We start from the raw sequence: 51,173 nt of genomic DNA on the forward strand, positions 1-51,173 counted from the left end.
AGCGGGGCAGCCCGAGGCTCGCGGAGCAGTGCGGCCACGCGCCGTAGCCGCCGGCAGCGTCCCGCAGCCGGGTCGCGACCGCGATCTGCGTCTCCCGGCTGTGCTGGCTCGGCAGGCCGGTGCCACCGTAGGCACGCCACGTGCCCAGGTTGAACTGGAGCCCGCCGTAGTAGCCGTTGCCGGTGTTGATGGCCCAGTTGCCACCCGACTCGCACTTGGCGAGCTGGTCCCACACGGTGTTGCCTGAGGAGTAGTCGGCGGCGGCGACGGTCTTGGTGCCGACCTTGACCACCTTGGCCTCGGGCTTGCGAATGACGCGCTGCTTGAGGACCTTGCGGCCCACCAGCGCGCCGTTCTCGTAGGTGAGCCGGTAGGTGACGTCGCGCAGCCCGGGACGGCCGGCACGCACCACGGTCTGCTCGCCCTGGAGCATCGAGCCGTCCTTGCGCTCCACGGTGCCGAAGCCGATCGCCTGGGCACGGACCCGCTTGTCGACGACCTTCACCCGGGTGACCACGATGCGGTCGCCGGCCTCCACCTGCTTGCGGCGGCGCGGGGTGACCCGGTCGTCGGCGTCGACCTTGACGTCGAGCTCGGCGAGCGCGTCCTGGACGGTCATCGCCGGCACCTCGACGGTGCGCGGCTTGCCTTCGCCGACGGCGAGGGTGAGCTTCTTGGGGGTGACCACCTCGACCTCCAGGCCGGAGCGGCGGATCGGGGCGCTGCGGGTCACCGAGAGGTCGGCGCCGCGGAACCGGCGGCCGATCTGGGCCAGGGCCCCGCCCACGTGGCTGGCAGTCACCCAGTGGGTCGAGCTCTCGCCGTCCACGCTGAGCTTGAGGGGACGGGAGAAGGCGACGGTGATCGCGCTGCCGTCGTCGACCGCGGAGTCCAGGGCCGGGGCCACCTCGTCGCGGGCGCCGACCTCGATGCCTTCGGCCTCCAGGACGTCGGCGACGGTGTCGCCCATGGCGTCGACCTCACGGGTCTCGCCGTCCAGGGTCAGGGTCACCGACTTGGCGAGGGAGGCGTAGCCGAGGGTGGTGCCGACCACGGCGAGGGCCACGAGGGCCACGAGCGAGAGGAGGAGGGACTTGCTGTGGAGCGCTGACTTGGTGAGCTGTGCGATGCGCACGATTCTCCGAACGTCGTACTTCCCGGTCTTCGGACGCCGGTGCCGGAGCGACCCTTGGGCACTGGCGAAATCAACCCGATTCCGGCCAACAATCACAAGACCATAACGAGAATTGGGGACCTACCAAACTCTTTGGCTCAGATCCAGCGTGGAAGTGATGAGCCTCTCCACCCTCCACGGCGGCTACCAGGACCCCCCGAAGGCCGCCTCGGTGTTGGCGTCCACGGCCGCGCACAGCGCCTCCAGGTCGTCGCCCCGCACCTGCGCCATCGCGCGCATCGTGACCGGGATCAGGTAGGAGGCGTTCGGCCGCCCGCGGTACGGCGTGGGGGTCAGGTACGGCGCGTCGGTCTCCACCAGCACCCGGTCCCGAGGGGCCAGCACCAGCGCCTCCCGGAGCGCGTCGGCGTTCTTGAACGTCACGGTGCCGGCGAAGCTCAGGTGGGCGCCGCGGTCCAGGCAGGCGCGGGCGAAGTCGGCGTCACCGGAGAAGCAGTGCATCACCCAGCGCTCGGGCGTCCCCTCGGAGTCCAGCACGTCCAGCACGTCCTGGTGGGCGTCGCGGTCGTGGATCACCAGGGTCTTGTCCAGCCGCTTGGCCAGGTCGATGTGCCGGCGGAAGCTCTCCACCTGCGTGGCCCAGCCGTCCTCGCCGGTACGGAAGTGGTCCAGCCCGGTCTCCCCCACCGCTCGCACCCGCGGGTGGGCACCGGCCAGCCGCTCGATCTCCGCCAGGGCCGCCTCCAGCTCGCCGACCGCCTCCAGCCGGGGGGCCTCGTTGGGGTGCAGCGCCACCCCCGCCACCAGCGCCTGGTGCTCGGCGGCCGCGGCCACCGCCCACCGTGCGCCGGGCAGGTCGCAGCCGATCTGCACGATCCTGGGCACGCCGACCGCGCTCGCCGCGGCGATCGCCTCGACGACGCCCGCCTGGTCGTCGTCGGCGATGTCGAGGTGGCAGTGGTTGTCCACCACCGGGTGGGGCAGCGGCTCCGGGGCGGGTGGACGCTCCCTCATCGGGTGGACGCGACCCGCGCCAGGACCGCCGCGGCCAGCGCCTCGGGCGCCTGCCGGGGGATCCAGTGGGTGACGCCCTCGAGGACCACGAGCTCGTAGTCGCCGCTCACGTGGTCGCCGCAGCGCTCCGCCGCCTCGCGAGTCAGGGCCACGTCGCGGTCGCTCCACACGTACGTCGTGGGCACGGTCACCGGGGTCCGGGTCAGCGACACCGGGGCGAACGGCAGCGCGCGGTACCAGCCCAGGGCGCCCGGCAGCGCGCCGGACTCCACGATCTCGGTGTGGAAGCGAGCCACGTCCTCGGCCCGCATGCCGCCCTTGCGCAGCGGGAGGTCGAACGCGTCGGGCTTGGCCGCGATCATCCCCTCCACCAGCAGCGGCGTCGCGAAGAGGCCGACGTACCAGGAGGCGGCCAGCTGGCCGTGCAGCAGGGCGTCGCGGAAGGCCCCGGGGTGGGGCACCGAGACCGCGGTCAGCGACCGCACCAGGTCGGGGCGCTGGGCTGCCAGCGCCCAGGCCACCACCGCGCCCCAGTCGTGGCCGACCAGGTGCACCGGTCCCCCGATGCGCTCCGCGAGCGCCACCACGTCGCCCACCAGCAGGCTCAACCGGTAGGACCAGCGCCCCCGGGGCCGGGCGCCGGGCGAGTAGCCGCGCTGGTCCGGGGCCAGGGTGTGCAGCCCTTGCTCGTGGAGCAGGGCCGAGACCGCGTCCCAGGACGAGGCCCGCTCGGGGAACCCGTGCAGCAGGATCACCGGCTCGCCCTCGGCCGGCCCACCCTCGACCACGTCGAAGTCCAGCCCGTCGTGACGGTACGAGCTCAGCCTGTTCATCGCACGTGCACCACGTCGTAGACCTCCCTCTTCGGCAGCCCGGCCCGTCTGGCCACGGCCGCGATCGCTTCCTTGCGGCTCGCCCCCACCGCCTCCTCGTCGGCGACCGCCGCGCGCAGGCTGTCGGGGTCCCCGGCCACGTCCGGGCCGGGGGGCCGACCGGCCACCACGATGGTCACCTCGCCACGTACCCCGTTCTCGGCCCAGGCAACCAGGGCGCGCAGCCCGTCGCGGCGCACCTCCTCGTGGGTCTTGGTCAGCTCGCGGCAGACCGCGGCGGGCCGCTCGTCACCCAGCGCGTCCGCCATGGCGGCCAGCGTCGCGCCGGTGCGGTGCGGGGCCTCGAAGAACACCATGGTGCGCGGCTCGGTGGCCAGGTCTGCCAGCCGCCGGGCCCGCTCGCCGGCCTTGCGGGGCAGGAAGCCCTCGAAGCAGAACCGGTCCACCGGGAGCCCCGAGACCGCCAGCGCGGTGAGGACGGCGCTGGGCCCGGGCACCGAGGTCACCCGCACCCCCTCGGCGACCGCGGCGCTGACCAGGCGGTAGCCCGGGTCGGAGACGCTGGGCATCCCGGCGTCGGTGACCAGCACCACCCGGCTGCCGGACAGCAGCGCCTCCAGCAGCGCCGGCGTCCGGGCCTGCTCGTTGCCCTCGAAGTAGGACACCACGCGGCCGCCGAGGGTGATGCCCAGGTCGCTGGTCAGCCGCTTCAGCCGCCGGGTGTCCTCCGCCGCCACGACGTCGGCCCCGGCCAGCTCCGCGGCGAGTCGCGGCGGAGCGTCGCCGACCTGGCCGATCGGGGTCGCGGCCAGCACCAGGGTCCCGGCTCCAGCCACGGGCCGGGCGTCCACGGGCGGGGCGTCCACGGGCTGTTCTGTCATGGTCACATCCTGCCCCGTGCTGGCTATTGTTGCCGACCGTGACCCCCGCCCTCCGCCGCCGCCTGCCCGGTGACCAGGTGATCGGCTGGGTGGGCGCGGTGCTGCTCGGCTGCCTGGCGTTCTTCCTGCGGGTGTGGAAGCTCGGCACCCCGCACGCCTTCTCCTTCGACGAGACCTACTACGCCAAGGACGCCTGGTCCCTGCTGCACCACGGCTACAGCCGCGGCTACGTCGAGGGCGCCGACGCCAGCATCCTGGACGGCAAGACCGACGGACTGTGGACCGACTCCCCCAACATGGTGGTGCACCCCGAGGTCGGCAAGTGGCTGATCGCCCTGGGCGAGAAGGCGCTGGGCATGGACCCCACAGGCTGGCGCATCGCCTCGGCGGTGGTCGGGTCGCTGATGATCGTGCTGATGTGCCGGTTCGCCACCAGGGTGACCGGATCGGTCTTCCTCGGCCTGCTCGCCGGGTTCCTGCTCTCCCTGGACGGGCTGCACCTGGTGCTGTCCCGCTTGGCGCTGCTCGACATCTTCCTCGCCTTCTTCATGCTCGGCGGCGTGCACTGCGTGGTCGCGGACCGCCAGTGGTTCACCGCCCGGCTGGCCCGCGAGCCACGCGTCACCGGCGGTTGGGGCCCGCGCGTCTGGTTCCGGCCGTGGCTGCTGGCCGCCGGGGTCTGGTTCGGGCTGGCGGTCGGCACCAAGTGGACCGCCCTCTTCCCGCTGGCTGCCTTCGGGCTGCTGGTGTGGGCCTGGAGTGCCGGCGCTCGGCGCGGCCGCGGGGTGCGGTGGCCGGTGCTGCGCTCGGCCGTGCTGGACGGGGTGCCGGCGTTCGTGCACCTGGTGCTGGTGGCCTTCGTCGTCTACGTGACCACCTGGACCGGGTGGCTGATCCACGCCGACGACTACGAGGACGCGCTCTCCAACACCCAGTACACGACGTACGGCGGGGGCACCCAGTGGCCCTCGGCCACCGAGCCCGACGCCGAGGGACTCGGCGAGGTGGTCCAGTCGCTGCGCTCCCTGGCCAGCTACCACCGCGACGTCTACGTCTTCCACTCCCACTTCCTCAATGACGCCACCCACGTCTACTCCTCCAAGCCGACCGGGTGGCTGCTGATGAACCGGGCCGTCGGGGTCGACGCCCAGCTCGACATCCAGCCAGGCACCCAGGGCTGCGAGGCCGAGGCCGGGTCCACCTGCCTGCGACAGGTGGTGCTGCTGGGCAACCCCATCCTGTGGTGGGGCGGGTGCGTCGCCCTGCTCGCCGCCGTGGTGCTGTGGGTCGGCGGCCGGGACTGGCGCTTCGGGGTGGCCGTGGTGGGCACGGCGTCGACGTGGCTGCCGTGGCTGCAGTACGACGACCGCACCATCTTCCTGTTCTACGCGATTGCGATCGCCCCCTTCATGGTGCTGGCCGTGGTGCTGGGGCTGGCCAAGATGCTGGGGCCCTCGCCGCTGCCGTCCCGGCGCCGAACCCTGGGCGCGGTGCTGGGCGGGTCGTTCGTGGTCTCGGTGGTGCTGGCCTTCGCCTGGTTCTGGCCGGTGTGGACCGACCAGCTCATCACGCACTCGGAGTGGCTCGACCGCATGTGGTTCAAGCGCTGGATCTGACCGTCTCGCATGGTGACGACCCGCCGTGGGTACCGTGGCGCCATGCTGCTCCCTCCCCCACGCGGCTCGCTCACCGAACGCCTCGTCACCGTGCTGCCCACCGGAGACACCAGCGATCTGGGCGACCTCCTCGTCCCTGACGACGCCGACGACGCCCAGCTCGCCCTGTGGATGCTCTACGAGCTGCACTACCGCGGGTTCCAGGGCGTGGACGAGCGACTGGAGTGGGACCCCGCCCTGCTCGGGCTGCGGCGCCGCCTCGAGGACGACCTCGAGCAGGAGCTGCGCACCCGTTACACCAAGGCCGGGATCACCGGCGACAGCGCCGAAGACATCTTCCGGATCACCGACGAGCACGAGGGCCGCTCGCTGGCTGCCCACGTGCAGCGGCACGCCACCCGCGAGCAGGTGCTCGAGCTGCTGCGGTCGCGCTCGATCTACCACCTCAAGGAGTCCGAGCCCCAGGCCTGGCTGGTGCCGCGGCTGGGCCACGTGGCCAAGGCCGCCCTGGTCGAGCTCCAGTACGACGAGTTCGGGGGCGGCGACCCCAACAAGCTCCACTCCCACCTCTACGCCCTCGGCCTGGAGGCCTGCGGCCTGGACCCGTCGTACGGCGCCTACGTGGCCGAGACGCCCGCCGAGGTGCTGGAGCAGAACAACGCGATGAGCCTCTTCGGGCTGCACCGCCGGCTGCGCGGGGCGAGCCTGGGGCACCTGGCCGCCTTCGAGGCCACCAGCTCGCTGCCGTGCCGCAAGATCGCGCAGGGCATGGAGCGACTCGAGCTGCCGGTCCAGATGCAGCACTACTATCGCGAGCACGTGGAGGCCGACGCGGTCCACGAGCAGCTGGCGGTGCGGGTCATCTGCGCCGCCCTGCTGCGCGAGTCCCCCGAGCTGCTGGACGACGTCCTGTTCGGGGCCTACACCTGCCTCGACACCGAGGACCGGGTCACCGAGCACTACCTGGCCCGCTGGCAGGCGGCATGAGCGTGCCCGCGGGCCCCGAAGGTGTGTCCCACCCTGACGTGATCATCTGTCCCCGCGGCCCGCTGCTGCTGCGCGGGGACCACCTCGTCGACGACGGCGAGGGCAACATCGTGCGCACCGAGCGTCCGGTCAGCGCGGTCTGCCGCTGCGGCAAGTCCGAGACGCAGCCGTGGTGCGACGGCACCCACAAGGTGCTGCCGCCGAAGCTGCAGCCCTGAGCTCGCGGTCGGACCCGGCCCGCCGCGCCCGTCAGTCAGTCAGTCCTCACGGGGCGCAGCGGGCTGGTCGCCGGACCCTCCACCACCGCGCCGGAGAGGTCGAAGCGGGACCCGTGACAGGGGCACTGCCAGGTCTCGGAGGTCTCGTCCAGGTCCACCAGGCAGCCCATGTGCGTGCAGGTCGCCGAGACCTGGTGCAGCGCGCCCGCGCGGTCGCGGTAGGCCGCCACCACGTCCGCGCCCTGCTGGAACCGACCCGACTCGCCGGGCGCCAGCCGTTCGGGTGAGTCGGGCAGGGCAGCGGTGCTCGCCGCGCCCACGCGACCCGCGACCGCGTTGGAGACGAAGGTGCGGCCCTGCTTGGCGATCTGCGTGCCCTCCGCCAGCCAGCGGCCGCGGCGCAGGGTGAACAGGTCCCGCCACCCGCGTCCCTGGCCGGACAGGAGGGCCCCGCCGTCGTCGGAGTCCAGGATCATGTCGCGCAGCAGCACCCCGGACAGCACCCCGTTGGCGATGCCCCAGCCACCGAAGCCGGTGGCGCCCCACACCCCCGACCCCGGGCGGGTGATCGGCCGCATCTCGCCGATGAAGGGCAGGCGGTCGGGCGAGTCGTGGTCCTGGGCGGACCACTGCCGCTGCACGTCGTAGGCCGGCATCCGGTCCTGGGCCCAGTGCACCAGGTCGCTCAGGCGCACCGCCGCGCTGGTGCTCCCGGGGCTGAACGGGGCGCCGGAGACCATCAGCACCGGGCCCTGGGCGCCGGGCACGGGCCGCAACGCCGGGGTGTCGCTCCCCACGCCCACGTACATGTCCCGAAGTTGGGTGCCGGGGGGCATGGGGCCGGTGAGCACGTGCTCGCGGTGGGTCTTGAGCCGGGCGAACATCACGCCCTCCGCGAACGCCGGGAAGTGGGTGGCGACCACCACGTGCGCGGCGCGCACCGAGCCGCCGTCCTGCGTGCTGGCGCGGTGCGGGTCCCCGGTGTCGAGCTCGACGACCCGGGACCGCTCGAAGAGCCGGCCGCCGAGGTTCACGAAGTCGCGCGCCAGGCCGTCGAGGTAGGCCACCGGGTCGATGAGCAGCTGGTTGCTGAGCCGCACCGTGCCGGTCACGTCGAACGGCAGTCCCGGGTCCGCGTCGGTGGTCACGTCGAGCTCGCACTGGGCCAGCACCTCGGCCTCGGCCCGCAGCGCCACCAGCTCCCGCTCGTCCTCGGCGAAGAGCCAGCTCGGGCGGCGCTGCATCGAGCAGTCGATACCGACCCGCTTGACCAACGAGGCCAGGTGCTCCACCGCCATCACCTGGGACTGGGCGTAGGTGCGGGCCGACTCCAGGTCCGCACGCGCGGCGATCGTCGAGTACGTCGTGCCCTGCAGCGCGCTGACCTTCGCCGTGGAGCCACCGGTGGTGCTGCCGGCACCGACCGTGAGGGCCTCGAGGAGCACCACGTCCCGGCCGGCCGCGGCGAGCTCCCAGGCGGCGCTCATCCCCACGATCCCGGCGCCGATCACCAGGACGTCGCAGTCGATGGCGCCCGACAGCTGCTGGGCCGGCGTCCGACTTCGGTCATCGAGCCAGATCGGATCCATCACGGCGCCGGCGTACCCGCTCCGGGAGTGGTCCAAACACTCGGGCAACTGGTAGACAGGAGACTTCCGGGGGTCGAGAAACCTGCCCCAGTGGTGCAGGACCTGTTGAGAGGGTCTGAGCGTGATCGCCAAGGAGCTGCAGGAGCTGCGGCGCGACGAGGCATTCCAGCACTCCCCGCGCCCCATGGCGGTGTGGGACGAGGAGTTCGTCATCCGCGCGGCCAACGCCGCCTACCTCGAGCTCACCGCCCAGACCGAGGACGCACTGCTCTCGCGCGTCCTCTTCGAGGTCTATCCCGAGAATCCCGACGACCCCGAGAACGACGGCCCCGCGGCCATCCGGCGGTCCTCGCTGGCGGCGCTGAGCGAGGGGCGGACGCATCACCTGCTGCTGCAGCGCTACGACATCCCCGACCCCGCGCACCCGGGGACGTTCCTGCCCCGCTGGTGGGCGCCGATGAACGAGCCGCTGCTCATCGACGGCGTCCCTGCCGCGGTCGTCAACCACGTCGTGCGCGTCCAGGACCCGACCCCGCACGCCGTCCGCACGGTGGACCGGCTGAAGGCAGCCCTGGGCGGTGGCTGCTTCCTCGACGACCTGTCGCGCGATCCGCGCTTCGAGGAGCTGCTGACCGTCGTCCAGGGGCTGAGCACCCTGGGACGTGAGGTGGACCAGCTCCAGGAGGCGCTGCTGTCCCGCGCCACCATCGACCAGGCCAAGGGAATCATCATGGCCAGCCGGCACTGCTCTCCCGACGAGGCGTTCCGGGTGCTCACGAAGCTCTCCAACGACACCAACGTCCGCCTCGCGGAGGTGGCGCGGGCAGTGGTCTACCAGGCCGAGCACCCTCGGGGAGCTCCCGGGGGCTGAGGGGCATCGAAGCCCGGCTCCGGGCTTGCTCTTTGGTCCCGGCTCTGATTGTCTAGACCGAAGTGGTCGAGAGGAGTTGCCACGTCACCCTTCACCAGGGAGATGGGTTTCATGCTCCAAACACTTGCCACCCGCGCCGGCACCGACAACATCTGGCCCGACCCGGCCGACCGTCGCGCCGCCACCGCTCAGCTGCTGGAACGCGCCGCGCTCGTCGACGGGCCCGCTCGCGGTGAGATCGAAGAGCTCGTGGTCGAGCTCAACGTCGAGGTCGCCCGTGACGTGGCCCGCCGCTACCGGGGCCGGGGCATCGACCAGGACGACCTCGAGCAGGTCGCCTGCCTGGGCCTGGTCAAGGCCGTGCGCCGCTTCGAGGCCGACAAGGGCCGCGACTTCCTGAGCTTCGCCGTGCCCACCATCCGTGGCGAGCTGCGCCGGCACTTCCGCGACCGCGGTTGGATGGTCCGGCCGCCCCGCTCCATCCAGGAGATGCAGGCCTCCATCAACGGGGCCGAGGAGCAGCTGGTCCAGGACCTGGGCCGGTCCCCGAGGCCCCGCGAGATCGCGGCACACCTGGGGGTCGAGCTGGACCTCGTGGTGGAGGCGCTCGGTGCCAGCGGGTGCTTCGTGCCCTCCTCGCTGGACGCACCGCTGTCGCCCGGCGAGGCCGCAGAGCTCGGCCAGACCCTGGGCGCCCACGAGTTCGGGTTCGAGGCCGCCGAAGCCCGCGCCGCCCTCGGGCCGGTGCTGGCCACGCTGACCGACCGGGAGAGGCTGATCCTGGACCTCAGGTTCGGTCAGGGGCGCACCCAGGCCGAGATCGGCGCCGAGATCGGCGTCACCCAGATGCAGGTCTCACGCCTGCTCACGGCCACCTTGGCCAAGCTCCGGCTGGCCATGGAGTCCGCGGCCTGATGACGGCATGAATGTCCCCCGCAATGGGTACGAGAGGGCCGTTCCACACACATTCTCCAGCGGAAGGAACCTCGATGGGTCTCGACGACAAGATTGAGAACACGACCGAAAAGCTGACCGGCAAGGGCAAGGAAGCCGCCGGTGGCGCCACCGGCGACGAGGACTTGAAGGCCGAGGGCAAGGGCGACCAGGCCAAGGCCGACCTGAAGCAGGCCGGCGAGAAGGTCAAGGACGTCTTCAAGTAGCCCGACCGCCTCACCGACACAGCGAGCACGCCGTTCACGCAACGGGTGCTCGCTGTTCCTCGTTCAGGGGGTGACTTCCCAGCGGTCGCCCGCGCGGCGGGCCAGGCCCGCCTCCGCGAAGGCCGCCAGCCACCCCTCCATGGGGAACCAGCCCCAGCGCCGACGGAACAGGTTGGCGTTGCGCACGATGGCGCCCACGTGCTCGATCGGTGGGTCGGAGACGGGGTGCCACTGGTGGTGCGCCACCGCACCGCCGACCCACCAGCCCGGCACGCCCGCCCGGGCTGCGCGCTGGCCGAAGTCGGTGTCCTCGCCGCCGTACCCGACGTACTCCTCGTCGAAGCCGCCGATGGCGTCCCAGGTCTCCTGGTCCACGGCGAAGGAGAGCGACCAGAACAGCCGCAGGTCCGTCATCGGCAGCAGCTCGCCGGGCGCGGGCGCGGGACGGCCGGGGTGGGGCCGCGCCGCGGCGATCTGGGCCGGGTCGTACGACGTCCGGCCGGCGGGCAGCGCCGGCAGGTAGGCGACGGGGCCGCACAGCAGGCCCTGGCGCTGCCGTGCCGCGCGCTGGTAGCCCTCGAGCAGGCCCGGCGAGGCCAGGCAGTCCACGTCCAGCAGCACCACCAGGTCGGCGCCGGCCTCCAGCGCCGCGGCGACCCCGCGGTTGCGGGCCCGCGCCAGCGGCAGCTCGCCGGGTGCGGGCACGTGGCGCACCGTGCTCACCGTGCGCAACGGCCCTGCCGCCACCACCTCGGCCACGTCCGGGTCACCCATGGCGACCACCACCACCTGGTCCGGGACCCGGGTCCCGGCAGCCAAAGACCGGTGCTGGTTGCGCAGGTGCCGGTGCCGTCCGGTGACCACGGTGACCACGGTGAGGTTCAGGCCCGCACTCACGTCCTGAGCCCCCGGGCCACCCGGGCGATGGCGGCAGCCGCCCGGTCTGCACCGCGCCCGTCGTTCCACGCCGACCAGGCTGAGCCGTCCGCGGCCGCCGCCCGCGCGAGCAGGTCCGGCCACTCGTGCGGCTCGGGCCAGGCCGGGGCCGTCACCGCGAGACCGAGCCGGCTCAGTCGCCTCAGCGTGTGGTGCTGCTCGTCGAAGGGCCTGGGGTCGGCCACCACCACGGCCGGCGCCCGGGCTGCGGCCACCTCGGCGACCGCGTTCTGACCGGCGTGGGTGACCACCACGGCGGCCTCGCGCAGCCCGCCCCACACCTGCTCGGCGTCCAGCCGCCGTCCGGGACGGGCGCTGGACCACTGCCAGCCCGGGGTGGCCCGCTCCGCGGACGCGAAGGCGGACCGCCGGTCCGCGGAGCCACCCGCACCCCAGAGCAGGAAGGCGGTCCCCGCCGAGCGCGCGGCCGTCGGGCCGGTCGCGACCCGAGCGTCGAAGCGGCTGATGGCCCCGGTGAAGACCGTCTTGGACCGCCAGCGCTCCGGCCACCCGCTGGTCAGCTCCTCGGCCAGATCCTCGGGCAGGTCCTCGGGCCACGGCGCCAGCAGCACCTCGGCGATGTCGTGCAGCAGCGAGTGCGCAGGATCGGTGCGTCGTCCCGGCATCACCACCGTGACCACCGGTACGCCGCACAGCCGGGCCAGCAGCCCGACCTCGACCGAGACGTCGACCACCAGGGCGCTGGGACGCGCCTCGGTGATCCACTGGGTCAGCTGTGCCGCCCGGGTGGCCAGTCCCCGGTCGTGCCGCGGCACCCAGTGCAGCCGGCCCCCCGCGTCCACGTCCGCGTGCACGTCCCCGGCTGCGGCCGGGCCCTCGTCGTCACGATCGAGCACCACCCAGGGCCGCGTCGAGCCGGCCGGCGGTGCCAGCGAGCTGAGCACGGTGACCGGCTCCGCCAGGCGGGCCGCCACCGACTCCATCCGGTGCCGGTGGCCGTCGCCGTGGTGGTGGACGTAGTAGCCGATCACGCCGCGTGCCGCAGGCCGAGCTGGTCGTAGAGCCACAGGTAGCGCTCCACCATGGCCCCCACCGAGCACGACGCCTCGGCGCCCCGGCGTACCTCCTCGCGGGAGAGCTCCACGACCTCGACCACGGCCGCGGCGGCCGCGGCGACGTCGCCGGGCGCGACCAGGCGGGCGCAGCCGTTGTCCAGCACCTCGGCCATGCCGCCCCGGTCGAAGCCGACCACCGGGGTGCCGCAGGAGATCGCCTCGGCGCCCACCAGCCCGTAGGGCTCGTCCCACAGCGGGGTCACCAGCACGGCGGCGCTCCGGCCGGCGACCTCCGCCAGGGCCTGCTGGTGCAGGTGGCCCAGGTAGACCGCGTCCGGGCCCAGCCGGGGCTGCACGAGGTCGCGCCAGTAGACCGGGTCCGCGATCGGCCCGGCCAGCAGCAGCCGACGACCGGCGGCGGCGGCGATGTCCAGCGCCAGGTGAGTGCCCTTCTCGGGGACGATCCGGCCCGACCACAGCAGGTCGTCGCCACCGGGACCCAGCGGCCACCGGTCGGTGTCCACCCCGTTGAGCACCACCGCGGGCTGGGTCACGTGGCTCCACTGGGCCGCGGTGTAGCGGCTCACGGCGGCGAAGTGGGTGTGCCGGGCGTCGGCGAGGCGGACGACGGGCTCCAGCCAGGGCGTGGGCGGGGTGTGCAGGGTGGTCACCATCGGGCAGGGCAGCAGGTCCGCCATCGCCACCGGCAGGTGGTGCAGGGTGTTGTTGTGCACGACGTCGACGTCGTCGCGGCGCGCCAGCGACAGCATCAGCTGAAGATAGGCGTGGTGCTGCTCCACCCACTCCTGAGGACCCATGGAGACGTCGCGGCGCGCGGTCTCGCTCAGCTCGACGGGGCGCACGTCGAGCAGGTGCGCGTCCAGCTCGGGGTCCGAACCGGGACCGGCGAAGACCGTCACCCGGGTCCCGCGGGCGCGCAGCCCCCGGACCAGGTGCCAGGTCATGGACTGCATGCCCCCGGCGAAGGGCTCGCCGATCGGGTAGCGGGAGTCCGCCACCACCACGACGTGCGTCACCGTCGGCCTGGCCCGTCGACCAGCGCGGCATAGAGAGAGGCGTGGACCGCCGCGAGCTCCGCGCGCTCCGAGAGCCGCGTCTCGGGGTCGGCCCGCCACTGCGGCCGGACCTGGTGGGCGCGCTCCAGCGCGAGCTCCAGCGACGCGGGATCGAGCCCGTCCTCGTCCAGGTGGTAGGACAGGCACGGCTGCTGCTCGCGGTAGAAGCCGCAGTCCGGCACCACCACCGCCGTGCCCAGGTCGTAGCAGGCCTCGAGCCAGCCGGAGTGGGTACCGAAGCGGTAGGGCAGCACCGAGACGTCCAGGCCCAGGAAGTAGTCCCACAGCTCGTCGTCGGTGAAGAAGTCGTGGACGTGCAGGTCGATCACGCCGTCGGCGTCCAGGGTCCGCACCATCTCCGCCACCCGGGCGTCATGGTTGGACATCCCGGGAGTCATCACGTCGGTGTGGACGTCGACGCGCAGCCGCCCCTCAGGCAGGGCCGGCACCACCTTGGCCAGGGTCTCCAGCACCGGGAGCGGGTCCATGCTGGCGCGCAGGCTCTTGAGGTGCAGCCCGACCACGAAGCCGTCGGTCTCCGGCCGAGGACGCGCCAGCAGCGGCTCGGGCACCACGTGCGGGTGCGGCAGCACCGTGGCGGTGCGATCCCAGCGTCTGGCGACCTCACGCGCTGCGCCGTGGGTCAGGGTGAGCACCGCGTCGGCTGCCGGCACCAGGACGTCGAGCTGGGCGTCGTGGGCCGTGCTGTCACCGTGGTGGGGGTTGCGCAGGTCGTGCACCGTGTAGACCAGCGGCTTGCCGGCCGCCCGCAGCGCCGCCACCCAGTCCCGGAGCTGCTCGGGTGAGCGAGCGTCGAAGCCGAAGTGCACGTGCGCGACGTCGAACTCCTCGTGGTGCTCGGCCACCCAGGACGCCTCCAGGGACGGGGGCGGCCACCACTGCGCCGCGGGCACGTCTCCGGGGACCGGGGGGTCGGGCAGGCGCACCACGTCGTCACCACCGGGGTCAGTCAGGTGCCGCACATACACGTGTCCGGACGGGATCGACAGCACACGCACGCTCACAGCACTCAAGCTCCCTCTAGAACGCCCAGCCCCCTCCAAGGTCGGGCGACGACCAATTCATCCGGCGGTACCCGATCCTCCCGGCCCGGAAACCGTGACCGCCCACACCCCACACGAGGGCGCTGTGGGCGCCGCTTCCTAGGATCAGTCCCATGTCGAAACCCCCCGTCTCGCCCGCCGACAGCCCGCTGCGGGCCCTGTGGGAGCGACACCGCGCCTACCGGGGCCGCTTCGTGGCCGCCGTCGCCACCTCGACCCTCAACAAGGTCGCCGACGTGATGCCGGAGCTGTTGATCGGCGCCGCGGTGGACGTGGTGGTCCGCGGTGAGGGCTCCTTCGTCGCCGACCTGCTCGGCGTCGAGTCACGGCACGAGCAGCTGGTCTGGCTGGCGGTCTTCAACGTCGTGGTCTGGCTGGTCGAGTCCGCGAGCCAGTACGTCGCCGACGTGCTGTGGCGGGGCCTGGCCCAGGGCGTGGAGCACGACCTGCGGGTGGAGGCCTACGACCACGTCCAGCACCTCGACGTGGGCTGGCACGAGGGACGGCCCCAGGGCTCGACCCTGGCGACCCTGAACGACGACGTGAACCAGCTGGAGAGGTTCCTCGACGTCGGGGCTCCGGCCATCCTGCAGACCGCGCTCAACATCCTGCTGGTCGGCGCCGTCTTCGCCGTGACCTCCTGGCAGCTGATGCTGCTCGCCTTCCTGCCCATCCCGCTGATCGTCGCGGGTTCGCTGCTCTTCCAGCGCCGGCTCGAGCCGCTCTACGCCCGGGTCCGCGACGCCGTCGGGGACCTGTCCGGGACGCTGAGCGCCAACCTGGCCGGCATCACCACCATCAAGGCCTTCACCGCCGAGGACCGCGAACGGGACCGGGTGGCGGCGGTCTCGAGCGCGTACCGGGAGGCCAACACCGCGGCGATCCGCTCCTCCGCCGCCTTCGTGCCCCTGGTCCGGATGACCATCCTGGTCGGCTTCACCTGCACCCTGCTGTTCGGCGGCTGGGCGACCCTGGACGGCGACATCGAGGTCGGCATGTACTCGGTGTTGGTCTTCATGACCCAGCGGCTGCTGTGGCCGTTGACCGAGGTCGCCACCGTCCTGGACCTCTACCAGCGGGGCCGCGCCTCCACCACCCGGATCCTCACCCTGCTGGCCGAGACCAGCTCGGTCCCGGTGGGCGAGCGCACGCTGGCTCCCCCCGTGGCGGGTCGGCTCGAGCTGCGCGAGGTGCGGGCCGGCTACGGCGACGGGCCCGACGTGCTGCGCGGGATCGACCTGGTGGTCCCGGCCGGGGAGACCCACGCCGTGGTGGGCTCCACGGGGGCGGGCAAGTCCACCCTGCTGCGCCTGGTGCTGCGCTTCGACGACCCCCGTTCCGGTCAGGTGCTCCTGGACGGCGAGGACGTGCGGCAGCTCGACTGGGACTCGATCCGCGGCTCCATGGGCTACGTCTCCCAGGACGTCTACCTCTTCGCCGGCACCATCGGCGACAACATCGCCTACGGCCGCCCCGACGCGAGCCGCGAGGAGATCCGCGCCGCCGCGGAGGCGGCCGCCGCCTGGGAGTTCATCGAGAAGCTCCCCGGAGGGCTGGACGCCCCCGTCGGCGAGCGCGGCGTCACCCTGTCCGGCGGGCAGCGGCAGCGGATGGCGCTGGCCCGCGCGCTGCTGCGCCGTCCCGCCGTGCTGGTGCTCGACGAGGCCACCAGCGCGGTGGACAACGAGACCGAGGCCGCGATCCAGCGCTCCCTGCGCGTGGCCACCGCCGACTGCACCGCCCTGGTGGTGGCGCACCGGCTCTCCACGGTGCGGCACGCCGACCGGATCTGGGTGCTGGACGCCGGCGAGGTCGTCGAGTCGGGCACCCACGACGAGCTCGTCGCCCACGGCGGGGTGTACGCCGACCTGTGGGCGGTGCAGACCGGGTCCGCGCGCCTCTGAGGCTGCTCAGCCCCCGCGCTTGCCCGGCCCGTCGTTGCCCGCGATCCGGATCCGCACGAGCGAGGCGCCGCCCACCAGCATCGCCGGGTCCGGATCGAGCAGCTCGAGCGCGATCGTCTCCTTGGCCTCGCGACGGGAGTCCTGCCGGATCTGCACACCGAAGGACTTCGTCGTCTCGCCCGGGGCGAAGACCAGCGTGCCCTCGGCGAGCCGGAAGTCCTTGCCGGGAGTCGCCGTACCTCCGCGGAGGCGGTAGCGCACCGTGTGGGTCCGGTCGCTGGGGGCCAGGAGCCGCACCGGCACCCAGGTCGTGCGCCGCTTCTCGCGCACGGTCCAGTCGGTGCGGGCGAACGAGACCTCCGGGGTGTCGCTGATCCACCGGGCACGCTCGGTCAGCCACGTCCGCAGGAACGCGACCTCGCCGTCGAAGGAGTCCGCGTGCACGCTGCCGGAGACCTGACCCTCCGGGCCGTGCCACAGCTGCCAGTCACGGGTCGCGGCCTCACGCAGCACGTCAGCCGAGGCGGGGAGGCCGGCCACCAGCGCCTCGAAGGTCGGGCGCAGCGCTGTCCAGCGGGCACGGACGCGGGCCGCGAAGGTCGGGTCTTGGAACATCCGGGCGACCCAGTGCTTGCCCGTGCGGGTGTGCCATCCCTCGGGGAGCGTGGTGGCGTTCCACTTGCTGCCGGCGCTCAGGTCAAAGTCCCAGACCGGACCCATCGCGAACTTCTCCCCCGGCGCCCAGGTGACGAAGACGCTGGAGTGGAAGTTGGAGTCCTGGTTGCGGAAGAGCTCCTCGAGCAGGTACCAGTCGATGACGGAGTCGACGTCGATGTGCGCGGCGTACCCCTTCTCCGGGTGGGCGAACCCACGACCGTAGAGCACGTCCTCGAAGCGCCCCACCGCGCCCTTGATGATGCGGCGCTGGCGGACGGTGAGCTCGTCGGGGTCGTTGAAGGCGACCGGGGTGCCACGCCGGGACTTGAACCCCGGGTCACCGGACCGGCGGAACCGGGCGTCGATCTCCAGCAGGTGCCCGTTCTTCGGCACCACCACCCGGCTCCTGCCGAGCTCCACCTGGTCGGTGAGCAGGTAGAGGCCCTGGGACTGTCCGTTGACGACGAGGTCGACGTAGCGCGCGCCCGGCGTCCAGGGCAGCCGGGTGTGGCGCGCCATCTCGAAGGCGAGGTGGTTGCGCAGGGCGCTGCGGTCGGCGAAGTTGGCCAGCAGCACCCACTCCTGCGCGGCGGGCATCCCCAGCAGGCCCGCGGCGGACTTGAGCTTCAGCTTGTAGGGCTTCTTGGCCCAGCCCCAGGTGGAGTTCCCACGGCCGCGGATCTCCAGCTTCCGGGTCACCCCGTCCAGCTGCATGGTGGCGTCCAGGTAGTCGTCCTTGCTGATGATCGGGGCGGCGCCCTCGGTGTCGATCACCAGCGTCACCGGGGCAGGCACCGGGGCAGGCACGGGCGCCTGGCGTGCCGCTTCGGCAGGGGCCACCCCGGACAGCGTCGGGGACAGCAGGGCCAGGGCCAGCAGCACCGCGGCAGCCCTCGCGAGGGCGAGGACCGGGGCGGTGCGGGAGGAGGAACTCGTGCGGGTCATGCGCAGAGCATGCCGGTCCGAGCGGCTCCTGACCAGCGGAGCGGACGTGAAGAAGGCCTGGACCGCGACGCGGACCAGGCCTGTTCAGTGGTGGAGCTGAGGGGATTCGAACCCCTGACCTTCTCATTGCGAACGAGACGCGCTACCAACTGCGCCACAGCCCCAGTGCACCTTGTGAGTGCGTCGAAAAGATAGCACCCGGCCCCGGGCCGGGCCGAATCAGGACCCGACCGCGCGGTGCCTCTCAGCCTCGGCCGCGGCGGCCTCGGCCTGCTGGCTCTCCTCCGCCGACCGCGCCAGTGCGGAGTCCGCCTGGGAGCGGCCCGAGGTCCACACCCCGGTGGAGTCGAGGTCGATGGTCTGGACGCTGCGGCGCACGGCCGCGGGCTTGGAGACGTAGGTCGGCAGCGTCACCGGGATCATGTCCCACATCGAGGGGTCGGTGGCCACCACCTCGGGCACGGTGGCGACCACGGCGTCCATGGAGACGCTGGAGTCGGTCACCGGGTTGATCGCCGCGTCGACGGCCGGGATGCCCGCGGTCTTCTCGGTGGACGACTCCGTGACGGCGCGGCGCACGACCGGCACCGCGCGCTCCTTCGTCACCATCAGCCGGCAGGCGACCAGCCAGGCCGCCAGCAGCGCACCGGGCAGGGCGACGTACCACCAGCTGATCACGCCGCTCGCCGCGACGGCACCCACGACGACCAGCAGCAGCAGCAGCGCGCTCAGCACGTTGCGGCGCCGGCGTGCCGCCCGGTTGGCGGCCGCCCGACGGGCGGCGACGGTCGCGACGACCGGCTCCGGCCCCTTGGTCTCGATCACCGGCACCGAGGCGGCACGTCCCGGGGTGACCACCAGACGGGCGTCGCGGCGGCTCACCGGCTCGCGCCGGGCCAGGACCCGCATCGTGGCCGAGAACCGGTCCACCGACCGGCTTCGCTGCACCTCGTCATGGTGCTTGAGCGCCTTGGGGATCAGGTAGACGGCCCACGCCACAGCAACGGCGACGAAGATAAGTGCGCTCAGGTCCACACCTCAGAGGTTAGGTTCGCTGAGCGACCATGGGGCGGACGTCACCGGTGTGTCGCAAGACAACTGTTGTGACTACTGGGATTCCGACCGAAAGTCCTGCTCCGAAGCGGCGCGTAGCCGGGCCAGCATGCTCCCGGGGACCTCCTCGACGGTGACCGCGTAGATCCGGTGGTCCCGCCAGGCGCCGTCGATGTGCAGGAATCGCGGGGCGTAGCCGATCTCGGCCAGCCCCAGCTTCTCCACCACGCGCAGGGAGTTGGTGTTCTCCGGACGGACGCAGATCTCGATCCGGTGCAGGCCGGCGGTGGAGAAGCAGTGGTCGATGACCATCGCGACCGCGCGCGGAATGACGCCGCGGCCGGCGACCGCCTGGTCCAGCCAGTAGCCGACCGAAGCGAGCTGGGCCGAGCCGCGCACGATGTTGTTCACCGTCACCTGCCCGACCAGGCTCCCCTCGAGCTCGACCACGAAGGGCATGGTGGTGCCCTCGCGGGCCTTGCGCTGCAAGGTCCTGACCAGCTGGCGGTACGTCGCCGGGCGGCTCTCCGCGCCCGGCGGCACGGTGGCCTCCCACCGCTGCAGCCAGGCCGCGTTGCGCATCCGGCAGCGGCTCCAGGCCTGCTCGTCGGCGTACTCGATGGGGCGCAGCACGAGGTCGCCATCGCTCAGCCGGGCCGGCCACCCCGGAGCCCGGCCGGGCAGCAGGGGCCTCACGGGGCACCCCGGTCGTGGTCTCCGCCCACCAGCTGCTCGACCGCGTGCACCAGGACCGGCTCCAGCACCGCCAGGCCGTCCTTCACCCCGCCCGGGGAACCGGGCAGGTTGACCACCAGGCAGGTGCCTCGCACCCCGGCGAGCCCCCGGGAGAGCATCGCGGTCGGCACCCCCTTGGCCACCCCGCGGGCCCGGATCGCCTCGGCGATGCCCGGCACCTCGAAGTCCAGGACGGCCGCGGTCGCCTCCGGCGTCCGGTCTGTCGGGGTCAGGCCCGTGCCGCCGGTGGTGAGCACCACGCGCGCATCCGCCGCGACCGCGGCCCGGATCGCCTCCCCCACCGGCTCGCCGTCGTGGACCACCACGGCGTCACCGGCCAAGAACCCGAGCCCCACCAGGAAGTCCACGATGAGCGGGCCCGTCTCGTCGGGGTAGACACCGTCGGCTGCCCGGTTCGAGGCGACGACGACCGCGCCCGGCAGGCCGGTCACGCCGACCAGTCCCCCGACTTGCCGCCGGTCTTGGTCTCCACCCGGATGTCGGTGATGACGGCCGCCTTGTCCACGGCCTTGACCATGTCGACGACCGTCAGCGCCGCGGTGGCGACGGCCGTCAGCGCCTCCATCTCCACGCCGGTGCGGTCGGTGGTGGAGACGCTCGCGGAGATCGCCACGGCGTCATCCTGCACCTCCAGGTCGACGCTGACCGCGGAGAGCGCCAGCGGGTGGCACAACGGGATCAGCGACGGGGTCTGCTTGGCGCCCATGATGCCGGCCAGCCGGGCCACCGCCAGGGTGTCGCCCTTGGGCACCCCGGCGCCACGCAGGAGCTCGACCACCCTCGCCGAGACCAGGACCCGGCCCGACGCGGTCGCGGTGCGGGCGGTCACGGCCTTGGCGGAGACGTCCACCATCCGGGCGGCGCCGGCCTCGTCGACGTGGGTCAGTCGGTCCATGCCTGACACTCTCAGAACTCCTCGTCCAGGCACAGCACCTGGACCATCTCGCCGGCGGAGACGCTCGCGACGTCCTCGGGCACCACGACCAGGGCGTTAGCGTTGGCCAGGTCGCCGATCAGGTGCGAGCCGTGGCCGCCCACCGGTGAGACGAACGGGCCGCCGCCGTCGACGGCGAAGGCGCCGCGCACGAACTGCCGCTTGCCCGGGACCGAGGAGATCGGGTGGGTGAGCCGGGCCCGGCGGGTGGGCCGTTCGTAGGGCAGCTTGCCCATCATCCGGCGCAGCGCCGGGAGCACGAAGACCTGGAAGGAGATGTAGGCCGAGACCGGGTTGCCGGGCAGCGTGAAGATCGGCACCCGGTCCTCCCCCACGGTGCCGAAGCCCTGCGGCTTTCCGGGCTGCATCGCGACCCGGCCGAACCACACCGTGCCGAGCTCGGAGAGAGCCTCCTTGACCACGTCGTAGTCGCCCTCGCTGACGCCGCCGCTGGTGACCACCAGGTCGGCGCGCACCAGCTGGTCGCTGAGCGCCTCCCGGAAGGCCCGCGGCTCGTCCGGCACGATCCCCACCCGGTACGCCGTCGCACCGGCCGCCCGCGCGGCGGCCGCGAGCAGGAAGGAGTTGCCGTCGTAGATGGAGTCGTGCCCCAGCGCCGTGCCCGGGTCGCGCAGCTCGGAGCCGGTGGAGATGATCACCACCCGGGGCCGGGGGCGGGAGCGCACCGTCGCCCGTCCGACCGAGGCCAGCAGCCCGAGGTGCCTCGGCCCCAGCACGGTGCCGTGCTCGAGCAGCTTGTCGCCGACCGAGACGTCCTCGCCGGTGCGCCGGATGTGCTGTCCCAGCGAGGGGGCGCGGGCGATCTCGACCTGGACCACTCCCCGGTCGGTCCACTCGTACGGCACCACGCAGTCCGCGCCGGTGGGCACCGGCGCACCGGTCATGATCTTCACCGCCGTGCCGGGCGAGAGCGCCAGCAGCTTGGCCTGGCCGGCGCCGATCTCGCCCACCACGGGCAGCCGCACCGGGGAGTCCTGGGTCGCGCCGACGACGTCGTCGAGGCGGACGGCGTACCCGTCCATCGCGGAGTTGTCGAAGGACGGCAGGGCGACCTCGGCGAAGACGTCCTCGGCCACCGCCATACCCAGCGCCTCCATCAGCGGCTGGGGGAAGTCCGAGAGGGGGGACACCCCGGCCAGGACGCGCTGGACCAGGTCGTCGACGGCCAGCAGGTCAGGCATCGGTGTCCTCGCCGACCAGCACCGCACCCGGGGCGATGCGCTGGGCCGAAGGGCTGTCGAGGGCGACGTCGCCCTCGAGCACCACCCCACGCCCGAAGGTCCAGTCCCCGCTCACCCGCAACGAGCGGGCCGCCCGCATGGACGGCGCACCCTCGGGGAAGCGCTTGTCGAACTCCCCGACCAGCTTGTAGAAGTCGCTGTCGAGGTCGACGAACGGCACCCGGTCGCTGGCCTGGTCCAGGACGAAGTCCGCACCGAGGTCGTAGATGTCCGAGCGCAGCACCAGCAGGTCGTTGGTGGTCTTGACCGGCACGAACCGGTCGCGCCCGACCTCGATGGTGCGCGCCCCGTCGAAGACCTCGATCGCCGCGCCCATCGCGGTCTCCACCTGGATCACCTCCGGGGACGCGGGGTCCGCGGGATCGACGTTCTTGACGTTGCGGATCAGCGGCAAGCCCAGGATCCCCTGGCGGGCGTCCAGCAGGTCCTGCATCGCCTGGAGGTCGAACCACAGGTTGTTGGTGGAGGTGTACTTGTGCCGGTCCAGGTCGGCCAGGGCCTCCTTGTCGGCCTCCAGCGTCTGCGCGGACTCGCGGAGCACGATGCGGCCGTCGCTGCGGCGGCGGGCGAAGTGGCCGCCCTTGCGGTCCGACGGGGTACGCCGGACCGCCTCGATCGCGAACGGCGCACCGGAGGTGGCGAACCAGCCGGCCACCTGGGGGTCCGGCACCGCGCCGAGGTTGTCGGAGTTGGAGACGAACGCGTAGCGGTAGCCGGCCGCGATGAGCTGCGCCAGCAGCCCGCTGGAGCGCAGCGCGGTGTAGATGTCGCCGTGACCGGGCGGGCACCACTCCAGGTCGGGGTCCCGGGGCCAGGCGACCGGCTGCAGCGTCTTGGCGAGCAGCTTGGGCTCCTTGTTCTGCAGGAACTCCAGCGGCAGCCCCTCGACCGGGAGCTCGTCGTAGCGCGCGAGGGCCGCCATCGTGTCCTCGGAGGTGCGGAAGCTGTTCATGAAGATCAGCGGGAGCCGGGCGTCGTACTTGTCCCGCAGGTGCAGCACCTGGCGGGCGATGATGTCGAGGAAGGAGAGTCCGCGGCGCACGCACAGCAGCGACTTGGCCCGGTCCATCCCCATCGAGGTGCCCAGACCGCCGTTCAGCTTGATCACCACGCAGGCGCCGATGGCCTCGGCCGCGTCAGCCTCGGCGACCTGGGCGTCGGCCAGGGACTCCATGTCCAGCGGCTCGATCGACTCCTCGGGGACCATCCCGGTCTCACCGTGCTCGAGGAGGCGGAAGTAGTGCGCGAACGTCTCGACGGCGAGCTCGTCGACGCCCGCCTCGCGCATCTTGGTGCGGGCCCGGTCGAGCCCGCTGTTGTTGCCGTTGCTAGCCATGACACCGATCGTAGGCTGATCGGCGTGAATCCCCACCAGGTGCCCACCGCCAAGCTCGCGCTGCGCGACCAGGTGCTGGCCGCCCGACGTCGCCGGTCGCTGGCGGAGTCCGCCGAGCTCGCGGCCCGCACCTGCGAGCACCTGCTCGCGCACCCCGCCGTACGCCGGGCCGGATGCGTCGCGGCGTACGTCTCGGTGAGCCGGGAGCCGGGCACCGGACTGCTGCTCGAGGCGCTCCGTGCGGCCGGCAAACGGGTGCTGCTGCCGGTGCTGCTGGCCGACAACGACCTGGACTGGGCGGTCTACACCTCGGCCGAGGACCTGCTCCCGGCGGCCCGGGGCACCCTGGCGCCCCGGGGCCCGCTGCTGGGGGTCGAGGCGATCGCCGCCGCCGACGCCGTGCTGGTGCCGGGGCTGGCGGTCTCGCCGTCCGGACTGCGGCTGGGCCGGGGCGGCGGCTCCTACGACCGGGCCCTGGCCCGGGTGCCCGTCGGCACCTTCACCGCGGTGCTGCTGCACCCCGACGAGGTCGGTCTGGACGTCCCCGGCCAGGACCACGACCGGACGGTCACCGCGGTCGCCACCGGCGACGGGGTGCTGACCCTCAACGCTGGGGGCTGAGCACCAGGGTGTCCTCGGCGGCGTCCTCGACGCCCTTGCGACCGAAGACCCACGGCAGGGTGCGCCCGCCGACGTACAGCTCGGTCTGGTCCACGTAGTGCCCGCTGGCCGGATGCCCCGAGACGCCGGTGAGGTTGATCCACCGGGAGTCGTCGAAGTCGGTGAGCGAGACCACCATCCGCATCGAGGGCGCCGAGGTGACCTGGTAGCCCTGGGAGGCGTCCCAGCCGGTGGCGTTGACCACCCCGGAGCCGCCGCCGACCTCGAAGCCGTCACGGTTCAGCAGCCACTCGACCGGGCCGATCCCGGAGCCGCCGAGCGTCTGGTTGCGCAGGTCGAGGCGGTGCAGGTGTCCCCAGCTCCACTCCTGGGGCCGCACGGACTGACGCTTGGTGATCTCGTCGCGCGCGGCCATCAGCGCCGCCCGCAGGACGTCGTCGCGGACCTCCCGCACGTCCTCGGTGCGGCGGTCGTCCCACAGGTCGGCTGCCGGGTCGTCGAGCAGGTCCGCCACCACCTGGAACCACCGGTCGCCCCCGGTCGGCGCGATCCGGGCGCGCAGGTCGTCGGCGAAGGCGAGGCGCAGCAGGTTGGACCACACCACGTTGAAGTACGCCGCGGCGCCGCTCTCGGCGCCCTCCCGCAGGTCCCAGTCGGCCAGCTCCGCGAGCCCTTCGCGGTAGTAGCCACGCGGCAGCCCGTCCACGTCGAGCAGGTAGGGCACCAGGGTGGCAGCGATCGGGTTGAGCTCGTCGGTCTGCATCGCGGCCATCTCGTCGACGGTGATGTCTCCCCCGTCGGCCAGCTCGGCCTCGAGCAGGTCCCGGATCCGCTCGGAGCGGTAGCCGTGGTCCCAGTCCGAGGTCAGCGCGTAGGGGTAGTCCGGCCCGATGACCGCCTGGTTGGCGGTGACGATGAACCCCTCCTCGGGGTCCAGCACCGAGGGCAGGCCGTCGAAGGGGACGAACTCCCCGGTCCAGTCGTTCTCCGGCAGCCATCCCTTGGCGGGCATGGAGCCGTCGTTGCCGGACTGGCGGATCGGCACCAGGCCGGGGGCCTGGTAGCCGATGTGGCCCTCCCGGTCGGCGTAGACCAGGTTCTGGGACGGCACCGCGAAGCGGGAGGCCGCGGCGCGGAACTCGTCCCAGTCCGCGGCCCGGTTGAGCAGCAGGATCGCGTCGGCAGTGGTGCTCGGCTGCAGCGCGGTCCACGCCAGGGACACGGCGTAACCGCCGGCGTTGGCCCCCACCGAGCTGATCTCGCCGGAGACGTCGGAGATCAGTGGTCCGTGGGCGGTGGCGCGCACCCGCAGCGTGAAGTCGTCGGCGTCGCGGACCACGATGGTCTCCTCGCGCACCCGCAGCGGCTCCTGGCGGCCGTCGTAGGTCCACGTGCTGCCCTGCACCTTCTCCAGGAACAGGTCGGAGACGTCCGGGCCCAGGTTGGTGAAGCCCCAGGCGATGTCGGCGTTGTGGCCGATGACCACCCCGGGGATCCCGGAGAAGGTGAAGCCGGCGACGTCCAGGGTGCAGTCGGCGTCGACGACACGACAGTGCAGGCCCATCTGCATCCAGATGCCCGGCAGGCTCACCCCCAGGTGCGGGTCGTTGGCCAGCAGCGGCTGCCCCGTGGCGGTGTGCTCGCCCGCGACCACCCAGGAGTTGGAGCCCAGCGCGTCGCCCCGCCCGATCAGCGCGGGCATCTCCTCCAGGGAGTCCCGCAGTCCGTCCAGGGCGGCGACCGCCTCGGGCGCCAGGGCCACGCGACGCGGGTTGCGGGTGGCGTTGCGGGTCGCGTCCTGCTCGAACACCCCGTCGACCACCGCGCCCTGGGTGACGATCGGCGTGGCGCGGTCGAAGTCGTAGGGCGGGAAGAGCGTGGCGACGCCCTCGGGGCTCTGGTCCAGCGAGGTCACCACCCGGTCGATCTCCTCGCTCATGTTGCCGCGCAGGTCCCAGGCCATCGCCTTGAGCCAGGCCAGCGAGTCCACCGCGGTCCACGGCTCGGGGGTGTAGTCCAGGCCGCTGGCGCGCAGCAGCGTGTACTCCACGGCGATGTCGGAGGTCGAGTGCTGGGACAGGTAGGCGTTGACCCCGGCGGCGTAGGAGTCCAGGGCGGAGCGGGTCTCGGCGCTGATCAGCCCCAGCTCCTGCTCGGCCACCCGGCGCCAGCCCATGGTCCGGATCATCTTGTCGGTCTCCAGGCCGTCGGTGCCGAAGAGCTCGGCGAGCCGGCCCGCGGTCACGTGGCGCCGCACGTCCATCTCGTAGAACCGCTCCTGGGCGTGGACGTAGCCCTGGGCCCGCATCAGGTCGGCGTCGGAGTCGGCGTACACCTGGGGGATGCCGTGCTCGTCGCGGAGCACCTCCACCTCGGCCCCCAGCCCGGGAAGCTCCACCTCCCCCGAGGTCTGGGGCAGCGGCTTGCGGTAGAGCACCAGGCCCCCGATGGCGGCCGCCAGCAGCACCAGGACGAGCCCGGTCGCGACGTACGCCGGGATGCGGGCCCAGCGCGGCCAGCCCCGGAAGGTGCGCCACCAGGAGCGGCGAACGACAGGCTCGTCGGGGCTGTCGTGGGCGGAGACGGTCTGGTCGGTCATTGCCGGTCATTGTGCCCTTCCGCTCTGACGTAACATGTGCGCCGTGCCGACCTACCAGTACGCCTGCACCGAGTGCGGGCACGCGTTCGAGCAGTTCCAGAGCTTCAACGACGACGCGCTGACGGTCTGCCCTCAGTGCGACGGGCGCCTGCGCAAGGTGTTCAACGCCGTGGGCGTGGTCTTCAAGGGATCTGGTTTCTACCGGACCGACAGCCGCTCCGGCACCTCGGCCAGCGTGCCGGCTGCCTCGGACTCGTCCTCCTCGAAGCCCGCCCCCGCAGCGGCGTCGGACTCTGGCTCGTCCTCGTCCTCCAGCTCATCCGCGCCTGCCGCCAGCTGACCTGTGGACGCCGCAGGCGCCCGCACGACCTGTGGATGACGGCACCGGCCGGAGCCCCGCCTCGCCCTAGCGTCGAGGCATGCCCTCCGTGCGCTCCCCCGCAGCCCGCGTCCGCGACCTGCGCCGCCGAGTGCTGGCGCACCGCCGCCTCCTGGCCTTCGGGTGCGCCGCAGCGGCGGCTGCCGCCGCGGTCACCGCGACCGCGCCGCCGCCCGCCCCGTCAGAGCGGGTGCTCGTGGCGACGCGCGACCTGTCCTCGGGCACCGTCCTCGCGCCGGGCGACCTGACCCGGGCCGCATGGCCCGCGGGCGCCGCCCCGGACGGCGCGGTGCGGCTCGCGGTGGGTCGCACCCTGGCGGCTCCGGTGCGCCGCGGCGAGCCGCTGACCGACTTCCGGCTCACCGCGCCGGGGCTGCTCCAGGGCTATCCGGGCCTGGTGGCGCTGCCGGTCCGGGTCCCCGACCCGGCCGTGGTGGCACTGCTGCGGGTCGGGGACCGCGTCGACCTGCTGGCCGCCGATCCCGAGACGGCGACTGCCGAGGTGGTGGCCCGCTCCGCCCCGGTGCTGGCGCTGCCGAGCGAGGTCGAGTCACCCGCTCAGGGCGTCGCCGGCCGCCTGGTGGTGCTGGGTGTGGAGCCGGACGAGGTGGCCCCGGTCTCGGTCGCAGCCGTCAGGGACTTCATCACGCTCACCTTCTCGGGCTAGTTTGAAACGTCCTACCCGTCGCCCTCCCCCGTGGAGGAACCCCGAGGAGATCGCATGACCGGCTTCAAGAACTTCATCATGAAGGGCAATCTCGTCGAGCTGGCCGTCGCCTTCATCATGGCCACCGCCTTCGCGGCGGTCGTCACGGCCACGGTGGCCCTGCTCATGGACCTGGTGGGCAAGATCGGGGACCAGCCGGACTTCTCCAACTACGCCCCCGGGGGCGTCTCGGTGGGCGCCTGGCTCACCGCGGTGATCTCGTTCCTGATCCTGGCGGCGGTCGTCTACTTCGCGATCGTGCTGCCCTACACCAAGGTCCAGGACCGGTACTTCCCCAAGTCCGAGGAGGGCACGCCGCAGGACATCGCCCTGCTGGAGGAGATCCGCGACCTGCTCAAGACCCGGGGCGTCTGACCCCCGGGCGGTACCTCGCGCAGCTCAGCTCCCGTGGTGGGGCGGGACCTGCGAGCGCAGCCAGTCGTCGCTGCTCCGGTCCCGCTCCGTGCCGTCGGCCGGGTCCCGCTCGTCGCTGGTGGTCTCCGGCATCACGTCGCCGAAGATCTCGGCCAGGCGCCGTCGGCGTTCCCAGTCGGCCCCGCGGTTCGGCTCGCCGCTCACGCGCAGAGACCGTTCTCCCGGGCCGCCTCGACCTCTTCCTCGCTCGGCCCCACAGTCGGGGTGGGGGTGGGGGTGGCTGACTCCGTCGGGGTGTCGCTGGGGGTCGGCCTCGGAGAAGAGGTCTGGCTGGGCGTCTGGGTGGACACCGTGGTGGGGGGCTTCTCGGCGCTGATGGCGCCCTCGCTCAGACCTGCGGTCAGCGGCTTGTCGCGCAGGATCTTGCGCCAGAGCCGGTTGGCGTCCTTGGTCCACAGGACGTCGTACGACGGACGCTCGTACTCCCACGGCACGGTGATGAACTGGATGTTGTCCAGGCCGATGCCCTGCACGGTCAGCGCGAGCTTGCCGAGCTCGGACAGGTTGTCCAGCCCGGGCGAGACGGTCAGGGACTTGGTCGCGGCGTTGGTGAACCGGACGAGGCGGTCGGGCCGGGTCAGGGTGCCGGCGGAGACCACCTTGTTGATCATCGAGGCGATGAAGGTCTGCTGGCGCTTGATCCGGCCCAGGTCGGACTTGTTGCCCACGGCGTAGCGCACCCGGACGTAGTCCAGGGCCTCGTCGCCGCGCAGCTCGCGGTCCCGGCCGGCCTTGATGTTGATGCCGTGCGCCGGGTCGATGATGTCCTGGGGCACGCAGACGTTGACCCCGTCGACAGCGTTCACCATGTCCTGGAAGCCCGCGAAGTTGACCACCACGAAGTCGTTGACCCCGATGCCCGTGATCTGCTCGAACTGCTCGACCACGCAGGCCTCACCGCCCAGGGCGTAGGCCTTGTTCCACTTCTCGTCCACGCCGCCCGGGATCTCGTTGTCCGGGCCGCAGTCGGGACGGGTGACGAGCGAGTCCCGCGGGATGGAGATGCCGTAGGCGCGCTTCCGGTCTCCGGAGAGGTGCAGCAGGATCGTGGTGTCCGAGCCGCCGCCGCCGGCCTCGTTGTCGATGTCGCAGCCCTCGCACGAGCGGGTGTCGTCGCCCATCAGCAGCACGTTGAGGGCGTCGCCCTCGGCCAGCTCGGGGCGGTCGTCGACGTCGTCGAACGCCCCGGAGACCGTCAGGTTGGAGTTGAGGTGGCGGTACAGGAAGACGATGGAGAGCCCGGTGACCAAGGCCAGCACCAGCATCGAGGCGACCACGACCGCGCCGATGGTGTTCTTCTTCTTGGCCGCGCCGCGGCGCTTGGGGGCGCCGTCGTCGTCGGGCTCGCCCGGCGTCTCGTCAGACACGCACACCTCGTCGCTGCTCAGGACAGGCCCCGTCTTGCTGGACGGGGCTACACGTCGAACCTACGTGACGGCGCAAGTGTCCAGTGCGCCGCCTCTCATCGCAAACCGACCCGCGGAGTTCGCACCTGCCACCATGGGGGCATGTCCACTCAGCACGGCGGTGCACGTCGCCTCGACCTCGTCCTCCTCGGCGCCACCGGCTTCACCGGCGGTCTCACCGCCGACTACCTGGCCAGGCACGCACCCCCGGGCCTGCGGTGGGCCCTGGCCGGGCGCAACGCCGAGCGGCTGGAGGAGGTCCGGGCCAGACTGACCGCGTCCGACCCCGCCCTCGGCGAGCTCGAGCTGATCGTGGTCGACACCACCGACGCCCCGGCGCTGGCCGAGATGGCCGCCGCGACCCGGCTGGTGATCACCACCGTCGGTCCCTACCTGCAGCACGGCGAGCCGGTGGTCGCCGCCTGCGCCGCGGCCGGCACCGACTACGTCGACCTGACCGGGGAGCCGGAGTTCGTGGACCGGATGTACCTGGAGCACCACGCGCGGGCGGTCGCCTCGGGAGCGCGCCTGGTGCACGCCTGCGGCTTCGACTCGGTGCCCCACGACCTGGGTGCGCTGTTCACCGTGGGCCACCTGCCCTCGGACGTGCCGCTGACCGTGCGGGGGGTGGTCCGCTCCTCGGCCCAGTTCTCCGGCGGGACCTTCCACTCCGCCCTCAACGCGATGTCCCGGATGCGGGAGTCCTCGGCCGTGCTCAAGGAGCGGCGCCGGCTCGAGCCGCGCCCCGAGGGACGCTCGTCGCGCGCCGTCACCGCGAAGCCGCACCGGGACCCCGACCTCGGCTACTGGCTGCTGCCGCTGCCGACCCTGGACCCGTTCGTGGTGGCGCGCAGCGGAGCGGCGCTGCCGGCGTACGGGCCGGACTTCCGCTACTCCCACTACGCCGGCACCAAGACCCTGCGGTACGCCGTCGGGGGCGCGGCGACGGTCGGCGCGATGGCGCTCTCGGCCCAGGTCGGTCCGCTGCGGCGCCGGCTGCTCGACCGCATCACCCAGGGCGAAGGGCCCGAGGAGTCGCGTCGCGCGCGCTCCTGGTTCACCGTCGACTTCATCGGCCAGGGCGGTGGGACGTCGGTCCACACCCGGGTCAGCGGCGGGGACCCCGGCTATGACGAGACGGCCAAGATGCTCTCGGAGTCGGCCCTCTCGCTGCTGTTCGACGACAACCCGGCCACCGCCGGCCAGGTGACCACCGCCCAGGCGATGGGCGAGCACCTGACCGGGCGGCTGCAGGCGGCTGGGATGCGCTTCGAGGTCGTGGCCGACTGAGATGTTAGCCGGCCAGCATCTCCCAGTCACCGTTGCGCGCCACCCGCTCGGGCGGATGACTTCGTGCTGGTGCCCCAGGCAAGAGTCGAACTTGCGACCTTTCGCTTAGGAGGCGGCTGCTCTATCCACTGAGCTACTGGGGCGTTGAGCGACATCTTGTCAGCACTGGGCACACCAGTCGAAAACGACCCCGTCCGTGGTTAGTCTCTTACGGTATGTGCCGCAACATCCGACCCCTGAACAACTTCGCACCGCCGGCCACCGATGACGAGGTGGCCGCCGCCGCACTGCAGTACGTGCGCAAGGTCAGCGGCACGACCAAGCCGTCGCTGGCCAACCAGGAGGCCTTCGACCGCGCCGTGGCCGAGATCGCGCACCTGACCCGACACCTCCTCGACGACCTGGTCACCACCGCGCCCCCCAAGAACCGGGACGTGGAGGCCGCCAAGGCACGCGCCCGGGCGGAGCTGCGGTACGCCAGATGACCTCTGCCAGCGCCGGGCCGGCCCTGGACCTGCTCCGCGGCCGCCGGCTCGTGGTGCTCACCGGCGCCGGCCTCTCCACCGACTCCGGGATCCCCGACTATCGCGGACCCGGCTCGGTCCCCCGGGCCCCGATGACCTACCAGGAGTTCGTCAGCGGGCCGGCGGCCCGGCAGCGCTACTGGGCGCGCACCCACCTGGGCTGGGGGCGAATGAGGCGGGCCGAGCCCAACGCCGGGCACCACGCCATCGCCACCCTGGACCCCGAGCTCCTCATCACCCAGAACGTGGACGGGCTGCACGAGGCTGCCGGGACCTCGTCCATGGTCGCGCTGCACGGCCGGATCGCCGACGTCGTCTGCCTGTCCTGCCGCCGGACCACGGCCCGGGCGCAGCTGCACGACCGCCTGACCGCGGCCAACCCCGGCTGGGCCGAGACCCACGCGGCGCTGGCAGTGCGCCCCGACGGGGACGTCGACCTCGAGGACACCGACGGCTTCGTGGTGCCCGACTGCGACGCCTGTGGAGGCGTGCTGAAGCCCGACGTGGTCTTCTTCGGCGAGAACGTGCCGGCGCCGCGGGTGCAGCGCTGCTACGACGCGGTCGACGCCCTGGGGCCGGACGGGGCGCTGCTGGTCGCCGGCTCGTCGCTGACGGTGATGAGCGGGCTCCGCTTCGTCCGCCGCGCGGCCAAGGCCGGCACCCCGGTGGTGATCCTCAACCGGGGAGCCACCCGCGGGGACGACCTGGCCACCTGCACCGTGGACCGGGGCTGCAGCGAGTTCCTCACCGCACTCGCCCGGGCAGCCGAGGTGTCCGGCCTCAGTCGCGCACCGGCCAGGTGATCAGACGGCTGCTACGGCGGCCTCGGCGGGGCGGACGAAGATGTGGTCGGCGGCCTCGAAGTCGATCTCCGCGGACTCGCCGCCGGAGCCGACCAGGACACCCTCGGCGGTCCCGAGGATCACCACCGTGCGGTCCGGCAGCGCACCCACGCGCCGCAGGGCGCTCATCAGGCCCTCGTCCTTCTGCATCTCCTCGGAGATGCGACGCACGTGCACCCGGACCTCCTCGGTGCCGGCCGCCGCCGACAGCGAGACGACGCCGTCCATGAAGTCCTCGGCCGGGGGGGACTCCCCCAGCTCGTCCAGACCCGGGATCGGGTTGCCGTACGGCGACTGCGTGGGGTGGTCGAGCAACTCGACGAGGCGGCGCTCGACCGTCTCCGACATCACGTGCTCCCACCGACAGGCCTCGGCGTGGACGAGCTCCCAGTCCAGCCCAATCACGTCGGTGAGGAGCCGCTCGGCCAGGCGGTGCTTGCGCATCACCCGGGTCGCCAGCCGCAGGCCCTCGGAGGTGAGCTCCAGGTGCCGGTCGCCCTGGACGGTCAGCAGGCCGTCCCGCTCCATCCGGGCCACGGTCTGGGACACCGTCGGGCCGCTCTGGTGCAGGCGCTCCGCGATCCGGGCGCGCAGGGGCACGATCCCCTCCTCCACGAGCTCGAAGATCGTGCGAAGGTACATCTCGGTGGTGTCGATCAGGTCGCTCACACCCCCATTCTGTCCCATGCCCTGAAGAAGTGGCAGGGTGGAGGGGGTGAGCAAGCTGACGATCCCCGCCCGGTACTGCGGCCCACCCTCCTCCGGCAACGGCGGCTGGTCCGCCGGCGAACTCGCCGGCCACGTGGCGCACGACCGACTCGACGGCCCTGCGGACGCCTGGCCAGGCATCGCCGTCTCGCTCCGCACGCCGCCGCCCCTGGAGACGGTAATGACCGTGACCGTGACCGAGCACGACGGGACCACCATCCTGGCCGACGAGGGCACGGTCGTGGCGGAGGCCAGGCTGGCCGCCGGCACGCTGCTCCCGGTGGAGCCGGTGGACCCCGACGCCGCGCGGGCCGCCGAGGCGTCGTACGCCGGCCTGGTCTCGCACCCGTTCCCCACCTGCTTCTCCTGCGGGACCGCCCGCGAGGCCGGCGACGGGCTCCGCATCTTCCCGGGCCGGGTCGGCGAGGACCTTCCCGCCCGCGTGGCGGCGACGTGGACCCCGGGCGGCGACCTGGTCGAGGACTCCCGTGCCCTGGTCGAGGGTGAGGCGCGGACCAGCCTGGCCGTGACCTGGGCCGCGCTGGACTGCGTCGGCGGCTGGGCCGGGGACCTGACCGAGAGACTGATGGTGCTGGCCCACATCGCCGTCCGGGTCGACGCCCTGCCGGTGATCGGTGATCAGCACGTGCTCGTGGGACAGCACCGCGGCTCGGAGGGGCGCAAGACCCGCACCGCGTCCACGATGTACGACGGGGACGGCCGCATCGTCGCCACCGCCGAGCACCTGTGGATCGCCGTGGACCCGGCGGCGTTCGCATGAGCGGCCCGGTCGACTGGTGGCGGGACGCGGTCGTCTACCAGGTCTACGTCCGCAGCTTCGCCGACAGCGACGGTGACGGCATCGGCGACCTGCCCGGCATCACCGCCCGGCTGCCGCACCTGCGCGACCTGGGGGTGGACGCGGTGTGGATCACCCCGTTCTACACCTCTCCCCAGCACGACCACGGCTACGACGTGTCGGACTACTGCGACGTGGACCCGCTCTTCGGCACCCTCGCGGACGCCGACACCCTGCTGGCCCGGGCCCACGAGCTCGGCCTGCGGGTGATCGTGGACCTGGTGCCCAACCACACCTCCTCGCAGCACCCGTGGTTCGTCGAGGCGCTCGCCGCCGAGCCCGGGTCGCCGGCGCGCGCCCGCTACCTCTTCCGCACCGGTCGGGGACCCGGCGGCAGCCAGCCCCCCAACAACTGGCTCTCGGTCTTCGGCGGGCCGGCCTGGAGCCGGGTCGGCGAGACCGACCAGTGGTACCTGCACCTGTTCGACTCCACCCAGCCGGACCTGGACTGGCGCAACCCCGAGGTCGGGGACATGTTCGCCGAGGTGCTCCGGTTCTGGCTCGCGCGCGGGGTCGACGGCTTCCGGGTCGACGTCGCGCACGGCCTCTTCAAGGAGGAGTCCCTGCGCGACCAGGAGCGGCCCGAGGTGGCGAGCGGCCACGATGGGGCGAACGAGGCCCGCGAGATGGTGGAGCGCACCGTGGGGGACGAGCCCATGTGGGACCAGCCGGAGGTGCACGAGGTGTACCGCCGCTGGCACGACATCCTCGACGAGGCCGGACCGGACCGGATGGCGGTCGCGGAGGCCTGGACCCAGACACCGGAGTCGATGGCGCGCTTCGTCCGGCCCGACGAGCTCGACCAGGCGTTCAACTTCTCCTGGCTCCTGGCCGACTGGTCCGCCGCCGCCTTCGCCGACGTGGTCACCGGCACCTTGGCCGCGGTCGACTCGGTGGGCGCGGCGCCCACGTGGGTGCTGAGCAACCACGACGTGGTGCGCCACCCCACGCGGTACGGCGGTGGCCCGCGAGGTCTGGCCCGGGCTCGCGCCGCGACGTTGACCATGCTCGCCCTGCCCGGCTCCTCCTACCTCTACCAGGGCGAGGAGCTCGGGCTGGAGCAGGTGGAGGTGAGCTCGGGGCACCGGCAGGACCCGTCCTGGTTCCGGACCGGCGAACCCGGGCGCGACGGCTGCCGGGTGCCGATGCCGTGGGGCGGCCAGACGCCGCCGTTCGACTTCGGACCGGCGGGCAGCAGCCCCTGGATCCCGCAGCCCGAGGAGTGGGCCAGCCTGACCGTCGAGGCCCAGGCCGGGGATCCCGGCTCGACCCTGGAGTTCTACCGCGCGGCGCTGGCGGCTCGCCGCGAGCACGCCCGCGGGTTGGGGGCCGAGGTGGAGGTGAGGCTCGACGCCGGTGACGTGCTGGAGCTGCGCCGGGGCCCGCTCACCGTGGTGCTCAACTGCGGGAACACCCCGACGGCCCTCCCCCCGGGGGAGGTGCTGCTCTCCTCGGCCGGACTCCGCTGCGCGGGCGGGACGACGTACCTGCCCGCCGATGCCGCGGCGTGGCTGCGCTCCGCGGCGGTTCAGCCCTCCAGCGCGGAGTTGTAGCGGCCCAGGGACTCCACGAACTCGCTGAGCGCCCGGTCGTCCCACTCGTCCAGCCGCGACTTGAGCCGCGCTCGGCGCTCGTCGACGACCTCCGCCATCGCCTTGCGCGCGAGCGGGGTGGTCTCGATGATGCTGGCCCGGCCGTCGGCGGGGTCCGGGGAGCGGCTCACCAGTCCCAGGTCGACCAGCTGCTGCACCTGCCGACTCACCGCCCCCTTGTCGAGGTCGAAGACCTCAGCGACCTCGGAGGGCCGCAGCGGGCCCTGCTCCAGCAGCAGCGCCAGCATCAGGTACGCCGCCGGGTGCAGGTCGGGGTGCACCAGCCGGGCCCGGTGCCCGATCGCTCGCCGGGCCCGCCGGATCAGCACCGCGACCTCGCGCTCCAGGGCACCCAGGGTGTCGTCCCGGATGGCGGGGCCCACCTCAGAGCTCATCGGTCCTGGAACTCCTTGGTGATGGTGAGCTCGGCCTTGACCTCCGGGGAGAGCTCGTCGTCGCGCATGACCGTCTCGCGCAGCGGCACCTCCTTGATGAAGAGCACGCAGGCCAGGGCCACCACCGCGAACGGCACCGCGACCAGGAAAAGGTGAGCGGAGGCCTCACCGTAGGCGCCCTCGAACACCGCGCGGACCGGGCCGGGCAGGGTGTCCAGGTCCGGAACGGAGTGGCTGGTCGCCTCGCCGCCCGCGACCCCCAGGTCCCGCAGGCCCGAGGAGACGTTCGCGGCCACCTGGTGAGCCAGCACCGCGCCCAGCGCGGAGACACCGGCGGAGCCGCCGATGGAGCGGAAGAAGGCCACCAGGGAGGAGGCGGCACCCATGTCGGAGTGCGCGGTGTTGTTCTGCACCGCCAGCACGAGGTTCTGCATCGTGGCGCCCAGGCCGACACCCAGCACGCACATGAACACGCCGACCACGGCGAGGTTGGTGCTCTCGTCGATCGTGGAGAGCAGCGCCAGTCCGGCCACGACGAACACCATGCCGCCGACCAGGAACTTCTTCCACCGGCCGGTGTCGCTGATGATCCGTCCCGAGACGATGCTGGAGACCAGCAGACCGCCGACCATGGCGATGGACATCAGGCCGGCGTGGGTCGGAGACATGCCTCGGGCGAGCTGGAAGTACTGGCTGAGGTAGACCGTGGAGCCGAACATGGCCACACCGATCAGCACCGAGGCGGCCGTGGCCAGCGAGGTGGTGCGGTCGCGGAAGAGGCGCATCGGGATGATGGGCTCGCGGGCGACGGCGATCTCGACCCAGACGGCGCCCGCGATGACCACGAGTCCGGCCACGATCAGGCCGTAGCTGGTCGCAGACGTCCAGGCGAACTGGTTCCCGGCCAGCGACACCCACACCAGCAGCAGCGAGACGCCGCCCATGATCAGGGTGGCACCGAGGTAGTCGATGTGGGTCTCGCGCCTGATGACGGGCAGGCGCAGCGTCTTCTGCAGCACGACGAAGGCCAGGACCGCTACCGGCAGACCGACGAAGAAGCACCAGCGCCAGCCCAGGGTGTCCACCAGCACGCCACCGATGAGGGGGCCGCTGACGGTGGAGAGGGCGAAGACCGAGCCGATGTAGCCGGCGTACCGACCTCGCTCACGCGGGCTCACCATCCCGGCGATGACGACCTGCACCAGCGCGGTCAGACCGCCGACGCCGAGGCCCTGGAAGGCACGGGCGCCGATCAGCACCTCCATCGACGGGGCGAAGCCGGCGACCAGGGAGCCCGCGGAGAAGATCACCAGGGCCGTCTGGACGAGCACCTTCTGGCTGAACAGGTCGGCGAGCTTTCCCCAGATGGGGGTGGTGGCGGTCATCGTCAGCAAGGTGGCCACGACGACCCAGGTGTACCCGGTCTGGCTGCCCTCGAGGTCGGCGACGATGCTCGGCAGGGCATTGGAGACCACGGTGCTGGACAACATGGCGACGAACATCGCCAACAGGAGACCGCTGAGGGCCTCGAGCACCTGGCGGTGCGTCATCGCGGGCGGTTGGACAGCTGCCGCGGAGGCTGATGGGGACTCGGTCACGTGCACTCGCTTCGGTACGTGGATGGACAGGGACAGCGGGTAGAAGGTTGCTGCGGGCAACTATATTCCCCGACCGTGACGAACTTGCCCGGAACACGTTGATCAGATTGCGTCGAATCTCTGACCAACAACTCCGAGTGCCGGACCTGCGGCGCGATCTCCGGTAGGAATGGCCCTCCATGCTCCCCATCACCGTCTACCTCCTCGACGACCACGACATCATCAGGAGCGGCCTCCGTGCGCTCCTCGAGCGCGAGGACGACCTGTCCGTCGTCGGCGAGGCCGGCACCGTGGCCGAGGGGCTCCCGGAGATCCTCCGACTCAGGCCCGACGTCGCCGTGCTCGACACCGGCCTGCCGGACGGGTCGGGGGTCGACGTGGCCCGAGCCCTGTCTACCCAGGCTCCCGACGTGCGCGCCCTGATGCTCGGCGACCGGCACGACGACACCATGGTCGAGGAGGCGTTCTCCGCCGGAGTCGGGGGCTTCGTGCTCAAGAAGATCCGGGGTCGGACCCTGGTCGAGGGAATCCGGTCGGTCGCGGCCGGCAACTCCCTGGTGGACCCCGACATCGCCAATAAGATGATGGACCGGCTGCGCCGGGCCTCGCAGACCCCGCTGGAGGGGATGGACAGCCTCAGCGTCCAGGAGCAGCGGGTCCTCGCCCTGATCGGCGAGGGTCTGACGAATCGTCAGATCGGCGAGCAGGTTTACCTGTCGGAGAAGACGGTCAAGAACATCGTGACCTCGATCCTCGCCAAGCTCGGCGTGCAGCGGCGCACCCAGGCCGCCGTGCTCGCCTCCCGCCTGCGCCCCTAGAACTTGAAGCGGGTCACCCGCGCCTTGAGCTGGCTCGCCATCTCGGCGAGGTCGGTGGCGGACTGCAGCGTGTTGCTGGCACCGTGCCTGGTCTCCTCGGCCGCGGCCGCGACCTGCGTCACGTCGGCGGCGATACCGGTGGCGCCGGCCGCGGCGTCGGTGACGCTGCGAGCGATCTCGTTGGTAGTGGCCGTCTGCTGCTCCACCGCGGAGGCGATCGTGGTCTGGATGTCGTTGATCCGACCGATCACGTCGGTGATCTCCCGGATCGCGGTCACCGCACCCTGGGTGTCGGACTGGATCGCATCGATCTTCTGACCAATGTCCTCGGTGGCCCGCGCCGTCTCCTTGGCCAGCTCCTTGACCTCGTTGGCCACCACGGCGAACCCCTTGCCCGCATCCCCGGCCCGAGCCGCCTCGATGGTGGCGTTGAGCGCCAGCAGGTTGGTCTGCTGCGCGATCGAGGTGATCACCTTGATCACCTTGCCGATCTCCGCGCTCGACTCCCCCAGGCTGGCCACCGTGCCCTGCGCCGAGCTCGCCACCGCCACCGCGCTCGTGGCCACCGAGGCCGCCTCGGTCGCGTTCTTGGCGATCTCCCGGATGCTCGCGGTCATCTCCTCCACCGCCGTGGCCACCGTCTGGATGCTCGAGGAGACCTGGGTGGAGGAGCCCGACGCACTCGCCGCGCGCTCGGAGGTCAACGCCGCACCCTCACCCATCCCCTGGGACAAGATGCTGAGCTGGTCCGCGGCCACCGCGAGGGAGTCCGCGGTGCCGCCGATGTCGCTCATCGATCCCCGCAGCGTGCCGAGCACGTCGGCCAGGCCGGAGGCGAGCTGACCGATGGCGTCCTCGCCGGAGACCGTGATGTCACGGGTGAGGTCGCCTTCGCCGATCGCCCGTACCACGTCCAGGACCAGCTCCACCTTGGCGGCGAGCTCGGCCGCGGCCGCCCGGTCGGTCTCGTCCCGCTCGATCCGGGCCACCGCCTGGGAGACCAGGTCGGCGATGTTGCGCAAGGTCTCCAGCCGCTGGGTGCTCAGCGCCATGGGCTGTTCGGCGAAGAAGTCCAGCGTGGCGATCACCTCGCCGCCCACCTTGACCGGGAAGCCCACCACCGACGGCACCGATACGTCCCCGAGAGACTCGCGGACCGGCGCCGGGATGTCGGCGGCCATGGCCTGGTGCACGTCCCCTTGGGCCCAGATCTGCCCGGGCACCCCGTCCCCCCGGGCGAAGGTGAGCCCGGAGACGACCTGGACCACCCCGTCACGCAGCGACCCTCCGCTGGCCGCGAAGCGCAGCCGCGAGGCCTCAGGGTCCAGCCGCCAGGCCGTCGCGGCGGCCCAGCCGAACTCCTCCCGCACCGCGTGCAGGGTCGACTCGATCGCCTGCCCGACCGACGTGGCCGCGCCCAGCGCCGCCAGCACGTGGTTCATGGCGGCCGAGTCCGCCATCGCCCGGGCGCGCTCCTCCTCCACCCGCAGCTTCTCGGTGATGAGCTCGAAGGTGACCATCATCCCGATGTGCTCGCCGTCGGTGCCGTGGATGGCGGAGAACAGGATGTCCAGGGTCTCGGGGCCGATCTGGCGCTGCGCCCGGACGGGCAGGTTCTCCGGCACCAGCTGGTCGACCTGGACCCGTCCGTGCTCGGTGTCGGTCTCCTCGAGGCCCTCGGCCATGACGTCGACGCTGAGCCCTTCGAACTGCTCGGCGGTGATCGGCATGTAGGGCTCGATGCGGCGCAGCGTCTCGAACGCCGCGGGGTTCAGGTAGTTGATGACGCGCTTGCGGTCCGCGAACATCATCGCGTTGGGCGAGCTCTCCATCATCGAGTTCACCCGGTGCAGCCGGCGCTCGGCACGCACCCGGTCGCTGACGTAGACCCAGGCCACCATCACGCCGGCGAACTCACCGTCGCGGTAGACAGCGCTGATGGTCATGTCCGCCCACTGGTCGCCGACCATGAGCTGCCCCACGAAGGGCAGCTCGTGGTGGTTCTCCCAGTAGAAGTCCACCTGTTCGACGTCACCGAGGAAGGCGAACAGCGGCTTCACGTCGGAGCCGATCAGGTCGTCCACCTTGTAGGGCAAGAAGTCCTCCACCAGGCGCAGCTCCTTGACGCACACCGCGTTGGCGTAGCGGATCCGGCGGTTGACGTCGGTGAGGAACACCCGTGCCGGCATCGCGTCCAGCACCTCGCGCTGCTCGGCTGTGGTGCCCTCGAACTCCGCCTGCGCAGGTGCCGGCGCCACGAGGGAGACCTGCCGGGAGGCCAGGCTGTCAGGACCGTCCGCGCCGTCCTTGGCGTCCCTGCCGTTGAGTGCCGGGGGGGTGCTGAGATCGGTCATGGTTTCCTCCGCAGGGGTGGGTGGGACCTGCCGACGGCATAGTCGGCATCGAGCGACAGCTCGAGGGACAGCGGGACCTCAGGCATGAGCCGTCAGACCCGGAATCGGTTGACGAGAGCCCGCAGCTGACCGGCGAAGCTGGCCAGGTTGGTAGCGGACTGCATGATGTTGTTCGACCCGTGCCGGGTGTCCTCAGCGGCGGTCGCGACCTCGCCCACGTCCTCGGCGATCCCGGCGGCACCGGCCGCGGCGTCGGTGACGCTGCGAGCGATCTCGTTGGTAGTGGCCGTCTGCCGCTCCACCGCGGAGGCGATCGTGGTCTGGATGTCGTTGATCCGACCGATCACGTCGGTGATCTCCCGGATCGCGGTCACCGCACCCTGGGTGTCGGACTGGATCGCATCGATCTTCTGACCAATGTCCTCGGTGGCCCGCGCCGTCTCCTTGGCCAGCTCCTTGACCTCGTTGGCCACCACGGCGAACCCCTTGCCCGCATCCCCGGCCCGAGCCGCCTCGATGGTGGCGTTGAGCGCCAGCAGGTTGGTCTGCTGCGCGATCGAGGTGATCACCTTGATCACCTTGCCGATCTCCGCGCTCGACTCCCCCAGGCTGGCCACCGTGCCCTGCGCCGAGCTCGCCACCGCCACCGCGGTGGTGGCCACCGTGGCGGCCTCGGTCGCGTTCTTGGCGATCTCCCGGATGCTCGCGGTCATCTCCTCCACCGCCGTGGCCACCGTCTGGATGCTCGAGGAGACCTGGGTGGAGGAGCCCGACGCACTCGCCGCGCGCTCGGAGGTCAACGCCGCACCCTCACCCATCCCCTGGGACAGGATGCTGAGCTGGTCCGCGGCCACCGCGAGGGAGTCCGCGGTGCCGCCGATGTCGCTCATCGATCCCCGCAGCGTCGAGACCACGTCGGCCAGGCCGGAGGCGAGCTGACCGATGGCGTCATCGCCGGAGACCGTGATGTCACGGGTGAGGTCGCCCTCGCCGATCGCCCGTACCACGTCCAGGACCAGCTCCACCTTGGCGGCGAGCTCGGCCGCGGCCGCCCGGTCGGTCTCGTCCCGCTCGATCCGGGCCACCGCCTGGGAGACCAGGTCGGCGATGTTGCGCAAGGTCTCCAGCCGCTGGCCGCTGAAGTCCGTCACGCTGCCGGAGAAGAAGTCCATGGTGGCGATCACCTCGCCGTCCACCTTCACCGGGAAGCTGAGCCCCGAACGCAGCTCCAGCCCGTGCTCCGCCATCCCCTGGACGAAGAGGGGCGGCAGCTCCGAGCCGTCGACGAGGATCACGTCCCCGGCCGCCCAGGTCCTGCCCGGCAGTCCTGAGCCGAGGCGGAAGGTGCTGCCGGAGAGCAGGGCGGTGACGGAGCGGCTGACGTCGCCACAGACCGTCACGAACCGGAGCCGCTCCCGCTCGGGGTCGACCCGCCAGCAGGAGGCGTAGTCCCAGCCGAACTCGGTGCACACGGCTTGCAGCGTCCGGCCGATCGCCTCGTCCACCGACGTGGCGGTGCCCACGAGCCGCAGCACCTGGTTCATGGCCGAGGTGTCGGCCATCGCCTGCTCCCGGTCGTGCTCGATCCGGAGCTTCTCGGTGACCAGGTCCCAGGTGAGAAGGAAGCCGATGTGCTCCCCGGACTCGTTGCGCATCTCGTCGATCCAGGTGTCCAGGACCTCCGGACCCAGGTGGACGTACGTCGAGCTGATCGCGCTGGTCCGCTCGCGGGACTCCTCCAGGGCGGCCTGGATGGCCGCCGGGTCGGCCAGCACCGCACGCTGCACGTCCGGCTCCTCGTAGAGCATGTGCAGCGGGATGCCGACGAACTGCTCGGGCGGGACCACCATGTGCGGTCCCAGGTCGTGGAAGGCGGCGAGGCAGGCGGGGTTGAGGTAGGTGATGACGCCGTCGGTGTTGGCGAACATCATCTTCGTCGGGGAGTTCTCCAGCATCGCGTGCACCCGCTGGAACCGGCGCTGCGCCGACGTGACTTCGGTGGTCTTGAACCACGAGATCATCAGGCCGTTGTACTCGCCGTCCGCCAGGACCGCGGTGAGGCTCAGCCTGGCGGTCTCGGGGCCCAGCTCGATCGGCATCTCGAAGGGCAGCAGCGAGCGGTCCCCCCACACCCGGTCGAACGGGCCGACGTCGCCGAGCAGCGCGAAGAGCGGCAGCACATCGGAGCCGATCCAGTCGTCGAGCGGGACCGGCAGGAACGCCTCGATCGGGCGCAGATCCTTCAGGGCCTGGTCGTTGACGTAGGCCACTCGACGGTCCGCGGTGATCAGCAGGACCGGCGCCGGGAACCCGTCCAGCACGTGCCGGACCGCGGCCGGGGTCGCCTCACCCCTCTCCACCGACGTCGCGGCGGGCAGCAGGAGCAGCTCCGCCTCGCCGACGGGAGTGTGGACGGGGATGTCGACTGGGGTGTCGAGGTCGGTCATGGAGTGCCTCCGAGAGGGGGATCGGTCAGCTCGACAGCACGGTCGGCGTCGAGGACGAGCAGGATGGAGTCGGGCAGGGCGACCACGCCCTGCAGCAGCTCACGGATGGCGACGGGCAGGTTGGCGGGGGCGGGCAGCAGGTCGAGCCCGCCGGCGTCGACGACGTCGCCGATCTCGTCGACCAGCAGGCTCACCGCCTCGCCCTGGCTGCGCACCACCACGTTGAGCGGCAGCGCCGAGGCCGGGCCGGGAGAGCGTCCCAGACGCAGCCGCAGGTCGATCGCGGTGACGATCTGGCCGCGCAGGTTGATCAGGCCACGGACGGCGTCGGGGGCCAACGGCACCGGAGTCATCGGTTGGTGACGCAGCACCTCCTGCACCTCGTGCACGTGGACGCCGAAGAACAGCCCGTCCAACGTGAACGTGCAGTACTGCGCGACCAGGGGCATCCGCACCACCTCGCTCATCACGCCACGCCCGCTGCCGCGACGACCGCGTCGAGGTCGAGCAGGTCGGTGACCCGCTCGTCGATCACGGCCGACCCGAGGACCCCCGCGCGACGACCTACGTCGCTGCGGGTGAGCACGGTGTCGACGATGTCCACGACCCGCTCGATGACCAGGCCGACCCGGCGCTCGCCGTCCTCGTGGACGACCACCGACAGGGTTTCCCGCGCCGGCGCCCCGGGCTCCACCGGCGCCGGGGACGGCAGGCCCATCAGGCTCCACAGCCGCACCAGGGGCAGGATGCCGTCGCGGTACTGCACGGCCTCGAGCGCACCGGCGCCCTCGATCCGTGACACCGCGATCTCCTCGAGCCGGGAGACCTCGTGCAGCGCGAGGGCGGCGCGCCGTCCGGGCACCACCTCGAGCACCAGCATCGGCGTGGTCTCCTGGCGCCGGGTGACCACCTCCACCTTGGAGACCGGGACCGGCTCGATGCCCTGGGACCGGGCCAGGCCGGGCACGTCGAGGATCAGCGCCACCCGACCGTCTCCCATGATCGTGGCTCCGGCGAACATCGGCAGGGCCCGGAGCTGGCGACCCAGCGGCTTGACCACGATCTCCTGGGTGTCGAAGACCTCGTTGACGCACAGGCCCAGGCGGACCTCGTCGGCCTGGACCACCACCACGGTGACCCCGTCGCGGTCGTCGCGCGGCAGCGCCTGGTCGGTGAGCCCAAGGGCGCCCGCGAGCGGCACCAGCGGCAGCAGGTCCCCCCGCAGGCGCAGCACCGGGGCACCGGCCACCACGTCGACGTCGCGCTCGAGGTCCTGGCCCTCGAGCCGGACCAGCTCGACCAGGTTGACCTGCGGGACGGCGAAGCGCTCGTCCCCCTCGCCCACCAGCAGCGCCGGGATGATCGCCAGGGTCAACGGGATCCGGACGCGACAGGTCGTGCCCTCGCCGACCACGCTGTGCACGTCGACGGTGCCACCGATGCGCTCGATGTTGGTGCGCACCACGTCCATGCCGACCCCGCGGCCGGACAAGTTGGTCACCACTGCCGCGGTGGAGAACCCCGCCTCGAAGATCAGCCCCAGCACGTCGCGCTGCTCCATCCGCGCGAGCTCGTCCCGGGTGACCACGCCACGGCGCAGGGCGGCCTCGGCGATGACTGCCGGATCGATCCCCTTGCCGTCGTCGGAGATCTCCAGCACCACCTGACCGTTCTCGTGACGCGCTCGCAGCAGCAGCCGGCCCGTCGCGGGCTTGCCGGCTGCCAGCCGCTCCGCAGGAGACTCGATGCCGTGGTCGATGGCGTTGCGCACCAGGTGGGTCAGCGGTCCCTTGAGCGCCTCGAGCAGGGAGCGGTCCAGCTCGGTCTCGTGACCCTCCAGGTCGACCTGCACCTTGCGCTCAAGCTGGTGGGCCAGATCGCGAACGACGCGCGGCATCTTGGACCACATCTGGCCGATGGGCTGCATGCGCGTCCTCATGACGCCTTCCTGCAGCTCGCTGGCGACCTGGTCGAGGCGCTGGGCGGAGCGGGCCAGCTCGAGGTCCTTGCTGCCCTCCGTGCGGCGCAGGATCTGGTTGCGGGTCAGCACCAGCTCCCCGACCATCTGCACGAGGCTGTCGAGCAGGTCCACGTCGACCCGCACGGTGGAGTCGGCGACCCCCCGGCGTACCGCCTCGTCGTCCCCGGCGTCGCCGAGCAGGATCTCCAGCGGCTTCGTCGGGGCCGAGACGGGGACCGGGGACAGCAGCACCGGCGCCGCGGCGGGCGCGGGCGTCAACTCGACGGGGTCGGGCTCGCCGAGGACCGCACGGATCGCGGCGATCACCGCGTCCACGTCCACGGCTCCGCCCACGTCGGTGCCCGAGGCCTCGATCGCGGCCAGCAGGGTCCGCACGGCGTCCACCATCTCCAGCAGCACGCCGGTCACCTCGGCGGTCATGGTGAGCTCGCCCTCGCGCAGCCGGGAGAGCAGGTTCTCCCCGGCGTGGGTGAGCGCCTCCATCCGGTGCAGGGCCAGGAAGCCGCTGGTCCCCTTGATCGTGTGGATGGTGCGGAAGATGCTGGAGAGCAGCTCGCGCGAGTCCGGCTGCTGCTCCAGGGCCACGAGGTCCAGGTCGAGCTGGTCGAGGTTCTCGTAGCTCTCCACGAGGAACTCGGCCACGATCTCCGCGTCGTCGTCCATCATCCCGGCCCCCTCCCTGCTCCTCGTCGGCTCCTCGTCGCGCGCCACAAGGACACGTCTTCGAGAGGCTCATCGGCAGGCAGGGCGCCGGGTTGATGACTTCCGCCGGGTCAATCGGCGGGGGGTGGGCTCAGTCAGCCCGTTTGCGCAGGGCCTCGGCCAGGGAGGCCACGGTGTCCTCGGCGGGCGAGGCTGCGCCCTGGTTGGTGGAGGCGAGCTGGGCGAGCAGCTCGGCGCGATGCACGCTGACCGAGCGCGGAGCGTCGATCCCGACCCGCACCACGTCGCCACGGACCTCGAGGATGGTCACGGTGACGTTGTCGCCCACGACCACGCTCTCGCCCGTACGACGACTCAGCACCAACATGGCACCAACCTACGACACCCGGGGCCGCAGCGCAGGAGTCTCAGGCCACCAGCGGCGCGGCGACCGACAGTGCAGGGTCGTCGAGGACGACCTGGGAGCCGCGCAGGGTGACGGTGTTCACCAGGACCGGGCCGAGCAGGTTGGCGGTCGTCTCGGCCAGCGAGGCGCCTGCGGTGAGGACCACCAGCACCAGCACGTCCGCGACGTCGGTGATGCCCAGGTCCGCCACCACGTCGTCGCCGACCTCTGGGGCGTAGTCGGGGAAGAAGGCCACCGGTGAGGTGACCAGGAAGCGCAGGTCCGGGTCGTCCAGCGAGCGCAGCGCGCACAGCACGCCGTCCTCGTCGAGCCGGACCAGGGCGAACCGGGTGTGGTCTGGGAAGCCGGGCATGGGATGGACGAGCTCGATCACCGGGATGTCGTCTCGGACGGCACCTTCCGACGCTGCACTGTCCTGCATGGCACTCCCGGGGGCAGGTGGGTCGACGGTCGGGGCGATCATGGCAGATCCTGTCATCGGAGGAAGTCCAGCAGGCTGGGCGTCATCACGCGCGACGTGCTGGCCAGCGCCGCCTGGTAGGAGGTCTCGGCCAGCTTGAGGTCCATCAGGGCCTTGGGCAGGTCGACGTCCTCGATGCCGGTCAGCGAGCTCTTCAGGGAGAGCTCCCGGTCCGCGGCGGAGACGGCCGCGCGGTCCAAGGCCGAGGCGCGCGAGCCGATGTCGATCAGGCTGACGCCCAGGCGGTTCAGGTCGCCCTCGAGGGCACCCAGCCCGGCGCCGATCGCGGTAGCGTCGCCGGAGCGCACCGCGTCCGCCATCGTCTGCAGGTTGTCGAAGAGGTTCGCGCCGTCGGGGCCGAATACCGCACGGGCATCCGCGTCGACCCGGACCTTGACGCCGTCGGCGACGGAGCGGGTGACCGCGCCGGGGATGCCGACGAAGCTGCCCGAGGCGTCGTACGCCGTCCTGCCGGGGGTGAGTCCCCCGAAGACGGGGCGGTCCAGGTGCGTGGTGTTGGCCAGGGAGAGCAGCGAGTCGCGGAGCGCCTCGATCTCGCTGGCCAGGGCGTCGCGGGAGCTGGCGTTCATCGCACCGTTGTTGGCCTGGAGGCCCAGCTCGCGGGCGTGACGGGTCTGCAGCACCGCCGACTGCACGGTGTCGTCGACCCGGGCCAGCCAGGCCTGGCCGTCCTCGATGTTGCTGGTCTGCTGACCGACCTCGACCAGCGAGGCGCGCAGCCGCATCGCGGCGGTGGTGTCCGAGGGCGAGTCCGAGGGCCGGGTCAGCACCTTGCCGGAGCTGACCTGCTCCTGCAGCTTCGAGAGCCGTCCCAGGCCGGAGTACATCCCCTCCAGCGAGCGCTGGGCCATCATGTTCTGGGTCACGCGCATCATGGTCATCGACCCACCAGCCCGGTCCGGTTGATCAGCGTGTCGAGCATCGAGTCCATCGTGTTCATCACGCGTGAGGCGGCCTCGTAGGCGCGTTGGGCAGTGAGCAGGGAGACCATCTCCTCGTCGAGGTTGACACCCGAGAGCTGTTCGCGGGCCCCGTCGACCTGCCCGACGAGGGCCGACTGGTTGGTGAGCAGGCGGCCGGTCGAGGCGACCTCGGTGCCCAGGCCGTTGACCAGGCGCTGGTAGGCGGTCTCGACGCCGCTGGTGCGGGTCAGCAGGTCGGCGTTGGAGCCGTCGACCGCACCGCCGGGCACGCCGGAGGCGGCGAGCAGCGCGGGATCGGTGATGGCCACGGTGAGCGAGCCGGACGGGTTGGCCGGGTCGTAGGCGAAGACCGGTCCCCCGGCTGCCCCGGTGCTGTCGTAGCCGCCGGCGTGCAGCGTGTTGACCTGGTCGGCCAGGTCGCGCACCACGGCGTCCAGCCCTGCGGCGTACGCCGGGAGGGTGACGGTGAGCAGGTCGGCGGTGGCACCGGTCGAACCCTGCAGGCCACCTGCCACGGCGACGTCGGTGCCGTTGCTGCGGACCGCGAAGCTGACGGGGCCGCCTGTCGAGCCGGTCGCCACCACCAGGGTGCCGGCGTCCTTGCCGGTGACCAGGGGCACGCCGCCGACGGTGAGGTCCATGCCGCCGTCGGTACGGCGGGTGGCGGTGGCGCCGGTGAGCTCGGAGAGCCGCATCACCAGCGCGTCGCGCTGGTCGGCCAGGCCGTTGGTGTCGACCTTGCTGGCCGAGGCCACCGCGATCATCCGGTTGACCTCCGCGAGCTCGGCGGCACCGGTGTTGACCTCGGTGACGAGCCCTTCCAGCCGGGAGCGGGCGTCGCCGGCCTCGCGGGCGACGTTGGTGGCCTGGGTGCGGACCGACTCCACCAGGCTGGTGGCCTTGGTGAGGACGTTGGTGCGCGACAGGTCCTGCCCCGGGTTGTTCGCCAGGGCGTGCCAGCTGGCCCGGAACTCCGCGAGCCGGGCCGAGACGCCCTGGGACCCGGGTTCCGCGATGCCGGTCTCCAGCCGGTCCAGCGTGGTGCTGCGGACGCCGAGGTAGGACAGGTTCGCGTGCTCCTGGCGGGCGCGGGTGTTGAGGAACTCGTCGGTCATCCGCTGGAGACCGGCGACGGCGACGCCCTCGCCGGAGCCCTCGTAGCGCGACCACATGGCGATCTGGCCGGGGGCCGCGACGGTCTCGCTCTCCACCCGGCGGCGGCTGTAGCCGGCGGTGCCGGCGTTGGCGATGTTGGAGCTGGCGGTGTCCATGACCACGCGGTTGTAGCGCAGCGCGCTGAGCGCGGTGCTGAAGGAGGCGAAGGATCCGCTCATCGGTTCACCACCTCCCTCACAGGCTCCGGTCCACCAGGCGGTGCTGGGCGGGGCCCGTCACCGCGCTGCCGTCGGCGCTGTAGCCGGCGGTGCTCTCGCCCAGGGTCATCAGGGTCTCCCGGGCCGAGCGGATGCCCGCCGTGACCAGCTCGCGGTTCGCGTCCGCCATCGCGGTGACCTCGGTGGTGATGGAGGCGAAGGCCTCCCGGTGGTCGGCGAGGATCGAGGCCCAGGGCTCGGCGGCGGTCTCGGCCAGGGCCCGCAGGCTCGGGTTGGGCGGCAGGCCGAGCTGACCGGCGGCCTCGTCGGCGGCGACCGCGCGCAGCATCTCGGTCTGCCGGATGGTCTCCAGGACCGTCTCGACCTCCTTGGCCGCACGCAGCAGCCACCGGGTGCGCCCGGTGGCCATCACCAGCTGCTCGACCTCCAGCTTGAACAGCAGGGTCTCCAGCAGCTCGCGCTCGCGCCACAGGATGAGCGAGAGCTTCTCCATGACCGCATCTCTTTCCTCGTCAGTGTGCAGGATCTCGAACCACCTATCGGCCCCGATCCCGGGGGCTGAAGTCTTTTCGGTTGACCGATCTGCGAACCGTCGATGACAACCGGGCCACCCCGGGCTAGTCATCTGGAGCCACCCGGGGTCGGGACCAAGGTCCCCAGTTGCGGCCCGCCGGAGGGTTGCTCACTAATAGTGGGTACGCGGTGCGCTCTCCTGTACGACTCTCGATCTCGTGAACGAGCAGAGCGCCGAGGCCCGGCAGGCCACAGAAGAGCTGATCACGGCAACCATGCCGCTGGTCGGCCACATCGTCCGCGAGCTGTCCGGCCGGGTGCCGGCCCACGTCTCCCGCGACGACCTGACCTCCGCCGGCCTGGCCGCCCTGGTGCAGGCCGCGCACGCCTTCGACGCCACCCTCGGGGTGCCGTTCGCCCGCTACGCCGCCACCCGGATCCGCGGCTCACTGCTGGACGAGCTGCGCAGCGTCGACTGGGCCTCCCGCTCGGTCCGCCGCCGGGCTCGCGACCTGGAGGAGACCCGCCACCGGATGGCCGCCACCTTGGGCCGGGTGCCCAGCAACGCCGAGGTCGCCAGCGCGCTGGGCATGAGCCTGGAGGAGGTCGTCGGCAACGACGACGACATCGCCCGCGCCCAGGTCCTCTCCCTGCAGGCCTCCCCCGACGACGCCCTGGACGAGCTGCTGCCCTCCGACGGCGCCACCCCGGAGCAGCTGGTGGAGCACCAGGAGCGCCTCACGTACGTCGTCGAGGCGGTCGCCGAACTCCCCGAGCGGCTGCGCGTGGTGGTCAGCGAGTACTTCCTCGCCGAGCGCCCGATGGCCGAGATCGCCGAGCAGCTCGGCGTCAGCGAGTCGCGGGTCTCCCAGATGCGCGCCGAGGCGCTGAGCCTGCTGCGCGACGCCCTGAACCGCGAGCTCGACCCCGACCTGGTCAAGCCGGCCGGTCGACCCGAGGGTTGCGCGGCCCGGCGCCGGGAGTCCTACTTCGCCGCAGTGGCGACCCGGCACGCCGCGTCGCTGCGCCGCCCGGTGGGCCGTCCCTCGCTGGATGCCATCGCCTGACGCCTGACCGCCCCGGCAACGTCGGAAGGTAAAGCCGAAGAAAACTTCGGTGGAATCTCTCAGGCCAGTCCGACCGGGGCCGATCGAGAAGCCAACGGAGTCCACGGACGGACTCCAGCACGTGACTCCATTCCAGGAAGGAAACCATCATGAGTCTTCGCATCAACCAGAACATCGACGCAATGTCGGCCTACCGCAACCTCTCCACGACGTCCGGCCAGATGGCCAAGTCGCTCGAGAAGCTGTCGTCGGGTTTCCGCATCAACCGCGCCGGTGACGACGCGGCCGGTCTGGCCATCTCCGAGGGCCTGCGCTCGCAGGTCGGGGGCCTGAAGATGGGCGCTCGCAACGCCCAGGACGGCGTCTCGCTCGTCCAGACCGCGGAAGGCGCGCTCACCGAGGTCCACTCCATGCTGCAGCGCATGAACGACCTGTCGGTGCAGTACAGCAACGGTACTCAGAGCGCGGGGTCGCAGACCGCGATCTCCAACGAGTTCACCTCGCTGAAGGACGAGGTCACCCGGATCCAGGCCAACACCAAGTTCAACGGCGACGTGATCTTCGCGGGTGCGGCCAAGGACTTCCAGGTCGGCTACGACAGCGCTGACGTGATCAGCGTCGAGGACACCGCGCTCGCCAACTTCGCCACCGCTGCCACGATGACCGCTGCCGTGGTCACCGACAGCAACTCGGTGAAGGCCGCGATCGACACGGTCTCGGCACAGCGTGCCGAGCTGGGTGCCACCCAGAACCGGTTCGAGCACACCATCAACAACGTCAACGTGGCCGTGGAGAACCTCTCGGCCGCCGAGAGCCGGATCCGCGACACCGACATGGCGCAGGAGATGATGAACTTCACCCGTTCCCAGATCCTGTCCCAGGCCGGCACCGCGATGCTCGCGCAGGCCAACCAGGCCCCGCAGGGCGTCCTGTCGCTGCTGCGCTGATGGTCGAGGGCGGTCCGTCGGTCCCTGCTCGGGACCGACCGG

At 72.0% G+C, this 51,173-nt stretch carries 50 protein-coding genes and 2 tRNA genes; 19 read left to right on the forward strand and 33 right to left on the reverse strand.

What is annotated here, in order from left to right:
* The 4 genes from C5H89_RS19450 to rsmI form a co-directional block, all read right to left on the reverse strand.
* On the reverse strand, positions 1 to 1,135 hold a 1,135-nt coding region (locus C5H89_RS19450), incomplete at its 3' end, for a resuscitation-promoting factor (protein WP_104105504.1).
* Between the two features lie 183 nt (positions 1,136 to 1,318).
* Entirely contained in the window at positions 1,319 to 2,149 is an 831-nt protein-coding gene (locus tag C5H89_RS02425; RefSeq protein WP_104105505.1) for a TatD family hydrolase, read from the reverse strand.
* Entirely contained in the window at positions 2,146 to 2,982 is an 837-nt protein-coding gene (locus tag C5H89_RS02430; protein ID WP_104105506.1) for an alpha/beta fold hydrolase, read from the reverse strand. The genes C5H89_RS02425 and C5H89_RS02430 overlap by 4 nt, the downstream gene beginning before the upstream one ends.
* On the reverse strand, positions 2,979 to 3,863 hold the full coding sequence (gene rsmI, locus C5H89_RS02435; protein WP_104105507.1) for a 16S rRNA (cytidine(1402)-2'-O)-methyltransferase: 885 nt from the start codon (positions 3,861 to 3,863) through the stop codon (positions 2,979 to 2,981). The genes C5H89_RS02430 and rsmI overlap by 4 nt, the downstream gene beginning before the upstream one ends.
* Positions 3,864 to 3,901: 38 nt before the next feature.
* On the opposite strand from rsmI, the gene C5H89_RS02440 reads away from it, so the two are divergent.
* Genes C5H89_RS02440 through C5H89_RS02450 form a run of 3 tightly spaced genes read left to right on the forward strand, consistent with a single transcriptional unit; the run spans position 3,902 to position 6,684 of the window.
* Positions 3,902 to 5,479 carry a phospholipid carrier-dependent glycosyltransferase gene (locus C5H89_RS02440; protein ID WP_240181652.1) on the forward strand — a complete coding sequence of 526 codons (1,578 nt, stop codon included), beginning with the start codon at positions 3,902 to 3,904 and terminating at the stop codon, positions 5,477 to 5,479.
* Positions 5,480 to 5,521: 42 nt separating this feature from the next.
* Positions 5,522 to 6,466, forward strand: a complete 945-nt coding sequence (locus tag C5H89_RS02445; protein WP_104105732.1) for an iron-containing redox enzyme family protein — start codon at positions 5,522 to 5,524, stop codon at positions 6,464 to 6,466.
* Positions 6,463 to 6,684, forward strand: a complete 222-nt coding sequence (locus C5H89_RS02450) for a CDGSH iron-sulfur domain-containing protein (RefSeq protein WP_104105509.1) — start codon at positions 6,463 to 6,465, stop codon at positions 6,682 to 6,684. Before C5H89_RS02445 ends, C5H89_RS02450 begins: the two co-directional genes overlap by 4 nt.
* A 35-nt stretch (positions 6,685 to 6,719) precedes the next feature.
* On the opposite strand, the gene C5H89_RS02455 is transcribed toward C5H89_RS02450, so the two are convergent.
* On the reverse strand, positions 6,720 to 8,273 hold the full coding sequence (locus tag C5H89_RS02455) for an FAD-dependent oxidoreductase (protein WP_240181682.1): 1,554 nt from the start codon (positions 8,271 to 8,273) through the stop codon (positions 6,720 to 6,722).
* 121 nt (positions 8,274 to 8,394) lie between these two features.
* Between C5H89_RS02455 and C5H89_RS02460 the strand changes: the two genes are divergently transcribed.
* The 3 genes from C5H89_RS02460 (at position 8,395) to C5H89_RS02470 (ending at position 10,304) form a co-directional block, all read left to right on the forward strand.
* Entirely contained in the window at positions 8,395 to 9,144 is a 750-nt protein-coding gene (locus tag C5H89_RS02460; RefSeq protein ID WP_162799175.1) for an ANTAR domain-containing protein, read from the forward strand.
* Positions 9,145 to 9,255: 111 nt separating this feature from the next.
* Positions 9,256 to 10,059: a sigma-70 family RNA polymerase sigma factor gene (locus tag C5H89_RS02465; RefSeq protein ID WP_104105733.1), complete on the forward strand. Its 804-nt coding sequence runs from the start codon at positions 9,256 to 9,258 to the stop codon at positions 10,057 to 10,059.
* A gap of 74 nt (positions 10,060 to 10,133) precedes the next feature.
* Positions 10,134 to 10,304 (forward strand): CsbD family protein, encoded by a 171-nt coding sequence (locus C5H89_RS02470; protein ID WP_104105512.1) that lies wholly within the window; start codon positions 10,134 to 10,136, stop codon positions 10,302 to 10,304.
* 63 nt (positions 10,305 to 10,367) lie between these two features.
* Here C5H89_RS02470 and C5H89_RS02475 read toward each other — a convergent pair whose 3' ends face one another.
* Genes C5H89_RS02475 through C5H89_RS02490 form a run of 4 tightly spaced genes read right to left on the reverse strand, consistent with a single transcriptional unit; the run spans position 10,368 to position 14,357 of the window.
* Positions 10,368 to 11,201, reverse strand: coding sequence for a galactosyltransferase-related protein (locus C5H89_RS02475; RefSeq protein WP_205304822.1), 834 nt, complete (start codon positions 11,199 to 11,201; stop codon positions 10,368 to 10,370).
* Positions 11,198 to 12,232 carry a glycosyltransferase gene (locus C5H89_RS02480; protein ID WP_104105513.1) on the reverse strand — a complete coding sequence of 345 codons (1,035 nt, stop codon included), beginning with the start codon at positions 12,230 to 12,232 and terminating at the stop codon, positions 11,198 to 11,200. The genes C5H89_RS02475 and C5H89_RS02480 overlap by 4 nt, the downstream gene beginning before the upstream one ends.
* Complete coding sequence (locus C5H89_RS02485; RefSeq protein ID WP_205304823.1) at positions 12,229 to 13,293, reverse strand: glycosyltransferase; 1,065 nt, start codon at positions 13,291 to 13,293, stop codon at positions 12,229 to 12,231. The genes C5H89_RS02480 and C5H89_RS02485 overlap by 4 nt, the downstream gene beginning before the upstream one ends.
* Positions 13,290 to 14,357, reverse strand: coding sequence for a glycosyltransferase (locus C5H89_RS02490; protein ID WP_114149406.1), 1,068 nt, complete (start codon positions 14,355 to 14,357; stop codon positions 13,290 to 13,292). Before C5H89_RS02490 ends, C5H89_RS02485 begins: the two co-directional genes overlap by 4 nt.
* 152 nt (positions 14,358 to 14,509) lie before the next feature.
* Between C5H89_RS02490 and C5H89_RS02495 the strand changes: the two genes are divergently transcribed.
* Positions 14,510 to 16,300: an ABC transporter ATP-binding protein gene (locus C5H89_RS02495; protein WP_104105515.1), complete on the forward strand. Its 1,791-nt coding sequence runs from the start codon at positions 14,510 to 14,512 to the stop codon at positions 16,298 to 16,300.
* Positions 16,301 to 16,306: 6 nt separating this feature from the next.
* On the opposite strand, the gene C5H89_RS02500 is transcribed toward C5H89_RS02495, so the two are convergent.
* From C5H89_RS02500 to C5H89_RS02535, 8 genes are all read right to left on the reverse strand, one after another.
* Positions 16,307 to 17,902 carry a CotH kinase family protein gene (locus tag C5H89_RS02500; protein ID WP_104105516.1) on the reverse strand — a complete coding sequence of 532 codons (1,596 nt, stop codon included), beginning with the start codon at positions 17,900 to 17,902 and terminating at the stop codon, positions 16,307 to 16,309.
* Between the two features lie 88 nt (positions 17,903 to 17,990).
* Positions 17,991 to 18,066, reverse strand: a tRNA-Ala gene (locus C5H89_RS02505).
* Positions 18,067 to 18,121: 55 nt separating this feature from the next.
* The gene (locus C5H89_RS02510; protein ID WP_162799176.1) at positions 18,122 to 18,937 is read right to left on the reverse strand and encodes a hypothetical protein; all 816 of its coding nucleotides are present in this window, start codon (positions 18,935 to 18,937) and stop codon (positions 18,122 to 18,124) included.
* 72 nt (positions 18,938 to 19,009) lie between these two features.
* Positions 19,010 to 19,651 carry a GNAT family protein gene (locus C5H89_RS02515; protein ID WP_240181653.1) on the reverse strand — a complete coding sequence of 214 codons (642 nt, stop codon included), beginning with the start codon at positions 19,649 to 19,651 and terminating at the stop codon, positions 19,010 to 19,012.
* Positions 19,648 to 20,133 (reverse strand): molybdenum cofactor synthesis domain-containing protein, encoded by a 486-nt coding sequence (locus tag C5H89_RS02520; protein ID WP_205304846.1) that lies wholly within the window; start codon positions 20,131 to 20,133, stop codon positions 19,648 to 19,650. The genes C5H89_RS02515 and C5H89_RS02520 overlap by 4 nt, the downstream gene beginning before the upstream one ends.
* A 5-nt stretch (positions 20,134 to 20,138) precedes the next feature.
* On the reverse strand, positions 20,139 to 20,606 hold the full coding sequence (gene moaC, locus C5H89_RS02525) for a cyclic pyranopterin monophosphate synthase MoaC (RefSeq protein ID WP_199286700.1): 468 nt from the start codon (positions 20,604 to 20,606) through the stop codon (positions 20,139 to 20,141).
* Positions 20,607 to 20,617: 11 nt separating this feature from the next.
* Positions 20,618 to 21,847, reverse strand: a complete 1,230-nt coding sequence (glp, locus tag C5H89_RS02530) for a gephyrin-like molybdotransferase Glp (protein WP_104105519.1) — start codon at positions 21,845 to 21,847, stop codon at positions 20,618 to 20,620.
* Positions 21,840 to 23,243: a UTP--glucose-1-phosphate uridylyltransferase gene (locus C5H89_RS02535; RefSeq protein ID WP_104105520.1), complete on the reverse strand. Its 1,404-nt coding sequence runs from the start codon at positions 23,241 to 23,243 to the stop codon at positions 21,840 to 21,842. The genes glp and C5H89_RS02535 overlap by 8 nt, the downstream gene beginning before the upstream one ends.
* Positions 23,244 to 23,267: 24 nt before the next feature.
* On the opposite strand from C5H89_RS02535, the gene C5H89_RS02540 reads away from it, so the two are divergent.
* The gene (locus C5H89_RS02540) at positions 23,268 to 23,864 is read left to right on the forward strand and encodes a 5-formyltetrahydrofolate cyclo-ligase (RefSeq protein ID WP_104105521.1); all 597 of its coding nucleotides are present in this window, start codon (positions 23,268 to 23,270) and stop codon (positions 23,862 to 23,864) included.
* Here the strand turns inward: C5H89_RS02540 and C5H89_RS02545 are convergent.
* On the reverse strand, positions 23,848 to 26,463 hold the full coding sequence (locus C5H89_RS02545; protein WP_104105522.1) for a penicillin acylase family protein: 2,616 nt from the start codon (positions 26,461 to 26,463) through the stop codon (positions 23,848 to 23,850). The genes C5H89_RS02540 and C5H89_RS02545 overlap by 17 nt on opposite strands.
* 43 nt (positions 26,464 to 26,506) lie before the next feature.
* Here C5H89_RS02545 and C5H89_RS02550 point away from each other — a divergent pair, with 43 nt between their 5' ends.
* The 3 genes from C5H89_RS02550 to C5H89_RS02560 all read left to right on the forward strand — a co-directional run bounded on the left by C5H89_RS02550 (position 26,507) and on the right by C5H89_RS02560 (position 27,923).
* Complete coding sequence (locus tag C5H89_RS02550) at positions 26,507 to 26,803, forward strand: FmdB family zinc ribbon protein (RefSeq protein WP_104105737.1); 297 nt, start codon at positions 26,507 to 26,509, stop codon at positions 26,801 to 26,803.
* A gap of 79 nt (positions 26,804 to 26,882) precedes the next feature.
* On the forward strand, positions 26,883 to 27,509 hold the full coding sequence (locus C5H89_RS02555; protein WP_104105523.1) for an SAF domain-containing protein: 627 nt from the start codon (positions 26,883 to 26,885) through the stop codon (positions 27,507 to 27,509).
* A gap of 54 nt (positions 27,510 to 27,563) precedes the next feature.
* Entirely contained in the window at positions 27,564 to 27,923 is a 360-nt protein-coding gene (locus C5H89_RS02560; protein WP_104105524.1) for an MscL family protein, read from the forward strand.
* Positions 27,924 to 27,947: 24 nt separating this feature from the next.
* On the opposite strand, the gene C5H89_RS02565 is transcribed toward C5H89_RS02560, so the two are convergent.
* Together C5H89_RS02565 and C5H89_RS02570 are read right to left on the reverse strand one after the other, a co-directional pair.
* Positions 27,948 to 28,127 carry a hypothetical protein gene (locus tag C5H89_RS02565; protein ID WP_104105525.1) on the reverse strand — a complete coding sequence of 60 codons (180 nt, stop codon included), beginning with the start codon at positions 28,125 to 28,127 and terminating at the stop codon, positions 27,948 to 27,950.
* Entirely contained in the window at positions 28,124 to 29,350 is a 1,227-nt protein-coding gene (locus tag C5H89_RS02570; RefSeq protein ID WP_240181654.1) for an LCP family protein, read from the reverse strand. Before C5H89_RS02570 ends, C5H89_RS02565 begins: the two co-directional genes overlap by 4 nt.
* Positions 29,351 to 29,491: 141 nt before the next feature.
* Here C5H89_RS02570 and C5H89_RS02575 point away from each other — a divergent pair, with 141 nt between their 5' ends.
* Complete coding sequence (locus tag C5H89_RS02575; protein WP_104105526.1) at positions 29,492 to 30,679, forward strand: saccharopine dehydrogenase NADP-binding domain-containing protein; 1,188 nt, start codon at positions 29,492 to 29,494, stop codon at positions 30,677 to 30,679.
* Positions 30,680 to 30,746: 67 nt separating this feature from the next.
* Here the strand turns inward: C5H89_RS02575 and C5H89_RS02580 are convergent.
* Positions 30,747 to 30,822: transfer RNA gene (locus C5H89_RS02580), tRNA-Arg, on the reverse strand.
* A gap of 72 nt (positions 30,823 to 30,894) precedes the next feature.
* On the opposite strand from C5H89_RS02580, the gene C5H89_RS02585 reads away from it, so the two are divergent.
* Both C5H89_RS02585 and C5H89_RS02590 read left to right on the forward strand, forming a co-directional pair.
* Positions 30,895 to 31,164, forward strand: a complete 270-nt coding sequence (locus C5H89_RS02585; protein WP_104105527.1) for a DUF2277 domain-containing protein — start codon at positions 30,895 to 30,897, stop codon at positions 31,162 to 31,164.
* Positions 31,161 to 32,006: an NAD-dependent protein deacetylase gene (locus tag C5H89_RS02590; RefSeq protein ID WP_104105528.1), complete on the forward strand. Its 846-nt coding sequence runs from the start codon at positions 31,161 to 31,163 to the stop codon at positions 32,004 to 32,006. Before C5H89_RS02585 ends, C5H89_RS02590 begins: the two co-directional genes overlap by 4 nt.
* On the opposite strand, the gene C5H89_RS02595 is transcribed toward C5H89_RS02590, so the two are convergent.
* Positions 32,007 to 32,714, reverse strand: coding sequence for a metal-dependent transcriptional regulator (locus tag C5H89_RS02595; RefSeq protein WP_104105529.1), 708 nt, complete (start codon positions 32,712 to 32,714; stop codon positions 32,007 to 32,009).
* A gap of 46 nt (positions 32,715 to 32,760) precedes the next feature.
* Here C5H89_RS02595 and C5H89_RS02600 point away from each other — a divergent pair, with 46 nt between their 5' ends.
* Both C5H89_RS02600 and C5H89_RS02605 read left to right on the forward strand, forming a co-directional pair.
* Positions 32,761 to 33,534 carry a hypothetical protein gene (locus C5H89_RS02600; protein ID WP_104105530.1) on the forward strand — a complete coding sequence of 258 codons (774 nt, stop codon included), beginning with the start codon at positions 32,761 to 32,763 and terminating at the stop codon, positions 33,532 to 33,534.
* Positions 33,531 to 35,165, forward strand: a complete 1,635-nt coding sequence (locus tag C5H89_RS02605; protein ID WP_104105531.1) for a glycoside hydrolase family 13 protein — start codon at positions 33,531 to 33,533, stop codon at positions 35,163 to 35,165. Before C5H89_RS02600 ends, C5H89_RS02605 begins: the two co-directional genes overlap by 4 nt.
* Here the strand turns inward: C5H89_RS02605 and C5H89_RS02610 are convergent.
* Positions 35,141 to 35,599, reverse strand: a complete 459-nt coding sequence (locus C5H89_RS02610) for a MarR family transcriptional regulator (RefSeq protein ID WP_104105532.1) — start codon at positions 35,597 to 35,599, stop codon at positions 35,141 to 35,143. The two genes, C5H89_RS02605 and C5H89_RS02610, sit on opposite strands and share 25 nt — an antisense overlap.
* Entirely contained in the window at positions 35,596 to 37,149 is a 1,554-nt protein-coding gene (locus C5H89_RS02615) for an MDR family MFS transporter (RefSeq protein WP_104105533.1), read from the reverse strand. Before C5H89_RS02615 ends, C5H89_RS02610 begins: the two co-directional genes overlap by 4 nt.
* A 227-nt stretch (positions 37,150 to 37,376) precedes the next feature.
* Between C5H89_RS02615 and C5H89_RS02620 the strand changes: the two genes are divergently transcribed.
* Complete coding sequence (locus tag C5H89_RS02620; RefSeq protein ID WP_104105534.1) at positions 37,377 to 38,015, forward strand: response regulator transcription factor; 639 nt, start codon at positions 37,377 to 37,379, stop codon at positions 38,013 to 38,015.
* On the opposite strand, the gene C5H89_RS02625 is transcribed toward C5H89_RS02620, so the two are convergent.
* The 9 genes from C5H89_RS02625 to C5H89_RS02665 all read right to left on the reverse strand — a co-directional run bounded on the left by C5H89_RS02625 (position 38,012) and on the right by C5H89_RS02665 (position 49,097).
* Positions 38,012 to 40,369 (reverse strand): methyl-accepting chemotaxis protein, encoded by a 2,358-nt coding sequence (locus tag C5H89_RS02625; RefSeq protein WP_240181655.1) that lies wholly within the window; start codon positions 40,367 to 40,369, stop codon positions 38,012 to 38,014. The genes C5H89_RS02620 and C5H89_RS02625 overlap by 4 nt on opposite strands.
* Positions 40,370 to 40,461: 92 nt before the next feature.
* Positions 40,462 to 42,816, reverse strand: a complete 2,355-nt coding sequence (locus tag C5H89_RS02630) for a methyl-accepting chemotaxis protein (RefSeq protein WP_104105535.1) — start codon at positions 42,814 to 42,816, stop codon at positions 40,462 to 40,464.
* Complete coding sequence (locus C5H89_RS02635; RefSeq protein WP_205304824.1) at positions 42,813 to 43,283, reverse strand: chemotaxis protein CheW; 471 nt, start codon at positions 43,281 to 43,283, stop codon at positions 42,813 to 42,815. Before C5H89_RS02635 ends, C5H89_RS02630 begins: the two co-directional genes overlap by 4 nt.
* A complete protein-coding gene (locus tag C5H89_RS02640; RefSeq protein WP_240181656.1) occupies positions 43,283 to 45,463 on the reverse strand; it encodes a chemotaxis protein CheW in 2,181 nt (726 codons plus the stop codon). Before C5H89_RS02640 ends, C5H89_RS02635 begins: the two co-directional genes overlap by 1 nt.
* Before the next feature lie 127 nt (positions 45,464 to 45,590).
* Positions 45,591 to 45,827: a carbon storage regulator CsrA gene (gene csrA / locus C5H89_RS02645; protein WP_104105536.1), complete on the reverse strand. Its 237-nt coding sequence runs from the start codon at positions 45,825 to 45,827 to the stop codon at positions 45,591 to 45,593.
* Between the two features lie 40 nt (positions 45,828 to 45,867).
* Positions 45,868 to 46,329 carry a flagellar assembly protein FliW gene (locus C5H89_RS02650; protein ID WP_240181657.1) on the reverse strand — a complete coding sequence of 154 codons (462 nt, stop codon included), beginning with the start codon at positions 46,327 to 46,329 and terminating at the stop codon, positions 45,868 to 45,870.
* An 11-nt stretch (positions 46,330 to 46,340) separates the two neighbouring features.
* Positions 46,341 to 47,213 carry a flagellar hook protein gene (locus tag C5H89_RS02655; protein ID WP_162799177.1) on the reverse strand — a complete coding sequence of 291 codons (873 nt, stop codon included), beginning with the start codon at positions 47,211 to 47,213 and terminating at the stop codon, positions 46,341 to 46,343.
* Positions 47,214 to 47,224: 11 nt separating this feature from the next.
* A complete protein-coding gene (flgK, locus tag C5H89_RS02660) occupies positions 47,225 to 48,604 on the reverse strand; it encodes a flagellar hook-associated protein FlgK (RefSeq protein ID WP_104105538.1) in 1,380 nt (459 codons plus the stop codon).
* A gap of 16 nt (positions 48,605 to 48,620) precedes the next feature.
* The gene (locus tag C5H89_RS02665) at positions 48,621 to 49,097 is read right to left on the reverse strand and encodes a flagellar protein FlgN (RefSeq protein WP_104105539.1); all 477 of its coding nucleotides are present in this window, start codon (positions 49,095 to 49,097) and stop codon (positions 48,621 to 48,623) included.
* A 238-nt stretch (positions 49,098 to 49,335) separates the two neighbouring features.
* Here C5H89_RS02665 and C5H89_RS02670 point away from each other — a divergent pair, with 238 nt between their 5' ends.
* Positions 49,336 to 50,184 (forward strand): FliA/WhiG family RNA polymerase sigma factor, encoded by an 849-nt coding sequence (locus C5H89_RS02670; protein WP_240181658.1) that lies wholly within the window; start codon positions 49,336 to 49,338, stop codon positions 50,182 to 50,184.
* Positions 50,185 to 50,333: 149 nt separating this feature from the next.
* A complete protein-coding gene (locus C5H89_RS02675) occupies positions 50,334 to 51,131 on the forward strand; it encodes a flagellin (RefSeq protein ID WP_104105540.1) in 798 nt (265 codons plus the stop codon).
* Positions 51,132 to 51,173 lie beyond the last annotated feature (42 nt).

The organism is Nocardioides sp. 616 (assembly GCF_002930065.1).
Classification (GTDB): Bacteria; Actinomycetota; Actinomycetes; order Propionibacteriales; family Nocardioidaceae; genus Nocardioides; species Nocardioides houyundeii.

Coding starts and splice junctions, on each gene's coding strand:
- C5H89_RS02425 (WP_104105505.1), bottom strand. CDS start 2,149: ATGAGGGAGCGTCCACCCGCCCCGGAGCCGCTGCCCCACCCGGTGGTG.
- C5H89_RS02430 (WP_104105506.1), bottom strand. CDS start 2,982: ATGAACAGGCTGAGCTCGTACCGTCACGACGGGCTGGACTTCGACGTG.
- rsmI (WP_104105507.1), bottom strand. CDS start 3,863: ATGACAGAACAGCCCGTGGACGCCCCGCCCGTGGACGCCCGGCCCGTG.
- C5H89_RS02445 (WP_104105732.1), top strand. CDS start 5,522: ATGCTGCTCCCTCCCCCACGCGGCTCGCTCACCGAACGCCTCGTCACC.
- C5H89_RS02450 (WP_104105509.1), top strand. CDS start 6,463: ATGAGCGTGCCCGCGGGCCCCGAAGGTGTGTCCCACCCTGACGTGATC.
- C5H89_RS02455 (WP_240181682.1), bottom strand. CDS start 8,273: ATGGATCCGATCTGGCTCGATGACCGAAGTCGGACGCCGGCCCAGCAG.
- C5H89_RS02465 (WP_104105733.1), top strand. CDS start 9,256: ATGCTCCAAACACTTGCCACCCGCGCCGGCACCGACAACATCTGGCCC.
- C5H89_RS02470 (WP_104105512.1), top strand. CDS start 10,134: ATGGGTCTCGACGACAAGATTGAGAACACGACCGAAAAGCTGACCGGC.
- C5H89_RS02495 (WP_104105515.1), top strand. CDS start 14,510: ATGTCGAAACCCCCCGTCTCGCCCGCCGACAGCCCGCTGCGGGCCCTG.
- C5H89_RS02500 (WP_104105516.1), bottom strand. CDS start 17,902: ATGACCCGCACGAGTTCCTCCTCCCGCACCGCCCCGGTCCTCGCCCTC.
- moaC (WP_199286700.1), bottom strand. CDS start 20,606: ATGGACCGACTGACCCACGTCGACGAGGCCGGCGCCGCCCGGATGGTG.
- glp (WP_104105519.1), bottom strand. CDS start 21,847: ATGCCTGACCTGCTGGCCGTCGACGACCTGGTCCAGCGCGTCCTGGCC.
- C5H89_RS02535 (WP_104105520.1), bottom strand. CDS start 23,243: ATGGCTAGCAACGGCAACAACAGCGGGCTCGACCGGGCCCGCACCAAG.
- C5H89_RS02545 (WP_104105522.1), bottom strand. CDS start 26,463: ATGACCGACCAGACCGTCTCCGCCCACGACAGCCCCGACGAGCCTGTC.
- C5H89_RS02555 (WP_104105523.1), top strand. CDS start 26,883: ATGCCCTCCGTGCGCTCCCCCGCAGCCCGCGTCCGCGACCTGCGCCGC.
- C5H89_RS02560 (WP_104105524.1), top strand. CDS start 27,564: ATGACCGGCTTCAAGAACTTCATCATGAAGGGCAATCTCGTCGAGCTG.
- C5H89_RS02575 (WP_104105526.1), top strand. CDS start 29,492: ATGTCCACTCAGCACGGCGGTGCACGTCGCCTCGACCTCGTCCTCCTC.
- C5H89_RS02585 (WP_104105527.1), top strand. CDS start 30,895: ATGTGCCGCAACATCCGACCCCTGAACAACTTCGCACCGCCGGCCACC.
- C5H89_RS02590 (WP_104105528.1), top strand. CDS start 31,161: ATGACCTCTGCCAGCGCCGGGCCGGCCCTGGACCTGCTCCGCGGCCGC.
- C5H89_RS02605 (WP_104105531.1), top strand. CDS start 33,531: ATGAGCGGCCCGGTCGACTGGTGGCGGGACGCGGTCGTCTACCAGGTC.
- C5H89_RS02610 (WP_104105532.1), bottom strand. CDS start 35,599: ATGAGCTCTGAGGTGGGCCCCGCCATCCGGGACGACACCCTGGGTGCC.
- C5H89_RS02615 (WP_104105533.1), bottom strand. CDS start 37,149: ATGACGCACCGCCAGGTGCTCGAGGCCCTCAGCGGTCTCCTGTTGGCG.
- C5H89_RS02620 (WP_104105534.1), top strand. CDS start 37,377: ATGCTCCCCATCACCGTCTACCTCCTCGACGACCACGACATCATCAGG.
- C5H89_RS02625 (WP_240181655.1), bottom strand. CDS start 40,369: ATGACCGATCTCAGCACCCCCCCGGCACTCAACGGCAGGGACGCCAAG.
- C5H89_RS02630 (WP_104105535.1), bottom strand. CDS start 42,816: ATGACCGACCTCGACACCCCAGTCGACATCCCCGTCCACACTCCCGTC.
- C5H89_RS02635 (WP_205304824.1), bottom strand. CDS start 43,283: ATGAGCGAGGTGGTGCGGATGCCCCTGGTCGCGCAGTACTGCACGTTC.
- C5H89_RS02640 (WP_240181656.1), bottom strand. CDS start 45,463: ATGATGGACGACGACGCGGAGATCGTGGCCGAGTTCCTCGTGGAGAGC.
- csrA (WP_104105536.1), bottom strand. CDS start 45,827: ATGTTGGTGCTGAGTCGTCGTACGGGCGAGAGCGTGGTCGTGGGCGAC.
- C5H89_RS02650 (WP_240181657.1), bottom strand. CDS start 46,329: ATGATCGCCCCGACCGTCGACCCACCTGCCCCCGGGAGTGCCATGCAG.
- flgK (WP_104105538.1), bottom strand. CDS start 48,604: ATGAGCGGATCCTTCGCCTCCTTCAGCACCGCGCTCAGCGCGCTGCGC.
- C5H89_RS02665 (WP_104105539.1), bottom strand. CDS start 49,097: ATGGAGAAGCTCTCGCTCATCCTGTGGCGCGAGCGCGAGCTGCTGGAG.
- C5H89_RS02675 (WP_104105540.1), top strand. CDS start 50,334: ATGAGTCTTCGCATCAACCAGAACATCGACGCAATGTCGGCCTACCGC.